The following is a 57,499-nucleotide window of genomic DNA, read 5'->3' on the forward strand; positions in this document are numbered from 1 at the left end:
CCCGCAAGGCCCAGGCATTATTCGCTGACGCGCCCCAGCCACCCCTGGGAATGGCGGCGATCTGCCAGGAACCGGAGGGCAGATGTACCTCTGCGGCGACCGGGTCGGCACGCGTGACCCGCTCGCTACCGAAGAAGCGACCACCAGTCCCACCCAGGCCGTCTTTACCGGTCAGGGCGATCTCGATGTCGAGATCGGCGTCAAAAACGCCGCTTGCCTTGTAGAGGCGCTCAACGTCAACGACGACCGAGACGATGCCCCAGAAGCGCTCACCACCCCCCGCAGTTTTCACGAAGACCGGAAAGCGGCCGATGAAGCCTTGGCCGCCCTGCGCCAGGTCGACTGGACCAGCCAGGACCGGCACCCGCAGGTCGCGCGCCCTGAGCGCGGCGGTGCGTTGGGCATCGTTCTTGCGGTAATCGAGGCCGATGGCCTTCTCGTTGCCAGGCATTGGATACATCAGCGAGATAACGAGGTCCGGCGCGCCGGCGATGTTGCGCAACTGAGATTCCTGCTCGAACAGGTTGCTGGCCAGGGCCGCAAACCTCTGTTGCCCCATATCGGGCTCGGTCACGATGGCCGACACCAGGCCGCGCGTAAGCTGGAGATTGCCGTTGATGTTGCCTTCCAGCTTGGCCCTTATGATGTTTACCTTGGCCAAGACGTCGGCGCGCGCCAATTGGTCTGAAACGATCCTGTTTTCCCGGTCCGCCAAGACGGCGCAGATCACAAGCACCACAGAGGCGATTGCCGCCGGCAGGTTCGCTGAAGACAAAACGGACTGTCTCAACCGGCTGAGACTGGGTGCGGTGTTGGCCAATTGACCCAATACCTTTCTCGGGCAATACCCCTCGGCCGAGCCTAGTCGAAAGTACTTAAATTTGGTTTTCCGTCACGCCCGGTAATTTCAGCATCAGGCGGCGCGCTCAAGAGGGCGCGAAGCATTAGCGTCGTCGACATCGGCACTCTTGGAGCTGCGCTCCGCGACGAGCACTAACCGCCCGAACAAGCCAGACGAGACGCTTCCTGGGGTGCATTGATGGCTGGCAATCTTCTGGGGCGGCCGGCAGCTTGGGAGAGGGTCGTCGGCGCCCGACGCTCTCACTTTCGGTATCGCGCCATGATTGCGCTCAGCCAGCTGAACAGGCTGATTTCTTGCGGTTGCCGATCTACTTCCTGAATGGCCGTGCGCAGCGTGAGCTCCACCAGATCATCTGCAGCCTCGACGGATTGCGCTCGATAGGAGCGAGCGATAAATCTGAGTGCTGCTATCAGGCGTGGATCCGTTACGTCGCAACATTCATCTGCCGCAGTATGGGCAATTTGTCGGATACTGATTTGCTCTCTAAGCATAACTTCCATCCCCGTTCTGGACGAAAGCACCTGAGTCGACTTCCACATCCACGCCGGATTGATCGAACGAGGTATACGAAACTATGCCGGGCATCTGACCGCGCAAGATCAAATGATACGTGAAAGAGAGTTGGTATCAATCCGACAATCGAAATGGCCTCAGCCATTCACCCGCTGGCTCGTTCTCTGGTGTCGCAATATGCGACCGATCCGCAAATTCTGCCGGCCTGATTGAATGGTAATCACTTGGATTTGCTGGCTGCTTTTGCGTTTTGTCCGCTTGGAGCGGATGTCTTGGCATCTTTTGAATGCGCCGCCACTGCCGGACCAGCGCCGGTCGCCTTCCGCATGTCGCCGCTCGTTTTGGTTGAAGATGACTTGCTGCCAAACAGCCCTGCGAAGAACTTGCCAAGGGAACCCATGCCGCATCCTCCCACTACCCGGGACAACCCCAGAGGGATCTGAACTCCGATTACGGCTGAGGGTTCCATCGGTGGGTTAGCCAGATGTGGCCTGGGGAAGCCGGCTGGACACCGGGGTCGCTTTCCTCGACTCCTATGCGTTGATTGAACCTTCATCAGCGGTTTGCTGGGCTCTACCGCGAGCTAGTGCGTCGGTCCGTTTACGGCAGCCGAGCCATGGTGGGCTGAGTATGAATCAGCGCGTTGGCGACCGATCGTCCGTAGCTGCGTTGCCCGACCAAACACCGCGCGAGCCAGTGTGGAGGCATGGCGCAGACGAGATCGTCATCTTCGACGTCATCAGACGTCAGGTAGGCTGAGGTCTACAACCTGTCGCTTCTAACGTCGGTCCTGGTCTCCTGCGCCGTGGAAAAAGGATTGGAGTTCCTGCATGTCGACGCTTTCGTCGCCATCAGCGTCGACAGCGTTGAAGATTCGCCCGATGAAATCCTGAACCTCTGTCCGCGACAGCGTGCCATCACCGTCGGTGTCCATGATGGCGAACATGATTCTCATTTTGGCACCCTGCATCATGTCGGCGCCCGCCCTGCGGCCATGCCTCATAGGTGCCACATAACGATCGCCCGTTTCGTCGTCCTGAAGCCTCGGGCCGCTATGTCGCCAATCCCCGTCGCGGTCTCGATCCTTTGCTGTTCTCTCCTGCAGCATCTCATCCATCATCTCGCGCATCATTTGACGCATGGCTTGCTGGTTCTCTCCAGCTTCGCCCGCGGTCCGATCCTGGGCTGGTGGCGGAGGTTTGGGAGCATCCCCCGATTGAGCAAAGACCGACGAGGCGAGCATGGTGAACGCGGCGGCAAAAACCGCAGTTCTGACAAGTCGTGTCATTGGGTTCTCCTTTGTGATGCCACGCCGAGCAGCCCGGCGTACCGACCCAACCAGCAGCTCGGTTCATGGTTCCTGGGCGTGGACGCAAAAGCGGGCAACCTACGAGCGTGCGAGAAAAGTCCTGGCTGTCTTTGTCGCTTGGCCGCTGCGCAAATCTGGCGGGAAGTGACAAGATCGGCCTGCGTTCCCTTTGCCGAACGGCTCGAACATCGAAAGATGCGAAGATCCCGATCCCACGCCTGAATCCGGCTGGATGGATCCAACCAAGTCGGCGGTAACGGCATCGTCTCTGGCCGCGATCGCTCCCTCGGTGCCAGCCAAGCGTAACGTGCGGAGCGGGCAAGAAAGATGAAGCTACGGTCCAGCAGCCTGACGGCTGAGATGGGCGTGAAGCAGTCGGATGTTGCGATTGTTAGCCTTGTAGTACACGTCAAAGATGGATCCGAGGATGGGCACACTTCCCAACACGGTATCAAACAGCACGTTGGCCAGCATCCGAGCAACCAACAGCTTTCCAGCGCCGCACTTGCGGGCTCGCAGGACAATATAGGCCGAGACCAGGCCGGTTGCTGTATCGCCCAGCACGGGCACCAGGCCCACCAGCGCATCCAGTCCGAACCGAATGGCTGTTCCCGGGATGCGCCAGCGCGAATCAAGCAGCACTGACAAGAATTCCAGGTCGGCAATTTCCTTCGCGGTCTGGCGATCCACAACAGGCTTTTGGCTTGTCCCTACCTTTCCAGCTGGCCTTGCTTGCTCCAACCGACCTACTCGGCCTCGCACTGACCCTTTCCAGTCCTCGTCCATCATCGGGATTAGCTTCGTTGCGGCCCGGAGGGCACGTCGTCGAGCAGGTTGGGCTGGTCTGAGGAATTTGTTTGCTGGTCTGCCGGAAGGGTGCCGTCTGGGGTCATCTGGTTAACTGCATCGGGCAGATCCCTGGTTATCCTTGCAACCAGCTCCTCGCGCGAGAGGCCGGTCTGGCGGGAAAGAGCCTCCAACGTCTGCGCGTCAATGGCTGTTTCCACCTCGTGCGGCTCGATTGGCTGGTTCGGCCCGGTGCCAACCCAGGAGTCGACCTTCGAGCCGGCGCCCGCATTTCTGAAGCGGTCGAGAATATCGCCCAGCGCGGTGCCGGATACGCCCTTCGACACCTGATCCAGTATCCCACCTTGGGGATTGTTGGGATCGCTCTGTGCCGCTCCGCGGATCACCTCTGCGATCTTGTCGCGGTTTCGATATGCCAGGACGCCCAGCATAGCGATCGCAAGTCTTCCTAGATTGGCCACTCATTCCTCCTATGGCTGCGAATAGGGAGAAGGTCTCGGCCTGGCAAAAGTTCCGCGATTGGCCGCCAATACCAAGGAGCACTTTGGCAACCGCAGGCATTTCTATCGCGCCGCGCGTGAGACGGAGGGTTCGGGGCGGTGGAAGATAGACCTGGGCCTGGTGCTCAAAGTCTCAGCTTTGCCCTCAGTGCATCTATGCGCTTGGAGGCCTCCGCCTTGCTCAGGTTGTCCGCAAAGCTTTCGTCATCCTGTGCCTGCTCACACAGGGTTTTGAGATAAGACGCTTGGGACGGGGTCATTGGGTCGTCGCCACTCACCCATTCGTCGGGATCTTTCTCGACGTTTGCATCGGTTTTTGCGCGCGAGTCTTCCATTGCAATCTCCTGCCGTAGCAGTGAAGAATGCGCTTGATCTCCTTTTGTTCCCCTTGCCCTTTGACGCGTCCGGGTACTGCGGTCGCCTGGTGTATGCCACTTTGCGAATATCATTGATCGTGGTTGCGCTCGCCCAATAGAGATCCGGCTGATCCCGCTACGCGCCAAGACGCCTGAAATTGGACTGTTTCGTACATCCATCTCGCAGGAACGCAGCACCATCCCGGTCGATTTTGGCACCCACCCTTGCTTGAACGGCTCGGGTGTGGTCCAGGCTTCGAACAAGACGCGCGGCGGTCCGTCGAAGGTTCGTGTGACAACCAGCTCACGCTCGGACATCCGTTCAACCGTCGTACGGTTCCTCCAAGCGCCTGGTCCGCATCGCGTGACAATGGGGCCAATCAGACCTTGAATCAGGAGCGCCGGAGAAGCAGGCGCAGCGGCGTCCGTGCTTGCGATTTCCGGCGGTCTCCTATTTCACAGCCGAGCTTTATCCACGCCGCACAAGGCCAAATCGAGGTTGGCGTCCACGCACTGCGAGGCCACTAATCTGATGTGCAGGGTGAAAAGATCAGCAATCCGTTTCGCCAAGGCCGATGAACGACAGCCTGGCCTGAGCGCACGGGCTCGACTATCAAAACACTTTGCGTTTCCCACGCTGGCCAAGACAAGGTCGGTAGACCGGGATGGCACCAACGATTGCCTTTGATTTTGCAACCACAGGAGCAGCAAACGACATGAAAGAACAGGGAGCGATCATCAGTGCCTTGGGCGTCGCTGCAAGTTTCGATGCCGCGGAGGAGGCGCGCCGCCGCATCGAATTTTTAAGCGGCTACCTGCGTGCAGCCGGCCTCGGCACGTATGTGCTGGGCATCAGCGGCGGGGTGGATTCGCTCGCGGCGGCACTGCTGGCCCAACGAGCCGTAAGCGAACTGCGGAGCGCAGGATACGATGCCAAATTCCTTGCTGTCCGGCTGCCGTATGGCACACAGGCCGACGAGAAGGATGCTCAGCTGGCACTCGACACCGTTGGCGCGGACGAAGTCCACAGGCTCGACATCAAACCGGCGGCCGACGCAATGCTGGATTCGATCAGGTCAGCTGGCGTGCAACTCGGCGATGCTCATCGGGAGGATTTCTTATTGGGCAACATAAAGGCCCGTCAGCGCATGATCGCCCAATTCGCGCTCGCCGCTGCCCGCCGAGGACTGGTCATTGGTACGGATCATGCGGCTGAGGCAATGATGGGCTTCTTCACCAAATTCGGCGACGGCGCCGCTGACCTGCTTCCTCTTTCCGGGTTAAACAAACGCCGGGTGCGCGCGCTGGCGTCGCATCTGGGTGCTCCATCTGATCTGATCAACAAAGTGCCCACCGCAGATTTGGAGAACCTCGTCCCGCTTCGTCCTGATGAAGATGCATACGGAGTGACATATGATCAGATCGACGATTTCCTCGAAGGTAAGAAAATCGACGAAGTGGCGAGAAAGCGTATCCTTGATACCTATCTCAGCACCGCTCACAAGCGCTCGCTTCCGGCGACACCCAATCTCGCGCCAGAATAACGGTGTTTGGCCGTTGCCTGCTGTTGTCGCACCGGCACGATGCCGCTGGCCGGCGTTCGGTTGCCGGTCGTCTGACATCAATGGATTTGCAGCCGGAGGTGCCTAGACGTAAGCACGGCGTCCGTTCTCGTTCACAATTTTTCGTAAACAGCCTCGACAGCAATCGGGAAATTGACGGACCGCGCGATGTAGCAAACCTCATGAATTCCATTATGGAGAGCTTCCGCCTTGTCGAGATCAACCCCGGTTTCGACACCAATCCTGGGCCGCAATGTCACGCCCAGAAAACGCCCGGCTCCGTTTGGCTCGCTCTCGCCATGGCCGACGGGTTCATCAGTATAAGAATGGACGACGATGCCCGCGTCACTCGCCAGATGCAGGTACCAAAGCATGTGGCAGGCCGAAACTGATGCGAGGAGGAGATCTTCGGGATTGGGTAGCGCCGGATTGCCCCCAAGTAGCGGGTCGTTGGAGCATTGTATCACAGGCTTTCCGGCGGTGATTATATCCCATGTCCGGTCGTAGCCCCGATACGTCCTGGTGCCGTCGCCGCGATTGCCCGTCCATCCAATGCGACAGGTGTAGTCGTGGAATTTAGCCATGCTGTATCTCTCCTGTGCTTGGATTCCCCTATCGGCCCTCCGGCCTGACGTCGCGCAGGCGCCTGGTGAGATCTGCGACCTGGCCTACCGTCCATTTCGAGTGTGTTCGCCGGTTGCTCCCTGGATCGTGCTCAAGCCCGAGACAGGAGCCCCCACGCCACTCACGACTTGGCCGGATCGGCCTTGCTGAAAAATTTCCACCGCATGTTGGGCAAACGTCATGCAGAACGGTCGCGACGCACTCTGCACAATAGGTGCACTCATAGCTGCAAATCCGGGCCTGCGAACTCCCGGGGGCAGATCGCGGTCGCACCATTCGCAATTGGGCCTGAGTTCGAGCATGGACGATCCTCCTTTCCACCCCGTCTGGATCGCATAACGGTCTTATGGCATAAATGCCATCGTGCCCTCGGATTCTGCCAAACTGCACCGCGAGCGACTGGTCGCCTTTTTGGTATTCGAGCGCACCAAGCTTCTCGATGTCACCGGCCCGCTGCAAGTCTTCAATGACGCCAAGCGAGAAAGCGGAGAACCCGCATTTCGTACTATCCTTGTTTCGCAAGAGGGCGGGCCCATCGAGACGGATGCGGGCGTTGTTCTCCAAACCGTAAGTTTCGATCACTGCCGTGAGCTCTCGATCGACACTCTCCTGGTTTCAGGTGGAACAACGGCATTAGAGGCCGCAAAATCCAGTTCCCTTCGGGGTTGGTTGATCAGACAGGCAAAGGACGTGCGTCGGCTTGGCTCGATTTGCCTGGGAGCGTTCATTCTGGCCGAGTGCGGTCTGTTGGATGGCAAACGTGCGACGACGCACTGGGAACGTTGCGCCGAACTTGCAGATCGTTTTCCGGCGATCGACGTCAGGCCCGATCCAATTTTCGTACTATGCGGGGACGTATGGACATCGGCAGGGGTGAGCGCCGGCATCGACATGGCGCTTGCGATGGTTGAGGAAGATCTCGGGCACACGACAGCCTTGGCGATCGCACGGGAGTTGGTCCTGTACCTGAAACGACCGGGCGGACAGTCACAATTCAGCACCGCGCTTCGTCAACAAACCAGAGACCGCGTCGGCCGCTTCGAGCGTCTGCATGCTTGGATTAGGGAAAATCCTGGCGCCGATCTGTCCATCCCCGCACTGTCATCCTTCATGGCCATGAGCCCGCGGAACTTTGCCCGAGTCTACTCAAGGGAAAATGGACAGACTCCAGGACGAGCCGTAGAGGCACTGCGGGTTGAGGCGGCACGAGACCTTCTGGAAACCAGCCGCGAGTCTGTCCAGCAGATCGCACACGCGGTTGGGTTCGGCGACCCTGAGACATTCCGGCGGCTTTTGCAAAATGGCTCGGGGTTGCTCCAAGCGACTACAGGAGCCGCTTTGGGCTTCATTGAGCGTGAAAACCTCCATGTGGTTGGCAACTCCGATCGAGTCTCCCACAATGTCATGGCACCCTGTGCTATTTAGTCGGTCGCAAGCGTTTGGCGGCACCTCCGATTGCGCTGCGAAAGGCAGCATCGAAATTTACGCCGGCAACCTCCCACTTTCGACCATCTGGACCAAGTGGCAGGCGCCACACCGCATGCCAGCCCGGCTCGTTGGTTTCCCAATCGAGGTGCCCGACCAAGATCGCGTCTGCGCCCAATCTGGATTGCAGCCTGGCCAGGCTCTCATGCGACATGGCATCAACTTTGTCCTGCGCGATCGCCGACAGATCGGCCTCTTTCGCGAATATGATCGGTATCGCAAAGCGCGTCGAAGCATCTTCAAAGCTTGAGCGCAGGTCCGATCCGTGGACGCCATCGGCGGCCAGCATATAGCTGCGCGCCATATCAGTCACTTCGACGAGGAGCGCCAGCTTTGGGCGCGCCCCCAGCCACGGCATCTCACCCAGCAGCGCCATCGCGTGATCCATGCGTTTCCGGTCGAACTGGAACGTGAGATCGAACGGGCGATCGCGTGTGCCCTGCTCATCGTGAATTGGAGTGCCGAACATGCGGTCATGGTAGGTGTACGACCAAACCATGACAGGGGCTCCGGTCGCCAGTGAAGCGAACGCCGGGTTATGCGCGATGTCGGGATTTCCGGTCAGCTTTTGCGCTGCCAGTTCGAAACCCTGCGGGATGGCGGGGACGCGCGTTTCCTCTCGATCTCCGGTGACGATCACGCTTGAGCGATAAAGGAGATCGTCATTTGCGTGGGCCGTGCCCCCAAACGCAAACCAGGACAGGAGCATCAACAGAGGCTTCTTCATTGATCCTCCCAGCCGTCTTGAGTAACCGTTTATGAGGTTACATATTGGCGACGATGGAATCAACGGAATTTGCCCGGACCTACCTCTCGCCGCACGGACCCATGCGCATGCTGGGTGGTGCGCCCGCCCTTGATCTTGCCAACACATTGCACTGGCGCGACGGGGCCGAGATCGACTGCATACCGAGCTATCAGGATCTGCTGATCTTTTGCATTCCGGCCCTTTTGTTGTCGGAAAATGAAGAGCGAGCCCTCGAGCGTCATGCCGCAAATCAGCCACGCGTCGCCCGCGATGTGCATCTCGAGGTCCTGAAACTGCGCGCCGCCCTCAAATCATGGCTCAACGTCTGGGCGAAAAACCTCGCCCGTGGCGTCACCCCCAAACCGGTTGCATTGCGCAGCTTTCATGAAGCGATAGGTCAGGCGGGCGGCTCGGCTGGCCTTGGCGACATCTTGAACCTCCAATCCGCGTCGGCAAACGAGAGGCTATACCTGCCGCTGCGCCGTTCGGCAGCGGCCGCTGCCATGCTGGTGCTGTTCCCATCAGGAAACGACATCAGGCAATGCGAGGCTGACCATTGCGGCGGCTTTTTCATCAACGATAGCCGCTCCAAACCGAGGCGCTGGTGCTCGATGGATGGTTGCGGCAACCGCGCCAAGGCGGCCCGCTACCGTCTGGCACATCAGAAGTAGTGCGGACGACGCTCAGACCGGAAGGGCCTGCCGCAGCCAGTCCGTGCAACCCTGCCGCATCGGACATCCAGGGGTGGACTGTGTCGGTCGTCGCGATGGTACAGATCGTTGGAGATGCGTTCGTCTGTCTCTGTCGGTCGAGGCATCGCCGCGTTAACGGTACACCGGCAAGCAGGGCGAAACCGGAGGTGTTGGGAACATGGGAGCGACTGGATCGGGCTCAGAAGAAGCGACCAGAATCGGGGCACTCGTCCCTTTGACTCGCCCGGGCTGGGTTGAGGCAGGCAGACATTTGCTCGCGGGCCTTCAGCTTGCTGTCAGCGAAATCAACGGCGCTGGCGGCATCGGCGGCAAAGCGCTTGAGCTGCTTGTCCGAGACACTGCAGCTGATCCACAGAAGGCCCTCGCGGCGGTGGATGAACTGGCTCGCTTGGGCGTGGCGGCGATTGCGGGAGAGTATCACAGTGTGGTTGCTCGCGCGGCGGCTATCAGGGCCGACGAGGTCGGCCTACCCTTTCTGTGCTCGTCGGCGGTCATCGACAGGCTCTCGGAACGGCCAACCAAATGGGTCGCACGTCTTGCTCCGCCGCAGTCTCGGGGCTGGAAAATATATGCAGACTTTCTCTCCCGCGCTGGCCACCATCGGATCGCAGTTGCATCGCAGGAGAGTGTCTACTGGGCCTCTGGCGTTCACATTCTGCGGAATCACCTTCATGCGATCGGCGGCACATTATCGGAAATCAGCATGAGTGCGCTGCCCCCGTCATCGTTGTGCGACCAACTCAGCGACCACCGGGCAACAGTCCTTCTTCTTCTGGTGGGCCAGCCAGAGCCGGCAATCTCAATCGTCAAGTCAGTTCGCAATGACAGCCGACTGTCCACGCTCAAGATCGGCGCTCCGGCCGGGCAACCGGAATTCGCTGAATGGGCCACATTGCTAGGTGAAAATGGCGCTGCGATCCCCTTCCTGAGCTACCGACCCGGGCAGCTCAATCCACTAGGCTCACGCGTCGAAAGAGCGCTGCGGGAGAAATTGGACGAGCCGCCCTCCTTCGTTGCCCTGGAAGGCTACGACACGATCGCCGTCCTTGCCGATGCGATGCGGTCCCATGGAATTGACCGGAACAGCATCGCGGCGTCATGGCCGCACATGGAGGTTGCCGGCACCCGCGGGCAAATCCAGTTCTCTCGCGCACCAGCCACGACCGTTTGGCAGTGGACTGGTGCGCCGATCCAAATCGTCGAAAGAACCCCCGGAGACCCGGCGCAATTCAGGCTTGTTCACGATCCAAGGTGACGAACGCGGGCACGACCTTGGTGGCCTGGTATAGACTGGGTCGCGCCATGCTGCGCCCGCGTGTGGACGTGGACCCAAGTTCCGCCCCGCTTCAGTTCTGTTGCTCGAGCTGTTGGAAGACCAGTCTGATGGCGTCGTTCAGGGTGGTCATGGAGTAGGGCTTTTGCACCCAGCCGAGTGGTCTTGCTGCTTCGGCGCGAAGCATCACCTGGTCATCCCCAGGCGCCGTTGTAGCCCTGCGATGCGACCTAAGATCAGCGGTTCCCGTCCAATCGCTCGTCCGGAATGACAATGGTGATGGGCTTGCCGACCACTTCCGGCGGAACAGGCGTTCGGCTCCCGGTCCCCGGGGCGAGATAATGCCGTTGAGGTTCCTTGCTGACGATGGAACCATGGGACGACTAAAATGCCGCCCAGCGTTTGGCGGCGATCGTGGAGAGGAGAAGGGGCCGGCGCAGTGCCTGAGGCTAAGGCGCCGGCCCAGGCGACCGGCAGGTTCGCCGCGCGGACAGGACGACGGCGACACGCTCAAGTGCCGGCTCATCGTATATTTGGATGTCGGGGAGAGTTGCAAGGCAGGTGAGATCCGCTCTCCCTGCTAATCCCCTGAATGGAACCGTTTCGTGTCGACGCGCATTGATGGTCTAGTCAACGGAGGGTAGCGCAGTGTCCATCATAGACAGCATCACCGGCATTTTCTCCTCCAACGAGGAGGCACCGAAGAAGGCGCCTGCTAAGAAGACCGCCCCTAAGAAGGCAGCTACGAAGAAGGCATCGACTGCGAAGGCGAGCGCGACCAAGAAGACCGGAGCTGCACCTGCTATGGCAGCGCACTCCAAGAGCTCCGCGTCCAAGGGCGAATCCGGTCAGCCCAAACCGGCGTCTAAGAAAAAAGCGGCTGCCCAATGAACAAAAGAACCCCGCTTCGGCGGGGTTCCTTCTGATTCGGCCGGGACGGTGAATGGAAAAGACATTTGGACATATTGCCAACGCCGTTGCTCGCGGAGCGGGTCGGCCGACCACATTTATTCTTTGCATCGCGCTGATCGCGGTGTGGGGTTTTTCGGGACCTGTCCTTGGCTTTTCAGAAACCTGGCAGCTCATCATCAACACCTCGACGACGATCATCACCTTCTTGATGGTTTTCCTGATCCAGAATACGCAGAACCGAGATGGAGCAGCCGTACAGGCAAAGCTTGACGAGTTGGTGCGCGTGAGTAGCGGCAAGAACAGCTTTATCGGGATAGATCACTTAACGGCGGCCGAGGTCGAAGAGATCCGGTCGACCTGTGAGGCCGCAGTTGCCCGCGCCCACTCAACCGAGCCGGCACGCAGGGCAAGCGAAGGCGCAAGGAAAAAGAACGCCACCAACGGCAAGCAAAGCTTCTCATCGTACATGAGAAAAGGCGTCTAAGCCGCTCTTCGCAAATCGCAATATGCTTTCTGCGGGCTGCCGTACCTCCGGATACGCTACTAGCCCCCATGTCCAAGACGGACCAATGGTCTGGCTGGCTCTACCTCCTCTTCCAAAAATTCTCCATGGAGAGATAGGTGAACGAGGCGGTCCAACTCAAAAGCACCAGGCCGGTGAGCGCCTCAGACGAGGCAATCAGTCGGATCGCACCCTCGGCCCTTATGTCGCCCACTCCCAGCGTCGTGTAATTGGTGACGGAGAAATACAGGAAGTCGATCCAGCCATCGGAGATTTCTCCGACGATTTGTCCGAACAGCCCGTAGCTATGGAGTCCCCAGAAGACGGAACCGTAGAATGTAATCTCGACTGTGTGGGCGGCAAGCGCTCCGAAGATCACGATCAGCAGGCGTCCTCGGCTCGGGAACCCACCGACCTCGGCTGAACGGGCAGAGCTTGCAACCATTTTGAACGCCTCATAGTGGACGAGAACACAGGCGATCGCCAAAATGAGCGAAACAAGACTGACTGCGATGACGTTCATGACGATGCACCGGTTAGGAAGGCTTGGTGTTGATCGCAAGATTCAGTGCCTCTGTGAAGGTCTGGTTTGCTGCGATACAGTCTTATCGCCTATGGCTCGCTCAAGCCGCAGAGACCAATCGATCGCCCGGTCGCGGCTTGACAGCTTCGTGGTAAATTCGAAGGACGGTCGCGGGCTTTGGCTCGCAGGATGCCTGGCATCTCATGCCATAACGCAGATCCCGCTGATCTACCTGCAACCGCATGCTGAACCAATTTAGGAATGTTCCTCCTTCTCCAGTAGGTCAGGTCAGTGCACCTTGCCGGAGGTCGGCCGACCAGGTCAGGTCAGTGGGGTCCTTTCCTTCTGGCTTACAACAGCCGCCACCGCCGCGCCGCCTCCTAGCGCAAGCGATCGGCGTCGACGTCTGCTGTTTGACGTTTTAGAAGATGACGCCGCGTAGGCGCTGCGGTTACGCCGCCCGTCTTCTGCGAAACGGTCGCTATTTGGAGATGCTTTCTTTGGCTTGGTTCTCGGTCGAAGCATTCTCATGACCAAACCATAATTCAGTCGAGGCACGTGTTCCAGTCGCTTTAGCGTTCACTAATGCTGCCTGATCTGTTCCCCGCAGTCGAGCGTTCTGTGCGATCGTTGGCAAAGTCCAAGCGCAACTGCTCACCAAGCCGAGGCACCTAGGCCGTCGATCACGGCCATGAATTTACAAAAGCGCCGAGCAGTCGATCTCATCGCCCAAGGAGGCTTCATCGTCGCTAACGAGCCATTGCGAATGTGCCCTCAGTCGCCTGAGGCCAGCAGTCTTCGCGTGGCGTTCGGTTCGCTCGACCTCCAGCGTTGCTGACCCTGAGCAGCATGCTGCCCGGCGGAGTTCCGTGACCAGCCCTTTGCATTCGGAAATGGCAGGGACCCAAACGGAGTGATCGTGATCCACTTGATCCCTTCCCTTCCCTCCCCGATTAGTGTGTCAACAATGTCGGATGTGAAGAGGTAAGTCGTCCCTCATTAGACTGATGCGACACCGCCAAAATGGGGTATCTCGCCTGTTCTCCGCCTGGTTCCGATGCCACTGAACCCACCTGCAGACGGCTAAAAGTCCCGACATGAGCCCACGGCAGATCGGGTGAGGACACCGGGGCTGGCGATGAGTCACCTGCTGACGATTCCTTGCGGGTATTTTATGCTGCACCGCAGCAACCAACCTGGAAAGGCGGCGTTGGGCTGGATTGGATCTGCTTTCGGCCGACGCAAAAGGATGCCGACATGGGAAGTCTCGCTGATGCCGTTGCACGTGTTGCTGCTCGACGCAAACAGATCGACGGCGTCTTGGGTGGTCGCCAACAAAACCAGCGCTTATCCGAGCTTCAGGCATTCGGGTCAAACCCCGGGAATTTGCGAGGCTGGACATACCGCCCCAAGAACGTTGCAGCGCATGCCCCTCTGGTCGTTGTTCTGCATGGCTGTACGCAATCGGCTGCGTCCTATGATCGCGGCGCCGGCTGGTCGAGGATGGCAGATCGCAATGGCTTTGCCGTGCTCTTTCCAGAACAGCAGCGCAGCAACAATGCCAATCTTTGTTTCAACTGGTTTGTCCCAGACGACACCCGACGGGACTCGGGTGAGGCGCTTTCGATCCGCCAAATGATAGAGGCAGAGGTCACCGCCCAGGATATGGACCGAACCAGAATCTTTATTACCGGTCTTTCTGCTGGCGGCGCGATGGCGGCCGCCATGCTGGCGACTTACCCGGAAGTCTTTGCGGCCGGGGCGATCATAGCTGGCCTACCCTATGGCAGCGCCAAAAGCCTGCCGCAGGCTTTCGACCGGATGCGAGGTCACGGCGGACCCACCGCGAAGCTATTGGCGACCACCGTCCAGCAAGCTTCCGGTCACTCCGGACCTTGGCCGAAACTCTCCGTCTGGCATGGAAGCGCCGACCAAACTGTCAGTCCGGTCAACTCCGATCAGCTCGTCGGGCAGTGGCTTACACTGCTGGGGCAGAGTAGATCCCAACCCCAGAGGGAGCAGCATCAGGGCTATCGCCGGGACGTCTGGAAGAATGCCGCGAATGAGGAAGTCATCGAGTCGTACCTAATTCAGGGCATGGCGCACGGGACACCTGTGGATTCTGGAGACGGATTGAGTCACGCCGGACCCTTCATGATCGACACCGGAATTTCGTCCACCTCGCTCATTTCCCGCTTCTGGGGACTGGAAGATGCGGGCTCTGACAGGCAGTCGCAACATACGCGTTTATCGGCAACATCGGCTGGACAATCCCCTTTGGCGGTCGCGCAACCGCAGTTCGAACCGCGCGATCCGGCGGCAGGGCCTGGTCGATTTATCGAAAACGCTCTTCGCGCTGCGGGCTTGATGAAGTAGGTCACCGCAAGGCTTAGTCTCGGATCGTCGGCGAGCGGGCGGGCCTGTATGCCAAAACTGTTAGATTAACCCGAGGCGTAGGCAGGCTGGGCCGTCGAAAGGGCAGGAGTGCCCGGGATGCTTATGTTGATTTTCAAACCGTCCAATGTCCACTCCCGCAGGATCTGACCCTGAAGCTGCTTCTGGACTATTGCATCGATCATGGTCGTGCCGAAGCCGGGCTCCCCTGGCGAGGATCCAGCTTTACGTCTCCCGCTTTCTTCCCACCGCAGGTTAAAGCCGCCATGATCGCCCGTCGCCTGCCAGCTGACCTGCAACCGCCCAGTATCCTTGGCGAGGGCCCCATGGGTGGCGGCGTTGACGATCAGTTCATGGGCGACGAGAGCCAGTGGTTGAACGACCACCGCAGCGATCAGCACTTCAGGTCCGGTCAATACTGTCCTGTCTGAAGCGAAATGGGCGACCTGCCTGGAGACGATTTCGTCCAACGGCACATCGCGCCAGCCGCACTCGGCCAACAGGGCGTGTGCGATTGCCAAAGCCTGGACACGGCGTTGAACGGCCGCGGCATAGAGCGATGCATTGTCCGCCTTGCTCAGCCGAACGATGCCATCGACAACCGCTAGGACATTCTTTGCCCGATGATCGACTTCCATGAGGAGGCGGTGCTCCGCCGCTTCGAGGCTCTGAATTTTGCGATGTTTGGTTACATCGATTTGCGACGCGAAGTAGTACAGGAGCTCCCCTTCATCGTCGTGGATGGGGCTTAGATGGAGCTGGTTCCAGAACGGCGATCCGTCCTTGCGGAAATTCAGGATCTCCACATTCGTCTCGCGTTCACGCTCTATCGCCGCTCGGACCTCCGCAACGGCCGCCGGCGATGTGCCCTCCCCCTGTAGGAAGCGGCAATTTCTGCCCAGGATTTCATCGGATGTATAGCCGGTGAGATCCAAAAAGGCCCTGTTGGCCAGCACGATGGGATTGTCAGGCTGCCTAGCATCGGTGATGACGATGGGCATGCGCGTGCGCTCGAACGCAGCCGACGCCAATTCCTTGCGATCCGCCCATGCGGTGGAGGCTGCTGCCGCCGGCGCGTCGCCATGCAGGGCTGACGAAGGTTTGGCTTTATCAGGCACTCTTTGCTCACTTGGTAGATATCAGGGACAACGCCCGATTTCCTACAAGGTTTCCGACGTGAAGCTTTTCGACCAGGACCGCTTGCCCGAGTAAAGCCGCCAATCGGTTCTTCGGGATGTTCACTTCAAGCGAGGCACACGGGGCCTGTGCCCCAGCTCCAACGTGCAATCTCCGCGCATCAAGCGTCGCGGCATGTATCATGGAGCATTACGCATGTTTATGGTCTACAGCTTGACCGATGGGTTCCAGGCGAAGTTGAGCCGGTTGAATGGTCCCGCACCGGCGCGGCTGCCAACGCAACGCGCGGTGCAGCCGTCACGACAGGGATGCTCATCAGGAGGTGACGGCTCAATCAACGGGCCATTCCGTCCGCCACTTCCCATCGACGCCTCGAACCAATACCTCGGCATCGTAGCCCGTGGCCGAAGCACTCCTCGCCGTCTCGACAGCCGCACGAACGGCATCGGACAAGCATCGCAAGGTGACGGGCATGTTTGGCGGCCAGCCGAATGGACACGGCCTGCCCTGCTGAACCGGCCGGGCTACCACCGTTCCAACCAGGCGAATTTCCTTGCCGAGCCGCGAAAGCGATCGGACGCTCGAGCAGATTGCGAGTCGGTGCCGATTTGTGCCCGCACTTTCGCGGGCTTCGTCCGGTATAAAGGAATGCCGCCAGGAACTTACCGAAACGGTTTAAAACGGCTTTCCTTGTCGTGACGGATGCTGCCGCAACCTCGAGAGGTATCGGCTTTTCTATCACGGTGGTCCCGCAGCTCGCTCGCAGCAGTCCAAGGGAACCCGATCGATCGTTTATCCTACACCGAGGAGCTCTGCTCAGGCGAACTCAAAGCGAAGAAGCGATCGGTGACCCGGACGACATATGCCGCAAGATTTGAGTGACTTTCGATCCGCCGGCGAAGGTCGGTTTCGAAAACCGGCACCAGCAGACTTCGCAAGACCCCGTAAATGAACCCGTCGACAGCGGTCGCTTTATCGCCCATTACATATGAGCTTGCTGTGAGCTGGGTGGCGATTGCATCAATGTCGCGTCCCGCGTTTTCCTCGACGGCGGCAGGCGAAAGCCGGCCAGTCCCCTGGAGATAAAGTGTCTTCATCATGCGGCTCCGGCCTATGCGTCGAACAAGCGGGCGCACGGGGCCGGGCAACCGGTCAAAAAAATGGGCGGGTCCCGCTGCAAAATTACGATCACCCCGCCAGCGGAGATCGATCAACGCGAAATAGAGATGCTCTTCCGCCATTTTCTCGATCGCCCAGGCGATAGCGCGTTGCCTGGGGGTGAGACCGGCGTCCAAATCGACATTGTATTTGCGCTCGACATGGCGGCGGATGAGCGCGGAGTCGGCGATTATTTCACCATCGTCCTCAATGAAGGGAACCTTGCCGTTTGGCGCCTTGGCAGTGCCGTCGCCGCAATGTTCATACTCAAGCCCGGCGAGCTTGAGCTGCATCATCGTTTTGATGACGAAAGGGCTGCCGTCCGGCATCCCGAAATGAGGGCCGAAACCGTGAACAATAATCAAGCTTGCCTCCTTCGTGCTAGCTCACCGAGGCATAGGCGCTTCGTGCCGAGACCGCCGTCCGGTTCGGTTGCGAAGCGTTATCCGCCAAAAAACGCCGGCGCGATCGTGAGCCGAGATTGCTATAGTCTTTCGAGCCGCCGCATGGCATCCATCCGTTCAGCAATTTCCATATACATAGTGTAAATCGAAATAGCCACAGGAGATTGGGACCGGCGCATGACGAAGAGACAATATGTGAGCGAGGTGCGCACCGCCGCGGTGACGCAGAAGCGCGAGCGTGTGATCGAGGCGGCTCAGCGCTTGCTGCGGGAGGACGGCATTGGCGGCTTCTCGCTGGATTCGGTTGCGAAAGCAGCCGGGATCACGCGTCTCACAGTCTACAATCAGTTCGGTTCGCGCCGAGGTCTCCTCGAAGCTGCTTTTGACGAGATCGCGCAGCGCGGCGGCCTTGCTCGCCTGAGCGTCGCCATTGCCAACCCCAACGCGCGCAAGGGCATTGAACAACTGGTCGACATCTTCTGCAGGTTCTGGGACAGCGACCCGGCCCTCGCGTCCCTGCACGACGCCGTGGGAATAGACGATGAATTCGCGCAGGCGTTGGTCGAGCGCAACGAGCGCCGTCGGACGAATCTCACCACGCTGCTGGACCGGGTTTTGGAGGGCCACCACGGCAACAAGGCGCACAGGGAGGCGATCGATCTCATGTTCGGCCTGACGAGTTGCGCGATGTACCAGCACCTCAGGAGGGGCCGCACGAGCAGAGCTGTGGCGGATATCATCAAGAGCGCTTGCAACGATGCGATCGATCGGCTCCTCCGATCGAGCTAACTCGTCTCCATGGGCCTTTGCTTTCTCGCCTTCGCCTGACGGGCCAACCCCCTAGACGAGCAGCGGTGATGATCAGTCCAACGACTGCACAGATCATCACCGCGACACGAATGATCATGAAACCCATATCGCGCTGACCCCGCCCAGGGGAGAGATCCAGGGCCAGGGCCTGTCCAAACTCATTCCCATCGCTCCACGCTCTCCACCGATTGCCAGCACGTTAATTTTACAGTATGTATACCGAATACCAGTTACGGAATGTGCGGCTGCACTATCCGTTGGCAAGCGAGGCGAGTTTGCAGGCAGCGCTCCTTGAAACGACCGGGGTTGTGGCAAGTCGATTTTTCCGACGCCCGTTCGCGGGCCGCCTCCACGTCATTGCCGTCTTTCAAACCGAAGCCAATTGGTTTACCCGGGTCGCCGGCGCGCACAGTGCCTGCGCGGCACGCTCGGGCGTTGCCAATGCTCGGGGCTTTCGCAACCTGTCAGGAGCGACCCGGTGAGGTCATCAGCCCGCTCCGCATCTCAGCCGCAGGCTGTCCTCATCGTAGGAGCCGGTCCTACCGGCTTGGCATTGGCGCTCAGCCTGGCAAAGGCGGGAGTTGCGCTTCGCGTGGTGGACAGCAGGCGTGTGCCTGCGACGACATCGCGCGCCATCGGCATTCAGGCTCGCACACTCGAACTTCTTGATCTCTTCGGCTTGGCCAATGCGTTCGTCTCACGGGGTCTCCAAGCACGTGCAGGCAACATATATGCTGGACGGCGGCAGCTCGTTCACCTCGACCTGTCACCCTTGTCGAGCCGTTTTCCTTTCATTCTCCTTCTGGAGCAGACCGAAACGGAGCGGCTGATGACCGAAGCCCTCGCCGGGCTGGGTGTGCACGTCGAACGAGGCGTTGAACTGATGTCCTTCGACCAAGACGCCGAGGGCGTAACGGCGTATCTTTGCGAGCCATCCGGAACTCCGCAGGCTGCCCGCTTTGCTTATATGATTGGATGCGACGGCGCCCACAGCATCACGCGCCATGGTCTCGGCCTAGGCTTCACCGGCAGGACCTTGCAGCAAAACTTCGTGCTCGCCGATCTGGACGTAGACTGGGCGCTCAGTGACGACGAGTTCCACATTTTCACGTCCCCCGAGGGCCTAATGGCAATTTTCCCGATGCGCCATGGCCACCGACTGATCGCGGAAGTTCCTGCCCCGTCGCGGGACTCGGCGAGCGACCCAACCCTTGCCCAGCTTCGCGAGCTCGCAGGGCAACGCGTGGCAACCGCGATAAGCGTGGCGAACGTTCGATGGTCGTCCTTTTTCCGGTTGAACAGTCGGCTGGCGACCAGACTTCAGACCGGGCGTATTTTTCTGGCTGGGGATTCCGCCCACATTCACAGCCCAGCGGGCGCTCAGGGCATGAACACCGGAATTCAAGACGCGCTCAATCTGGGCTGGAAACTTGCGCTCGTTCTCGCCGGCCAAGCGCCGACCGATCTTCTCAAGACCTATGAGAGCGAACGCTATGCCGTTGAACGAGCGGTGCTGCGCAACACTGAAGTGCTCACCAGGATTGTATCGCTTCGAGCACCAATTCTGAGGTTTGCGCGCGACCTTGTCGCACCTCGGATTGCTCGCATGGACTTCGTGCAGACGGCCGCGCGCGAGACGATCAGCGAAATCGCCGTAAGTTATCGCCGAAGGGGGCTCCATGCCAAAATCAGGGACGCCAACGGGCTTGTTGCTGGAGACCGGCTACCCGATCTCGCGATCGAAGTCGACGGCAATGGTCCGGCACGACGCCTCTACTCGGAGTTGGACCCGACCCGGTTCACCTTGCTAGTGCTCACTTCAGAAGACGCAAGCAGCATCGATGCAGAAATCACGCCAATGCTTTCGCGCCAAATAGCAAAGCTCGTCGTTGCCCAGCTCCCAGATAGCGGTCCGCACAGAAGCCATGATGAATGGTTTTACCTGGTCAGACCGGATGCCTATCTGGCGGTTCACGGCCCGCGCTCGCGCATCGCACAGGCCGCCACCTGGATCGAGCTCGGATTCAGCGGGTGACCCCGCTCGTCCGCTTACCCGACGAACCTGCTGCGCCTCGTCCAGCGCTTCAGTCCAGACAAACACGCGAGAACAGCAAGCGTCCAACGCCTGAATGGAGCCGGATGCAGATCTCCGGCGCCTGTGTGCGCGACTGCAATCGATGCGCTTGCTTTTGAAAGCTGCCGACGGGGCGAACGAATTCGGCTAGACCATGCGTCTGGTTGTCGTGCACCGCAAAGCGCCGCGATGACCTGCCGCCTGACTGGAACTGCGTTGCAAGCTGGACGTTAGAAATTGCTGCAGCATGGTTCGCTCAGGAACCTCTGATGTTCAATTTCCTCTTTGCCACAGGCATTGAAAACAGCGCTCCCACGATCAGTGGAGGTCGGGAGCGGGTCGACGAAATGGAGAAATGTCGCTTCTACGAGCAATGGCGCACCGACTTCGAACTGCTCCAGGATCTGGGTCTTCGCTTCCTCCGCTATGGGCCCCCAATTCACAAGACTTGGCTGGGCGACGGACACTACGACTGGACCTTCGCCGATGAGACGTTCTCTGACCTGAAGGCCAAGGATATTCTTCCCATCGTCGACCTTTGCCATTTCGGCGTCCCAGACTGGGTGGGCAATTTCCAGAACCCGGATTTCCCGCGGCTGTTTGAACGTTACGCGCACGACTTCGCAATCCGCTTTCCTTGGATCCAGCTCTACACGCCGGTCAATGAAATGTTCATCTGCGCCACCTTTTCCGCGCGCTGGGGCTGGTGGAACGAGCAACTGAGCAGCGATACCGCCTTCGTCACGGCTCTCAAGCATATCGTGAAGGGCAACGTCGTGGCGATGCGGGCAATCCTGCATGTGAGGCCGGACGCTATCTTCATTCAAAGCGAGTCCTCGGAATACTTCCACGCCGACTCCCCCGAGGCCATCGGCAAGGCGGAGCGTTTCAATAGCCAGCGTTTCCTATCGCTCGACCTCAACTACGGCCATGACGTCGACGCGCGCACTTATCGCTATCTGCTCGAAAACGGCATGACCGCGCAGGAGTACAGTTTCTTCCTGGAGAACCATTTGCGCAGGCATTGCGTGATGGGCACCGACTATTACCAGACCAACGAACACCGGGTTTGGGCGGACGGCACCACGTCGGCGTCCGGCGAGGTGTTTGGGTATGACGAGATTACGCGCCAGTATTTTAGCCGTTACCGCCTGCCTGTAATGCATACAGAGACAAACATCAGCGAGGGGCCGAACGGGGACGAAGCCGTTTACTGGTTGTGGAAGGAGTGGGCTAATGTGCTTAGGATCCGCAACGACGGCATACCTATCGTCGGCTTCACTTGGTATTCTCTGACGGATCAGGTGGACTGGGATAGCGCTCTGCGCGAGAACAACGGAAGGGTCAACGCGGTTGGCCTCTATGACCTGGACCGCAACCCTCGGGCGGTAGGAAACGCCTATAAGGCGCTGATCGCCAACTGGAACAAGGTGCTCGCCACCCAAAGTGTCTGCCTCGCTTTGCCCGTCTTTTTGCCGTCCGAGCAGGACGACCCAAGTGTTCGCGCGCAGCAGGACTACGCACGGGACCTTTTGCATGTTGACCGGATGGCCGAAGCTGGGGCCGAGCCGCTTGAACCCTCCAAGGACAAGGTGAATCCCGATGCGCCTGGCTGACAAGAGCGCGATTGTAACTGGCGCCGCAAGCGGCATTGGGCTGGCCATCGCTGTGCGCTTAGGCGCTGAGGGCGCACGGGTTGTCATTGTGGACGTGGACTTAGCCAGGGCAGAGGCGGCCGCGCAGGCAGTCCGAAAAGGCGGCGCGCCGGATACCGCCGTCTCGGTTTGCGACGTTGCCGACGAGATTGCCGTCTCACAGTGCTGCCAGCTGGCGCTGACGCGATTTGGCAGAATGGACATTATCGTCAACAACGCCGGCTTGATAATGTTCAAGCCCCTCAACGCATTCACCAGCGCTGATTGGCTGAAGGTGCTGAGCGTCGACTTGCTGGGGGCGGTTCATTTCACGCGTGAGGCATTCGCGCACATGACCCATGGGGGATCGATCGTGAACATCTCGAGCGTGCACGCGGTTGAAACAACCCCGCATGTCGCCCCTTACGCAGCGGCGAAAGCCGCGCTGCTGTCTCTCACCCGGTCCACCGCGATCGAAGGCCGGGCGCAAGGCATACGTGCCAATGCCATCCTGCCAGGAGCCATCGATACACCCATGCTTTGGGAGAACCCGAATATCAAGTCCGGGGCCGAGACCATCACGCCGCAAGATGTCGGAAAGCCGGAGCAGATTGCCGCGGCCGCCGCCTTTCTGGCTTCACACGACGCCGCCTTCGTCAACGGCGCGGCGCTCAACGTGGATGGCGGCCGGTTGGCGCGGCTCTAGACTACTTCGAAGGGGAGGATGGACGCCCGCACCGGCAGCGAAGGCGCGCACCACGAATAATCCTGCAATCTTCTTGTTGCCGTGGCGGGGCGTTCTGCGGTTGGTGATTGCGCAACGACCGGCCAGCGAGCGGAGCTCGGAGACAGCCACATCGTCACTGGTTGGCTGGCTCCGCTGCCAGTTACTCCACCGCGCGGACGATCTGGCAGGCAGCCCAGCGGAATGTAGCCGGCGACGATGGCACGTTATGGCATGCGCACCGCGTACCGAGTTTTACGCCAACCGGGCGCGAACGCAGCCACATTGCGCGGCGGGCGGGCCGACCTGAGCTTGCTGTTCCTGGCCCGCTGATTATGCTTGAGCGCTCCTGAGGCGGCACCGGATATGGACTTGCCGGGGAATTTGCCGCCATTGAGCGCTACTGCGAACCTGGCATTTTGGCATATCCATTGGGATCTTTGTGGACGCCCGGCGACTGTGAGGTTTCCGCTGGCGCATTCCCACCCTGGTTTTGCTCAGGAGCGCGCTTGAACGGCGCTGTCCGCCATGAGCCCCCTGACAGGGGTGTAAGCACAAAAATTGCCAGCAGGCATAGTAAAATAGCCCCGGCCAAGACCACTCCCCATTTGAGGACCCGGCCTGTGCCCTTCTGTTCCTCTCGGCGCGATAGATTCTCTGTCATCGGGTTCGCTTTCTGAATCGAGGCAATTCAGACCCAAACTTGATGGCGGCAACGATGTTCCCATCTGAGCCCCCCACAAGGAGACTTCTATGTCAACTTGCTTGGCTGATCGACAACCACACTCTGATTGCACGCGCGCGCCAAGCGCTCGCCTAACTGAGATCCTGGCGCAACTTGCGCGCCGGGACCCGCCAATCAGGCGGGTTCTTTGTTGACCAGCGTCTCAAGCAAGGATGCCAACGACTGGATGCGCTCCTCCTGGCGCTTGACCACTTCAAGAGTAATATCGCGCCACTCTGGATGCTCGATGGTTCGCTCTCGGATACCTTCGCCCCCTAAGCTGTTGAGATAGTCGAGTTGCTCTTGTTCTTTGACCACGAATTGCGCCGGAAGCAAGTGCCGCCCGTCCCTTGAGCGACCACCAAATTCTAATCGACCGGCTTAGTGGACGCTGCATTGTGTATCGCGCCGATGACGGTGCTGGTCATAGTGCTGGTGCTCGGCGGAGAGAATGGCGCGTGAGGAGACCATTTATTCGTATCCAGCAAACGCCTCACATTGGCAATGTCGACTTTTGAGCCGCCAGGCATGGCAGCAATGTAAGCAGCGACTGCGCTAATCTTCGCGTCCAGTCCTTGGAGGAATTTCGCTATCGTCTCTAATCGCTTTTCTTGCGGCGTCATCAACATCTCCTGTTTTGGCAACATGTCGCGTGGGGCAAGGTTTCCTGCAATCCCGCAACCAACCGGGGGGCCATCCGTTGACCTACGCTGGTTGATCCCAGCATTCCTGTCTTACCGCCGCTCTCCCCAAAGAGTGGCGGGCTTTTTTGCTCTCGGCGGGAACCGATTATATCGCCACAAGTTCATTACCAGCGCCCTTGATGCCCTTCCCCCGGTAAAGAGGCGCCGGAAAGTTGCACGAACAGCTTTCAAACAAAGCCCGCCACCGTTCCCTCAGTGGCGGGCTTTTTCGGTTTGCGGTGGGAACAGCCGGCACAAATAGAAGTTCGGGCGAACGCAGCGCCCTCCCGATGTCCCTTCGCGCTGCTGGCCACGCGGGCAGCTTGGCCGGCCCGCGCCTTCTCTCTCCCAGGGGTGCGGGCCTCTGCTGTCGACGAGACTATCCGCGGCAGGTATGATACATGGTCGGCAGACGGGGGCACAAGTTGCCGATCTTGGGCCGCTGCGTGTACGTTTCACGCAGCTAAAGTCACGAGCTTTCGGAGCGAACGGTCTCCACTGAGAGCGACCCGGCCGGAAGCGGCCGCAAAAGTTCGGCCTCCGGCTTCGACAGATTGATCCAGGCAGACCAATTCTCAGGCTGAAGGACTACGACCTGTCGATTGTGATATGGCGCGACATCCGGCCCGGGATCGGTCGTGAGCATGGTGAAAGTCGGCGGCTTGTTGCCGACAGCTTCACGCCAAAGCCCCGCGATCGCCAAGAACGGAGAGCCGTTGAGCGTGAAGCGATGTTTCGCCTTCGGATATTTCGTACCTGTGAATTCGAAGAAAGCGGATGCAGGTACAAGACAGCGCTTGCTGTTGCCGAACTGCCGGCCTTCGGAACGGAAATTGAACACAGGCCCTCCCTTTGGTCCGGTGGGCGGAAATCCGAACGTCATCGAAGCAAGCTCGATGGCGTCCCCGGCGCTGCGCATTATGGGCGCCGGATCATTGATACGAACGTCGTCTGCCTGAGGCAGATCAAGTTCGGTCTGGTGGCTTGGAATGTCGAGCGCGAGCGAGGCCATCATCCGGCAATATTCAGCCCACGCGATATGCTGTTCGTAGTCGTTGCACATGGACTGCTCCGGACTTGGCCGATCTCTTCACGCTAGAGCATGCACGGCGGGATGGAAAGCGGGCCGCACACACCCCTGCCCGTCCGGTTGAGCCAGAAATAGCTTTCTTGCACGCAGACCGGGATCGCAGTGAGCCGTCGGGCGTTGAGAGTCGCTGCCTAGCCTACGGAAAGTTCAATGACTCGCATCGCAACCTTCAACGTTAACGGCGTCAACGGCCGCCTGCCCGTGCTGCTCAAATGGCTGGGTGAAACCCAGTACGACATCGTCTGCCTTCAAGAGCTCAAGACGTCTGACGAGAAGTTCCCCGCCGACGCGATCAGGGGCGCCGGTTACGGCGCAATCTGGCACGGCCAGAAATCGTACAACGGGGTCGCTATCCTCGCTCGGGGGGCAGAACCAATAGAACGTCGGCGCGGGCTTCCCGGCGATCCAGACGACACGCACAGCCGCTACATCGAGGCCGAGGTGAATGGGCTCGTTGTGGGTTGCCTCTATCTTCCTAACGGCAACCCGGCGCCAGGTCCGAAATTCGACTACAAGCTCCGGTGGTTCGATCGCCTCGTAAGCTATGGCAATTTGTTGCTTGGAGACGGCGCCATGAGCATCCTCTGCGGCGACTATAACGTCGTTCCGACCGAAATCGACGCCGTCGCGCCCGAACGATGGCTGGGGGACGCGGTGTACTTTCCGGAGAGCCGGCAAGCCTACGCCGAAATGCTCGCGAATGGTTGGGTCGATGCAGTTCGCCGCGTACACGCCGAGAAGGGCATTTACACCTACTGGAACTTCTCATACCGGGGCGGCTACGATCGAAGCTCCGGCCTCCGAATGGACCATCTGCTTGTGAGCCCTTCCCTTTCGGACAAACTCCGCAATGCGGGCGTGGACGTCGAATTGCGCGGGTGGGAGAAGCCAAGCGACCATGCGCCAGCTTGGATTGAACTCGATTGACCGCCATTAAGGAACCCCGCAGCGGCAGCGACGGTATCGCGAAAAGCCGCTTCCTCATTGGCCCCCAAGTTGTATCCGTGGTTAGCGAGATCCCACTCGAAAAATCCTCCGCACCTAGCCGTCGACAAGCAACCATTGCATTCCATCCGACATGTACCCCTCGACGCTGTGAACGCAGGTCTGAGAGCCGGCCTCCTGCCCCCCCGGCAAGAAATGCCTGTTGGGCGTCACAGCCGTGATCGCGACTGTGCCTTGAACCCATGCATCTGGATGCGCTTTTGACGCACCATTCCTGCTGTGGCGCGCCGGCCCTCCAGCCAAGAGATCACTTCAGCTCTGACGACCAAGGAAAATTCACATACTCGTCGCGGCTGTCATAACAGATATTTCCGTACATCTTCAGGTAGTCACTACGGCGTTCTGGATCGGCGTAAACCGAAGCAGGATCCAGCAAATCGGCATCGTACTGATCGAGGTTGGCGCTTGTCAGTGCAATAGGCAGTATATCCATTGCCTGGGGGATGCTTTTGCCGTCGAGCCAATCGGCCGCAAACTGTCCCATGGCATACCCGAAGACCGGTGATGATAAGGCGATGCTCGCCTTGTAGGGGCTATCGGCTTTTCTGATTTCCGAAACAGCCTCTGGCTCACCATCAATTCCGCCGAGAAATTGATCGGGCCTGTCTTTGCCGACGGCGCGCAATGCTTCTAGCGCTCCCAGCACGACGGCATCGCCGCCCAGCACCACGTCGACATCGGGATTCGCAACGAGGATCGTTTGCATCGTCGCAAACCCTCCTTCCTTATTGACCGGCTTTGGTGCGATGTCGGCCACGATCGTAACGCCAGGAAGTGCATTCAGGCCATCGCGCATCGCTGTGAAGCGTGGGGCCAGGAACTCCATAGTGTCCTGGGTCAGCAGAACCACCTTGGCCTTCCCGCCGAGTTTGGTCTTGATATGCTCGATCGCCGCGTCCGCTAGCACCTTGCCTGTGCGATATTGCGGAGCATTGAGCAGCAACGTCGCGGGTGGAGGCACGATCGTACCGACAAACGCTCCCGACCAGATCGCCTGCTGAAGCGAGGGGCCGAAAGCCACCGGATCCGAAGACGTGCCCACGATGGCGCCAACCTTCGCCGCGACGAGTGACTGGACTTGGGCTATGGCCTTGCCGACGTCATTTTCAGCCAGAACTCGTCGATACTGCAAGCCGCGATTTACCGCCGCCAAGGACAAGCCGTGATCGACCCCCTGCAAAAAGTCTCGGTCGTTTTCCTGTACATACGCCAAAGCCTTCTTCAGGCCGACCGGGGCACTGCATGAAGGTGCATTCGGATCAAAGACCGGAAATACCACCGGCCTGGTGATGCCGAGGGCACCTTCCTGGGCCCGCGCGCAAGCAAGCCCGGCCACAAGGGAGATGAGCAGCTGAGCTATCGCTTGACCGAGCGGGCGGGCAGTCTTCCTCGTCAGACCAAACACCGTTTCTCCTCTCGTCAGCGCGCATCCGCTTGACGCTAACTACCGTGTCGCCAAGCTGTCTACAAAACCGCGGTAGCACGCCGTGGTTTTGTCGAAAACACCAAATGAGCCGCCGTCCCCGGCTGGAGATTGCGATACTCGATCTTGCCGCCAAGGCTGACGCTCATGGCATTGATGATCCTGCTGCCTACCCCTGTTCCTCTGGCGGGCACGCCCTCGGCCTTCCCGATACCGGCGTCCTCGACCACCAGCTCCGCTTGCTCGCCCGGCAATTGGGTGAGGCGTACGCGAATGTCTCCCGCTCCATCGGGGTAGGCGTACTTGAATGCGTTTGTAACGAGTTCAGTGACCACCACCCCAAGGTTGATGCAGGCGTCTGTCTCGAGCTTGATCGGATCTACCTCATAGGAGAGCCTTACACCATGTACCTGGCTTCGAAGCGATGTTCGCAGGTGGTCGAGCAGCCCAGCCGCGTATTCGTCAAGGGCAACGGAGCGAACATCGGAAGAACTGTAGAGCCTCCTGTGCACCAGCGAGATCGCGAAGATGCGGTCCTGAGTTTCGGCCAGTGCATCTTTCGACGCATTGTCCCCGACCGCTTTTGACTGAAGGTTCACAAGCGATGAGACCAGTGCCAGACTGTTGGCAACCCTGTGGTTGACTTCCGACAACAGCACCTCCGCCCGGTCGCGCGCCTTTGCGAGGTCTTCAGTTCGGATCGTGACACGTTGTTCCAGGTCGCTGTTGAGAGCATTGACCTCGTCGCGTGTCTTGCGAAGTTCTCTGGTGTAGCGAGCGGCTCCATAAGCTGCCCCGGCAACGACGGCGACGATGACAAGCCCCCCGATTGCAGAAACAAGCCGCAGCCATCCGGTGTTGGCACGCTGCTCGGCGACACCGGAGGTCAGTCGGTCATCCGCTCGCCCGATAATCCCCGAGAAGAACACATTGGCTTCGTCCGTCAGCGCCTTGCCTCGGTTCGTTCGAAACGATGCCTCGATCTCTGCATCGCGCTGGTCGCGCTTGAGTGCTATCGTCTGATCGAATTCCCCGAACTTCGCCGCAACGATCGCCGTGAGCCGTTGCAGTGTCGATTGGGAATCGGGATAGGAAGTCAGCAAGCTCTGCAGCGCAAGCAGGTGGCGCTGCGCTTGGGCTTTGGCGGTCTGATACGGCCCCAAATAGATCTCATTGCCGGTGATCACGAAGCCGCGTTCGGACGCCTCCGCCGTCTGCAACGCATTTCTCAATTCGACCGCCGCGACCCGGGTGTCACGTGCCGCGATTGCGTTGTCGAAGTAGGATTGCGCTCTCTGGCCAAGCCAGAAGTTTGTGGCCACGATAGCCATAAGCGCAATGAACCCTATCAGCAGGGATGCGGAAGTGAATCGCACAACGTTACGGCGGGGAATTGACATCAGCACATTCCTGCCCGATTTCGCCTCTGTGCGCTATCGTGTAGTGACGGCTGAGGCGCTCGGAAAGCGATACCCTCCCGGGCGACCTGTTTTCATCGACCGGAAAGCTGCGGTCACAGGACGTCAGGTCGGGCCAGGGGCGCAAACCAAGTTGCTGAGATTTGAAGCGATTTGCGCCATCTGGTCACAGCGGAGCAAGGATCTCGCCGCCAGTAAGGGTTGGCGCGTCCGCACCGCGTGTTCATATCCATTGCTGCAAAGCCAAGTTCGAGTCTCCCCTTAGGCGGCTTATAACCAGTCCTGGCGACTGCAAAAACGTGTCTTTGTGGGACCGCACCCGGATCGGCATTGAGTGGACCCCCTTGGCAACATCCTAGGATTTGGAGCACACTGGATCGGGCAAGACGCCCAATGGGAGCGAAGCACATGCCTAAAGTTTCGGAGCTTTTCTTCAAAACAGCGATAGTGTTTCTTATTCTGGGCATCCTGGCGGGCCTGCAGATGGCGATCTCGGGCGATCATGGTGCGTTCCCCGCACACGCACACATCAATCTGCTGGGGTGGGTCACAAGCGCAATCTTCGGCGGGTACTACGCCCTCAACCCCGTCAAGGCGGCGCGCCGGATCGCCATGATCCATTACGGCCTGTACACGCTGGGGATCGTCATTATGCTGCCGGCCTTGTACCTGATGTTGCAGGGCGGGAGGACAGAATTCGAACCAATCGTCGCCGGCGGCTCCCTTATCGTCGCTGCCGCTGTCCTGGTTTTTGCTGTCGTGGTGTTCTCGGCACAGACGGTACGCTCGGCCTCTGGGCTGTCGCCGGCCCCGCGGTGAACGGGCAAGGTGGAGCTTCCGCCCGACTTTAGCAGGCCGGACGCAAGTGGCCGATCGGGGACTATCAGAGGTGGGAATTGCAGATGCCATCAAGGAACTGGGCCGTGAACTCATGCCGAGCCGCGGCCCACCTTCCCAGGGGACTATCCATAAGGATTAATTGTGTCGTTGCCGGTAGCCGGCGAAGGTAAGCATGCCAGTGATGGTCCCCGGCCCGACTGCCAAATAAGCCCCAAATGATCTCCGGCAGTCGGGCCACAGCCCATCCCAACGGAGCTCATACAATGTCGCTACATCGCTTCAGTCATCCAGTTCACGTGTTCGTGGGGCTGGGCTTTCCCCATCCGGTGACCTCCGTTCAAGAAGCCGTTGAGGTCCTCGATGAGTGGGCCGGCATACGCAGCCCCATCTATGAGGCGGCAGCCGCCCTTTGCCGGTCCGCGCTTGCCGACAAACGAGACATCGAGGCGGCGTGCGCTACCTTTGAGGCGTACGCTCGAGCCCACGGAATTCAAGCACCGGATCCAATTGAAGTTGCGGTCGCAGGCGCGGCGGATGCTTGGATGACAGCTTACGACGGGCGTTCTGAATCTTTCGCTGACGATGATCGGATCGAGGCGAAGGGCAATCCCGGCAAGCCTGAGTTTTAGCTGAAAACGACGCATTTTCGCTCCGCTTGATCGGTCGCTGATCTGGAACTGAATGAAGGCGAAATATCCGCTCTCCCCGCGGGTGGACGAATTTGTGTCCGCTCCCTGCCCTTGCGGAGGTTTGACGATCACGATCTTGCACCACACCTGGTGCTGGCGCCGGGACCCAGGCAGAGCTGATCGCGCGGCCTGACAAGCGGCGGTCGGCCTGCGCCTACGCCGTCGGCAGGCATTGCGAAAGCGTAAGAAAGCGCGAATTTCAGGCAGTTGCTCCATCTCCGGTGACGCACCATCAGCCAATAAGGTTAGGGCCAGACTTCCTCTTTTAGAGGAGCGCTTACCCCAGTGGTTTCGTTGACAATAGGCTGCCACCCGATACGCTTTTGACAATCAACTGAAACTTGCGACGGTTTTTTGCCAATACTGTGCATTGGATGAAAGCCGCCGAGGGTTCGACTTCAGGTGAACGGTTGTTGGATATCGAGAAACAGCAAGCTCCAAGGTGGGCGGCGGAAAGATTTGCATCGGGTCGTGCAGAGCCGCCCGTGGCTGCAGCCGTTGGCCGTCCAGTTCTTGAAAACTCGCTATCGATATTGAACCGGACTGGCGCTTGGCACATCGCCAAGGATCTTTGCCGAGAATTCGTTCCCGAACACGCGCGGGTTCGCTATTGGCGGCTCGGTGCGATCGCTCCCGAAGGCTTGGCCCGCAAGATCGCGGCGCGGCTGATGATGCTGGAAATCAACTGGCTCAAGGACAGCCGATGCTGCTTGATCGGCAGCAAGGCCGCTGACCCCAACACGCGTGTCTTTCTCGATCCGCTCTTTGTGCTGAGATCGGAGTTGGCTGAAAAAGATATCGTGCTCTGCCATGACGTCGGCCCTTTGAGCCATAGTTTTCTCTACGACGCTGTAACCGTCGAGAATTACCGTGTCGCCTATGAAAAAATTCGCAGGTGCAGACCCGGGATCGTTTTCGTCAGCGATTGGTCGAAGGATAATTTCGTGTCGATCTTCGGGCTGCAGTTCCGCTTCCTGACAACAATTCCGCTATACGTGCGAACGGGTCTATTTACTGGACCCCTGGAAGCCCTTCCTGGGATCGACAGCCCCTTCTTCCTGACGGTCGGCGCCTTTGAAACACGCAAAAACCAGAACGCCGCGCTTGAGGCATATCGGGATGGCGGGTTTTATGAGCAAGGTATCAAATACGTGCTTTGCGGTCCGCGAGGCGACGGTCGCGACAAGATCATTGCTCTTGCGAACTCCATCCCCGGGGTTGTGATGCCGGGGTATGTGCCCGACAGCCAGTTGCGCTGGCTATACGCACACGCTGAAGCATTCGTCCTGCCGAGCCTTTTGGAAGGCTTCGGCATGCCGGCCTTGGAAGCCGCCCATATGGGCCTGCTGCCCATCGTCTCCGAAGACAGCGCCTTGGTGGAAGCCGTGGAGGGCGTGTGCGCACAAGTGGCGCCGAAAGACACAGTCGCGATCAGACAGGCGATGCGATGCGCGTTTTTACGGAGTCCTGCCGAAAAAGCGCAAGCCAGCCGGGAGCTGCGCGACGTTGCTGGCCGCGCGTCTAAACAACGCTTCCTGCAGGGCTGGAGAAGCCTTCTGCTGGGATGACAAAGCGTACCCGGGGACATCGCGCGCGTGGGCTATCTTGCCTATTGGGGGGCCAAAAACAGTGGGCGGCGCGAGATCAAAGAATGGCAAATTGCCCGCCGCCGCGACACGCCCCGCTTTCAGCCCGTCTCCGCGCCAAAAGGCCGATCAGCATCGATAGCGGGCATGGGCTGTGCCGCCGGATAGCTGTTGCGACTTTCAAAATCCGCCGCCGCGCGTAAGGCGCTGACCCTGGTGGCGCAGACGACGGCGATAGCAATGAAGAACACCGCGCCGGGGTCGGCGCTGCTACCAGACACGGAGTTAGCGATTATGCCCGCGAAAGCGGCGTTCCTGATGCTCATTACAACTGCAGCCGTTTCAGGCGCCACCCATTGCTGGACCCCGCCCAATCCCCTGGTCAGCACCCCCAGCAGCATTGCCAGCATCAGAGAGCCAAACAAGCCAAGCTGGGACAGCACCGCGATTGGCCAGCTCGATGCCCTGGAGCTGCCGAAGCCGACGCCAAGGCCACTGGTGTCGACGAAGGACTGGAGGCTTTTGAGGTTCCAATAAGCGCGCTCATGACCCGAAGCGGAATCGGCTTTGTTGATGATGGTGCTGTTGATGAGCCTGACGAAGGGATCCAGCGCTTCGGCCCGGTAGAGGCTGACGCCCATAACAACGGCCACGCCCAGCACCATCAGCACCGTGATCAATATCTCCTCCCGTTCGACTCTTCCCCGCAGAACTGATGCCAGCATTGAGAGGGCGACCGGAATACACAGCAAACTTAGCCCAACATAGGCGGTCGAGGACGTCGAAAGGATCGTCAGAAAAATCAGGATTGCCGAGAGCCATTGGGCGAGGCGCGACCCGGTCATTCTCCAATATGTATAGGAAAAAGCCAGGCAGGCCAGTGAGGCGCCGGCGAACGAAGAAGCCTCCGAAAAAGGTCCCGTGATGCGTGCGAAACCGGCCTCGTACGCGTCGCTGATGATCGCGTAGTTGGCGGTTCTGAGCGGGGCGAGTACGTCGCCCACGCCGGCATTCTTGCTGACGAAATCAATCAGCCCCATACCGGCGTGCAGGGCGCACCACAAGAAGAAGCCACGGCGTAGCTGGCCTATCCTGTCGGCGTGCAGCAACAGGGTGCAAAGCGCAATGGTCGTGAGTCCACCAAGAATGAAATAGCCCGTCTGAGAGATGTTGCCTGAAACCGGAGCCAGCGACGCTTCCACGACGGTGCCGCGGATTTTCGACTGGACGAAAACCGCCGTTTGGCCGGCAAAGAACCTTGGAAACAGCCACGCTCCAATGATTGCGTATACCATGAGGCTCGCAAGGATCCAGACCGGGCGGATGCTCCCAAACACGCTTCCCAAGTCAAGCCATATACGCCGTCTGGCAGCGACGGCAGCGACGAGCAAAGCCTCGAACACGGTGAAAATGAGCGGAGATGACCCTCCCAAAGCAGTCAGGGTCATGACCGCCGTAGCGCCGAATGCCAGGGAAGCGATCAATCCGACGATCAGCACTCCCCGGGAATAGTATGCAATGATCAGAATAGCCGCGCACACCAGCAGACCCGGTAAAGAAACCTGCATTGCTGATCGAGCCTCACTCTCGGTTGGGCATGCTGACGCTGACGAATAACGCTATGTCATGAGGCATCTTTCGACAGGCACATGGTTTGGGCAAGAGAGCCAAACGACGTAGTCCCGTGTCAAATGTCCTGGCGCCGAGCCAGCGGCAGATCCCGCGCGCCGTTATAGTGCCAGCAAGCCTGGAAAAGGGGTTGGTGGCAAAACGCCGGGCACGAGTTATTTTTGCTTGCGCAAAAGACGCTAGCGCCGCGTGGGCCAACAGCTCCGGCAAATTTCGAGACGCCGCCGGTGCGGATTGCGGCCTACTCCTTCCTGCAAACGGCTAATTGGCAACCGCACACTAAAGAACGCCTCGACGGCGGCGAATGTCACACTTATACACAGGTCTGCGAGCACGGTTCTGCTTACAATCGACATAGGTCGTGTTAATTGGAGACTATCGGGAGCTCTTGGCAACGGGGTGGGTTCTCTAGAGGTCCATGTTTAGGAGGATAAGCGGTATGACCGCCCAGGTTATTGTCCATGGCGCATTTGGCCCCAAGCAGATGATGCAATTGAGAGAAATTTACGAACGAGCGCGCGCTGTGAGCGCCCACTATCCTGAATCCCACCTTGCCAACAAGGCCGCCAAGAAGTTGATCGATGCCTTCGAAACCGTGACCGGCGGCGATGAAAAGGGTGGGCCGTGGCTGAGTGACACGGATCCCCAGGGAAACGCCTGAGGTCCACGCGTCAATCCCCGCCCATTACCGGCATGTCTGCTGGCAGCATTTCTATCAAGCTGTCCTGGCGCGCTGCTCCCACGGAGCGATAGAGAAGCACCGGGGCGGGCGAACGGCTCCTATCCTGTCTCGCTCCATCCGCGGTCACAACGCGTAGCCCGGGCAGACGCTGGCAGTCGTCCGGGGCAATGCATTTCGAAGCCTTTTGAAGTAAGACGCCACAGTGCACCTGTCTGCCCAGCTTCCACCCATCGGACGAGCATTACGGCTCAGCCAATCTCGAACTGCTTGCAGGCAGCGTTTCAAGAACTGTTGCCCGCGCAACCGGCGACATTCGCTCGGCGTGATAAAAAATTATCCAAAAATTAACTCAGATTAGCACCTACTTGTAAAGCATAAACTATCCAATGCTAGGTGGCGTTTGGGAGACGAGGAGCGCTGTAAGCTGGAGAAGTCCAGCTAGGCCTCGCGGGATGGGTAGAAAACTTCAAGAAAATCCGGGAATTCGAGGGGGTTTTGTCGGCCGCCAGAAGGTCGTCGTGTCAGTCAAGGGTTGGGGTACTAGCATGATTTCTGTAAACGGACAGCATAAACTCGGCTCGGCAAGTCAACCAGAGGCTCCGTCGAGCAGTATTGTAAGGGGAGGTGAACAAGCACATGGGGAATGCCTCCTTATTCTGGACGGAAGGGCCTTGGACCGCGAATGTCTTGCATCGGCCCTTGAGGATCACGACCTAGGAATGGCCGTTGCCGCCATGGGCGTGATCGAAGAATGGCGCATAAGGAAGGGCGCTTATCCTCCTCTGGGTGCCATCCTATTCAATCTTGGCGGACGTAAGTTTACCGACCGTGGAATTGCAGATGAGATCAGATCCATCTCTTCTGAGTTCAGCTCCGTCCCAGTAATAATTTTATCTGATACGGAAGATCTCGGACAAATACTATCGGCGCTTGAATGCGGGGCACGTGGATATATCCCGACTTCCGTCGGTATTGATGTCTGTGTCGAAGCCGTCAACCTTGCGGCGGCGGGTGGCATCTTTGTGCCGGCCAGCAGCGTGCTTTCCATGCGGCATCTGATCGATTCAGGCAGCCGCGACACGCGTCCGTTGACGGCTATGTTCACGCACCGGCAAGCTGAAGTGGCTCAGGCGCTTCGGCGAGGTAAGGCGAACAAGATCATAGCCTACGAACTGAACCTGCGCGAAAGCACCGTGAAGGTGCACATCCGAAACATCATGAAAAAACTGAAGGCAACCAACAGGACAGAGGTCGCCTATAAAGTGAACGATCTTTTCGGCGAAGGCGCTCTCGCGCAAGAATGAAGGCGGTTTCAGGCGGCCCGTCGTGGACTAGCCCCGGCGGGCCGTATTTTTGTTGAGCTTGCTGCGCCATTGTCATTCGCAGCCGCTGCCTATGGCGTCCCGTTCGCGCCCAAGCGCGATAGCGGTCTCCCTTCATCTCAACAGTGTGAAGCGCCAAACTTCGGTGATCGTAAAACTTTGGGGCGGACACGCCGGCTTTGCGTGCAAATCGCGTGATCTCTCCAATCCCTTCAGGAGCGCTGCGCAGTCCTTCCAACAGTCGCGAAGCGCGTGCCGTGGCCGTCGCAGCAAGAACGGCCTTCATCTCGGCAACTCCGACGTGGGCGCGGTCCCTGTCACGACAAGGGACTGGCAAATCCGCGCCCGGCCAGCTGGTGATGCCTCTGCCTGATGATCTCGTTCTTCAGGGTCCCTGGCAGGAGCAGGTCGGTGCGGCTTGGCATGGTCGATCGCGTCGATCGGCTGGTCGCATATGCTCGACGCGAAACAGCCATGCTTGTGCGGATCCGGCAACCGTGAAATGCGATGGACCTGCCGGCGGGGGCCTCACCTCTTTGGCGAGAGGCGGATCAAGGACTTGCCCTGCCACCTTCATAACCGGCGTCTTTGCCCTGCTTAGTCGGGCGCGGGTACATCCGAGGCTTCGCGCATGGCAGCATGTCGGGATTTGAATTCGCTCGAGCTGACGATGCCAAAGGCAATGGCATCGCGTGTCATTGATCCTCCGCGCAACTGGCGGGTATAGGTCTCCATCCCGTAGTTGTCCGCGGGGCGTTCCAACAACAGCAGGTAAAGAAAGGCGACATAGGCGCGGTCGGTAAGTCCGATCGTGGCGTACCTAGCCTCGAATTCTTCGGAGCGGATCATTTCCATGATCACGGTGGTGAGCTTGGCGTCACCGCTCTCAAGCCTCGCCGACCAGCGATCCAACCCCGCAGCGTCGCCGTTATGGCCGAGGACGAGGCAATAAGCAAAATTTACCTGACGCATATAGGTGAACCCGTCGGCAAACTTGGCGCCCGCATCGCACCCCCGGCGTGGTTTGGGCAGGGGCTGCGGGCCACGGGTGATGTCGCGAACAGCCATGTACGCAGGTTTGGGTTCACCTGCTATCCATTTGCCGTTGTTTGCGGCAAGTCTGACCAGTCCCATATTGGCTTCGAAGCTCGGAGCCCAGTAGGTCTCATCCAGCAGCTCGTAGATATGCGCTGCTTCGACTTTGTACTTGTCTTGGAGTTCCCGAAGCCGTGTCATTGTCTGCTTGACGCCGTCAGCCTGCTGGCGCTCGCTGCGTTGACTTCCGTAGGGGTTGTTGAATTCGGTGACCCAGATTGGTTTTCCGTAGGAGGAAATCTCGCGGAAAGCCCATTCAGGATCTTCCCCGTACATGTGCCAGACGGAGAGGTCCCAGGCGATCCCGTCCTGCTTCATCCGCGCAAAGGCACCAGTATGGCCCCACCCAGCCGTTCCCATCGCCTTTTTTATGCTCGGGTCGACTGCCGTCATGCCGTCGGACAGACCTTTCAGGACAGCACTCACCTTAACCCAGCGCGGACCATAGTAGTCGAGGACTCCCGTTCCGCCCGCAGGACCCCACCCGCATGGATATTGCGATCCGTCGTCGCGTTTCTCGCAGGGCTTTATGATGGCATATATCTCCATCTCGTTGCCGAGTTCCCAAACGCGGATATCGTTCTTGAACCTGGCGCCCAGGGTGGACGCCAATTCGCGGGCCTGGCTATAAAGCTCTTCCGGCTTGTTCTGATCCAGGTCTAGTCCCGGGGTGATCACGGGCAGTATTTCGATCCCCCTTTCTTTACCGGCCTTTACCACCCGAGCAAGAGTATCTCCTTCCGCTGCCGCTGTGATATTGACCCGATATGATTTGACTCCGAGGTCCCTGACGAAATCGAGTTGCCTTTCGATTGGAACATCCGGGTAGGAAACCACCGGATGGCCGTTCACGCCCCAGATCATATCGGCGCATGCGGGCGCGGAGCCTGTCAGCAACAAAGCAGCCGCGGCTGCGAAACGAAACGACATGGCCATCATGCCCTCCTGTATGACAGTTGTTATCGCGATTGTCGGAACTGCGGGCTGCTGAAGCAATTTGCCTATACGGGGATGGGAAGCTTCGCACTACCTCCTTTGGAGGCCATGACCTAGCCATCAGGGGGCATGACTGTTTGACTGCCGCCATTCCGATAGAGCACCCGAATGAGCGTTGGTGGGTGCTGGGGATCGATCGAAATTGTTATGAGCTCGCGCGGCAACCTTGGAGGAGCTGCACTTGAGGTAGGTTAGCCCTAGACTTCCCCGAAATCCGCGTCGACCTGGATCATAAGTTCGAGATACTTCCATGCGATCCAACGCCAGGAGTAGCTGCTCGCCCTGGTGTGGCCCTTGCCAACCATTCGCTTGCGCAAATCCGGGTCGACCGCTAGCTGGCGAACCTTATCGGCCCATGACTGAACGTCGTCCGGGTCCGCATAGAGCGCGGAATCTCCACAGATTTCAGGCAGACAGGGCGAAGTCGAGGCTATAACCGGGCAACCCGACGCCATTGCCTCGATAGCGGGCAGCCCAAAGCCTTCTATCCTTGATGGAAACAGGAAGCAGAGCGCGCCTTCGAGCGCCTTTTTGAAGTCGTGATCGCTTACGCGCCCAAGAAGGACGATGTTCGATGGCATTTCGGGGACGTGACGCAACACCGTGGTCTCGTCGACGTCACCAGGCATCCAGAGGTCGAGACCCATCCCATCTAGAACCGATGCGAGCTTAGCGAGAAGCCCCATATTCTTGTATTCCTGATCCCCCCGGCCCAGGCAAACGACATATGGCCTGCCGCGATTGACGGTCAGGGAGGATCTTGCTGCATCCCATTTCGTGGCATGATCGCTGCCGTTGTAGGTGACGACGATGTTTTCCTCGCGTGCGATCCCGAACCCGACCAAATGGCCGCGGGAGAGCTTCGAAACGGTCGTGATCCTTGCAGCCCGCCTGCCTAGCATTGGAAGGATCAGGCGGTGTGCCCAACGGAACCCTCTCGGGTAGCTCGACGGCATCAATCTCGTGTGCATGTCGTGGATGCATGCGATCTGGCGCCTCAGCACGACGGGTGCGAGGTTGCAAAAGCTGAGCAGGCCTCCCGGCACATGCCAGGGCAGCTGCGCCTGCACCCAGAACTGGGGAAGTCGGGGCCTGTTGAACTCAGGGACGACCCGCATCGAGATGGCTTTGAGGCGAAGAGGTTCGGCAGGCGGGCGCGGCACCACCAGATCGATCTCAAGGTCGCGACCCAACGGATGCCCTTCGGAAATAAGGGCATCGAGAGCCAATGTCACCTCGTGGGCGTAACGCGCTATTCCATTGCGTCGAAGCGTCGTGAAATCGCCGTTTATCGTCCACCGCCGCTTGGGGGGGGCGAAGTCCGCCGCTATCCGGCCGGGATGGCCAATGAGGTATTGCGAGCCGTCGGGAAGCGACCCTGCCACGGCCGCGGCGGGGCTGTGCCGACGCGAATTCCCGGACTGCACCGCCGGCGCCGCATTGAACTCAGATTTGCCCATGGCCTCCCCCACATTGCCGGATCAATAGCCAGACTAACACTCTCGCAACTACAGCGGCCCTCAAACGTTTGAGGTAGATTCAACGCTCGCCCTCGCCTGGCTGGATGACCCTCAGCGCGTCCGGATGACCCAACGGCCGTAGTGACCGCACGCGCTGGCGGTTTAAAACTAGGGATAGCGAGAGGGTGGCATGGCACGGCACTGGACAATCAACGGACGTTTCCTTTCCCAACCGACAACGGGCGTCCAGCGTTATGCGGGAGAGATAGTCCGTTCGCTGGACGCGCTGATCACCGAGCAGGCGCCGCTCACCCGTGGGCTTGAGCTCAGGCTTCACTGCCCACCGGGCAGCTCGGACATCCCGCTCAATTCTATCGAGCGTTGCGAGATCGGCAGTAGGGGTGGGCATCTCTGGGAGCAGACCCGGTTAGCCGCCTCTCTTCACGGCGGCGGGCTACTCAGCCTGTGCAATACCGGGCCGGTTCTGTCGCGCAAGCATATCGTGTGCATCCACGACGCAAATGTCTGGAATGCCCCACAGAGCTATTCACTTGGCTTCAGGACCGCCTATAAAGCCCTGCTGCCATGCCTCGGCAAGATGGCGAGCAGCATTTCGACGGTTTCCAATTTTTCACGGGGCGAACTGGTTCGACGGGGCATCGTCGCACAGCGCAGGGTCTTCGTCGCGCCTAACGGCCATGAACATGCCTTGCTCTGGAAGCCTGAACACTCGGCAGCGACACGATTGGCAGCCTCGCGCGAAACCATCGTCATGATCGGCAGCGCCGCACCCCACAAGAATGTGAATCTCATCCTCGATATGGCAGACCGCCTCGGCAATGTTGGACTGAAGATCGCGGTTGTCGGTATGTCGGATGCGCCCATTTTCAAAACAGGAGGGGTCAGAGCTGATGCCCGAAACGTCCATTGGCTCGGACGCATTTGCGACAACGAGTTGGCTGCGCTGTTGACGGACTCGCTTTGCCTGGCCTTTCCTTCCCTGACAGAAGGCTTTGGTCTTCCGGTTGTCGAAGCGATGACGCTCGGCTGTCCAGTTGTCGTGTCCGAACGCGCCAGCCTGCCAGAGGTCTGCGGGAACGCAGCCCTTTATGCTGCTGCCGACAACCCGCAGGCATGGTTCGATCGTTTCATGGAACTCCACAATTCCGGGACCCTACGCACGCAGTTGATAAGAAAGGGACAAGCCAGAGCCTCGGCATATAGCTGGAGAGCAAGCGCCATGCGCTACCTGCAGGCAATGGCTCTTGCTGACGGTATCGATACACAAGCCAATATCGTCAGGCTGCGTGAACTCACATGATCCCGTGAAGTGCCTGGACCGCTCCCATGGACGCGATCATGGCCCGGTCGAAAGTCTCTTCCGAGAAGCGCTGCGCGTTCTTGGCGCAGGCCTGGGGCGTGATCAAGTGGCTGTGTTCCTCAAAGCGTTTGACCGCGTCCTTGAGGTGCTCAATGGTCTGAGCCTTGAACAGCACCCCCGTCGGCTCGGGATTTGCCCCCAGGCCCCGCGCGATATCGACCGCGCCGCCTCTGCCGAAAGCAATCAGCGGCGTCCCGCACGCCTGCGCTTCTGCGAGCGCGATGCCGAAGTCCTCGCAGCCCGCAAAGACCATCGCCTTCGCCCGGGCAAGCGTATCGATGTATTCCTTGCGAGGAAGGAACCCCGAGAATGTGACGTTCGGACCTGCCAGCGATCGTAAGCTGGCTGACTGCTGTCCTTCGCCGACTATGACCAGGCGTCGCGACGGCATCTCGTTGAAAGCCCGGATCACGAGGTCGGTGCGCTTGTAGGGAGCGAGGAAGGACGCAGAGACGTAGTAGTCGTCCTTAGCCTCGACGCAGGGCAGTTCCTGCAGCGAAACGGGCGGGAAAACAACCCGCGCGTCCCGCCCATAAATGTGCTGTATTCGGGAACGGACATAGTTTGAATTCGCCAGCATTAGGTCCGGACCGTGCGCGGTTCTGGTATCCCACGTCCTCAGACGGTGCAGCATATAGCGGTAGAGTAGTCCCTTCGGACCGAAGCCGAGCTTGCCCTGTTGAAGATAGGAGAATTGCTCGTCCCAGGCATAGCGGACGGGGCTGTGCACATAGCACAGATGCGGCTGATCAGGTCTGGTGATCACGCCCCGGGAGAATGCGGCCGAAGACGAGATCACAGCATCATAGCCGGTCACGTCGAACTGCTCGATCAAAAAAGGGCAAAAGAAGAAGAGCGACCGGTAAAATTTCCGTACCATTGGTATCCGATTGGCCGCAGAGGCGTGAAATTCCACGTCGCGAAAGTATTGCTCTTTTACCTCAGCCGGAAGAAAATCGAACAGTGTGAACACCTCTGCATTGGGAAATTGCTTGCAGATCTGCGCTAGAACTCGTTCGCCGCCTCGGAAATTCGGGCACCAGTCGTGAACGACCGCTATCCTGGTATATCTGTCGAAGCCCGACACCGCAGCAGCCGGGAACTCCTCGATCGGCATTTCGACCTTGGCCGCGATGGCCAGGTCGGAAGAACGTTCATGGAGCATGGCTGTCCCCTCCCCTTTGAGGGCCTTAGTTTCTGTTTTGTCGTAGGACGATCGCAAGTTGTCCGAACGGTCGCGCGCTGCTGCCAGCTAGTATTCCGCCCTACCGCTTATGGTTGTGAGCCGCTTGGAGGAAATACGTCAAAAGCCGGTAGCCGGGGGTAGGCCGCGTTGGTCGAGCCCACTTTTATGCAGGCTGCTTGAGCCCTCGCGTCATCATAGGGTCAGGGAAGCAATGCCTGGAAGAAACATGAAACTCGCGGTAATTATCCCGACCCTGGGCCGCAGCGAGCAAGTTGCTCGCCTGCTAGGATATTTGGGCGCGCAGACAAGACCACCCGACGAGGTCATCTTGTCGGCACCCGACGCCACACACATCCAAGTGCCGGACGGCTGTCCCTTCCCGGTATCGAGCGTTTTCGGTCCGAAAGGATTGGCTGCCCAACGCAACACCGCTCTTGTGCCCTCGTTGGGGCGCTTCGACATCATTACATTCTTCGACGACGATTTCGTCCCGTCCACCCGATACCTGGGGCAGGTCGAGCAGGCTTTTGCTGGAAACGAAGGATGGGCGGTTGTGATGGGCAGGGTGGTCAAGGACGGCGCCAGCAATGCCGGTCTTACCTGGGAGGATGCAGAAGCTGCACTCAAGGAATCGGAAGACCGAACACTGAATGGACCGTGCGTGATCGACCATGTCGGCGCCTACGGATGCAACATGTCGTTCCGTTCCTCGCTGGTTGCCGATCTGCGCTTCGACGAGCGCCTCGTCCTTTATGGCTGGCAGGAGGACATCGACTTCACAAGTCAGATGAGATCCAGAGGTCGGGTTGTGTGCGTGACGTCGATCACGGGCGTTCATCTCGGAATAAAAACGGGACGCGTCAGCGGGAAGCGTTTCGGCTACTCCCAGGTCGCCAACGCGGTCTACTTGGTAAGGAAAGGGACAGTTCCGGCCTCTTTCGCGCTTCCCCTTATGTTCAGGAATATTGCAGCCAACCTCGCAAAGAGCCTTTGGCCCGAGCCATATGTCGACCGAAGGGGCCGTCTGAGCGGTAACGCGCTCGCAATCTTGCACATCGCCATGGGGCGGATTGAACCCGAATACATCCTGAAGATCTGACGACAGGGGACGACAATGCGGAAATGGCTTTCAACAGTGGCAGGTATCTCATGGGCGGCAGCCGCTGCCTGGCCGCTGCCGGCATCAGCCGCGGAGTACGTGCTTGGGCCGCAGGACAAGATCAGGCTCAAGGTCTACGAATGGCGCGCATCGCGTGATGTGATCTTCGAGTGGACGGCTCTCAACGACAGTTTCACTGTCGGTGCCGATGGAACGCTCTTCCTGCCATTTGTTGGGCAGATGCGTGCCGAGGGCTCCGCGCCCGGGGATCTCGCTCACGCCATAGGCGATCGGCTGATGCAGCACATGGGTCTCGGCCGACCCCCGGACGTGGCCGTGGAGATTGCCCAGTACAGGCCGTTCTATATCGTCGGCAACGTCAAGCAATCGGGCGAATTTCCCTACAGGCCCGGACTGACGGTGCTGCAGGCGCTTGGGGTCGCCGGCGGCTTGCCTATGCGCGAGGACGATGTCTCGCGGCTTGGACGGGAGTTCATCACGGGCCAAGGCGATGTCGGGCTGCTGGCTTTAAACAATGTCAGCCTGCTTGCGCGCAAAGCGCGGTTCCAGTCAGAGCTGGCCGGCAGTGACGACATCGCTTTCCCCAGCGAATTGAGGGACAGGGCTTCGAACGCAACCGTGGCGCTGGCAATGGACCAGGAACACAAGATTTTCATTATCCGCAAGGATGCACTCGCGACCCAACTGCGGTCACTCAGAGAACTCAAGGACTTCCTGCAACAGGAGTTGGCCTCGCTCGAGCAACAGCTGACTTTCCATGATAAACAGATCGAACTCATCCAAAAGGAGCTCGCGGGTGTATCGAATCTCGTGCAGAAGGGCCTTGCGGTTGCACCGCGGGAACTTTCTCTGGAGGGGACCGTCGCCCAGATGCAGAGCGACAGGTTGGCGGCCGAGACCTCGATGCTGCGTGTCAGGCAGGAGATGAGCAAGACAGACATAGAAATCCTCAACCTCAACAATCAGCATTCCAGCGAGGTCGCCGAGGGCTTGCGCGAAACACAACAGCAGCTCAACGAGGTCACCAGCAAGTCAGACACCGCAGTGCAGTTGCTGCGCGAGAGCCAAGTTGCGGTGCCCGCTCTGCTGGCCCTAAGGCAAAGTGCCGCGAGGGCTAAGCCGATCTTCACGATTGTGAGGCCGAAAGACAGCGGCACCGAAGAATTTGCTGCCCAGGAGACAACCCTCGTCGAGCCTGGTGACACCGTAAAGGTCGAAATCCCGCTGCCGCAGTCGGGCCTGGACAGCTTACCCGCAGCGGATACAAGCATCCAGGCGGAAACAACTGCTGTTGGAAGCACGAACTGACCAGATCGCGGTGGGGCCGACCACGGCCGTATCCGGCGTCGGTCTGCGATCAACTGGGCTGCCCTCCTGCTGCAGCTCGACGTTGGACGCGCACAGCGGGTCGCGCATGGTCATGGCAGTGGCCATGACCCGAAAAATATGTTGCTCCACAAATACCCCTCCGCGATATCTCAATCAGCATTCCGACGCACCGTCTCCGGCACTTGCCTTGCACTGCGAGGCCGCATATCAGTTTGCGCACGCTGGGCTCATGGCCCCTGACGGAACTCCCTGCCGCGGCACGCCAACTGTTTCTGCTGGTGCCACTGGAGATATCGGTGCTCACAAGTATACTGGCCGTATCGGTGGCAGGGATACTACTGGGGTTACGGTTCAAGGCTGCGGCGCTGCTGGCGGCGACCGCACTGCTGGTGATCGGGACGGTTACCTGGAATGGCCTGGGGCTGCCTGGCTACGTGACCGTTGGCAAATCCCTAATGCTGGTATTTGTCTTGGCGTGCGCCTACCTTGCAGGCTTGTCTCTGGCGCACCGCTGGGATCGAACCGAAAAGTGATCGTTACACCGCGCTCAGGAGGCCCGGTCGACCCGCATGACCGCGACGATGGTCCTGAGCAGGATCACGACGTCGAGCCAGACCGACCAGTTCCGCACATAGTGGCTGTCCAGCGCAACGCGGTTATCATAGTCCATGCTGCTTCTTCCACTCACCTGCCAAAGACCGGTGAGTCCCGGCCTGGCTCCGAGGTACTCCGCCTGATGCTCGCCATAACGCCTCAGTTCGTCGGTGACGATAGGTCTTGGGCCCACGCAACTCATGTCGCCGCGCAGGATGTTGATGAGTTGGGGAAGCTCATCGAGGCTGGACTTGCGAAGCAGTCGCCCCAAGAGCGTAACGCGCGGATCGTTCCTGATCTTATGGGTCTCTTCCCACTCCTTGCGTGCAACGGGGTTGGCATCGAGATACGCGTTCAGAACTTCGTTTGAATTGCGCACCATCGAGCGAAACTTATAGCAATTGAACGACCTTCCGCCGAAGCCGATGCGGCTGTGCGAAAATATTGCCGGACCACCGGTCGTAATCTTGATCAACAGCACTACGAGGATCATGACGGGCGCCGCAAAAACGAGCGTTGCGCCGGCAATGACCAGATCCATGATCCTTTTGAGGAGGCCTCCAGTGGGAGGGTTCGTCGCTCCAGTGATGACCCCCGACAGGTCATTCAACACCGTCCCGGCGCTGACGTAGTCACGCGCGGAAACAACATGCAGGACCGTCCTGCTCTCGACCGCCGCCGGCACACCGGGCTGGCCCCAAAGCGTCCCCCCCTCGTGCGACTGCTTTTCGAAGGCGTTTGTCATGTGACGATCGCTGTTTCTCGTTGTTCCACTTCGACACTCTTCCAAGGACGGAACTTGCCGGCAAGAAATGCAAAGGAGGTAGCGCGATACTCCAACGCCTACCTCCTAATCCTCACGTATGATTGCCCTACGCGCTTTGCCGAGTTCCGAAAGCGCTGCGCTTGGTGGCAACCGGACGGTGCTTGGACGTCATTGCCCGCGCTTTCGTGAGAAGCACGCCAAGTATCGGCGTGTTGGAGGCCTGCAGCGTCCTCACAAGCTCCCGCAGCGTATCGACGTGCGTCTTTCCCCACTCCGCAACGACCACGACGCCATCGAGCACGGATCCAACGATCAGGTCGTCCGCCCCGGATTCGAGCGTTGGCAGGTCAACGATGACTATATCATAAGCGGGCAGCTCGTCGGCTGTCGGATCCTCAGCACCGAGTTGAGAGAGGAAAGCCTGCATGTTTCTGGGCACGAGCAGGCCTTTGGCATCCACCACGGAACTTGAAAGAACGTCGAACCGGCGCCCCAGGGCGCGACTGACGTTGTGTTGAAAAGCATCCTGGCACTCTTTGCCTTCGGCGTGCGAGCGCCCAAGCAGTTGTGTGGTGACGGTCGATCTTCGAACATCGGCGTCGATCACCAATGTCTTTAGACCGGACATGGAATACAGAGTGGCGAGATTGCTGACGACCGAACTCTTCTGACGGTTATTCGACACAGCAGTCAGGCCAAGGAATCTCACCGGATGATTCGTCTGCGCCAAGCTGATTTCGGTTCGCACTTTCCTCAGACCCTGGCTGTATCGCGACCACGGATGCCTGGTCACCTCGTCCACGTTTCCGAATTCCCTGCGCTTGCTCGTGGGCGCCAATTCTCCTACGCACTCTAGTCCCAGATTGTCGCGGATTTGACGGGGCGACCTTATGGTCCAGTCGAATGAATGGCGCGCGAAGGAAAGGCCAATCCCGAGAATGAGCCCTGCGACCCCAGCGAAGGCCAATACCAGCGTCGGTTTTGGAGCGCTTGGAAAAAGCGGTGGTGTCGCGGCCGTGATTACTCTTGCGTCGGCAACTGGGTAGGATTGCTGGCTAACCGAATTGGTGTAAGCCTGCAGAAAGCTCTCATACATTTTTCGGTAGGTGTCGGCGGTCACCTCGAGTTCTTCGAGAGTAGGTTCAGAATTGACGCCGCCACCGGCACTTGAATCACCGCCTACGCTATAGTCGTGTCGAGAGCGGAAGGCCTGTGCCCTAGCCATCGCCTCGTTCATCTGCGCGCGCAGTTGCTGAAGGCGTTTTTCCAACCATGCTCCACCTTCTTTTGCCGACTCGGCCTTGGTGTCGATCTGTTCATGCACGAAGGCGTCGGCCGTTGCATTCGCAATCTTGGCGGCGCCCTCGGGATCGGCGGAGGTGAAGGATATGTCTATCGCGTAGGAGACACCCACCCTTCGAACATCGAGGCCATTGAGGAAAATCAACATGCTAAGGCGTGACTTCTGGTAGTCAGTCAGCTTGGCGATCGACTCCGGAGCGCCTAAACCGATATGCCCCCACAGCGCGTTCAGCCAGTTGCTTTTCTGAAGCCCCACAGCCTGGACAAATATATCTTTGATTTTCCTGAATCTCTCCTGCAAAATTGGGGTCTCGGGGCGATTGAAAGTTGCATCCTCAATCAATTTCAAGCGGCCAATGACCATAGAAGCAATCTTTTCGGATTGCAGCACCGCGATTTGACTTTCTATTTGTGCGGTGTCCAGCGAGAGATTTATTTCGCCGCCCTCCTGAAGGTGCTGGGGCAGCTTCGGTTCGATCAATATCTTGGCGCTAGCCGTGAAAACCGGATCGGTTGTCGAATTGTAGAACCATGCGATCAGGAGTGCCGCCGCAAGGCAGGCCGACAATGTTCCAATGTAATATCTCAAAAACCCGGCTATGTCCGAGAGACCTATGAATTCCTGTCCGGCATTGGCCTGTTGATTGGTTGCCAAGGGCCATTGGCTGGCGAACAAACGGTTCATTCAACGTCTCCGGCGGGCATGAAGGAGAATCCTTCGTGCACGCCGCCCGACACAAGAGCTTCATGGCGTCCGCCCGATGTTCTCATAAGAGCCGAGGCCCCCGCGATCCCAAGCTTTCGAAGAAAGACTACGCCGACGCGGCTGAAGGTAAACGCCACCAATTGGCGTAGACTACGCCCTGGAGGAGTGAAGAATGCGCGGCAGACCAGCCCTTATCTTGGCCAGAAATGACTTCTGCCGTTCCAGCAGCAACTGTCGTGCTCGGTTGGCTGCAAGATCCCGGGCCAGAATATCCAGCTTGGCTGAAAGGCGTTCGCTCTTGTCCCCGTTTTCCGTCGCCTCCAGGCAAAACGCGGCACAATCTGTCATTTGGTTCGAGGCGCCGCGAAGTCGCTCGGATTCCCTTTCGACCTCTGGCTCAATGCCGTCGAGCGCACGTGCCAAGGCTCGGAAGCGCCTATGATCGGCGTTTCTGCGACAAGAGAATCTGAATGGTGTCAGCGGCACTACACAGCCACAATTGAGATTAGCGCTCGATGCGGACCTACTTCCCACGATACTCAACCAGGTTGCCCAGACGAGACATCCTTTCGATCATCGATCCCCACCACCTATTGGATGAGGCCGGACGAACCGGGGGGTAGCGCTACCCGAATTCATGAAGGGGCCATGGCTCGCCAAGATGGTAGGGATGTCGGCGCAATTCGGAGCGATAGCCGTGACCCTGAACATAGTCGGCCATGCCAAGCCGAACACATTCGCGTTCGAGAACAATGCTCTCATCAAAGCCACTGGCTTTCGGGAGTATGATGCTCGGTGGTGGTTTGGCCATCCCGGCTCCGAGAAGGAGCCCGAGCTCAATTTGATGGGCGCCCAAGCGCTGGGCATGGGTCTGGGTACCCTGATCCGGCGAATGGGCGTGGGCCCTGAGATCATCACCGGTCACGATTTCCGCAGCTATTCGATGTCCATAAAGATGGCGTTGGTGTCAGGGCTGATGGCGGCTGGCACACGTGTCAAGGACATCGGCCTGGCGCTTTCGCCGACCGCCTATTTTGCCCAGTTCGCACTCAATGCACCGTCCGTCGCCATGGTAACGGCGTCCCACAATGAGAACGGATGGACCGGAGTGAAGATGGGCGCGCAGAGACCGCTTACATTCGGGCCTGATCAGATGACAGCCCTCAAGGCGCTGGTGCTGAACGGCGACTTCGATCTTGTGGGTGGCGGCGGCTATGAATTCGTTCCCGATTTTCGCGAGAGATACATAGAGGACTTGACTGCCGGAAGGAATGTTCGGCGCAGGCCGCGTGTCGTCGTTGCCTGCGGGAATGGGACTGCGGGCGCATTTGCGCCGCAGGTGCTGGAGACCATCGGCTGTGAGGTGATCCCCCTTGACGTGGAGCTTGATCACACCTTTCCGCGCTACAATCCTAACCCCGAAGACATGCAGATGCTGCATGCGATCCGGGACAAGGTTTTGGAGACCGGGGCCGATTTAGGTGTTGGCTTCGACGGCGACGGCGATCGCTGCGGCGTGGTGGACAATGAAGGATCGGAGATCTTCGCCGACAAGGTCGGCGTCATGCTGGCGCGGGATATTTCCAGCCTGTATCCGCAATGCACCTTTGTCGTGGACGTCAAATCGACTGGGCTTTTCATGACCGATCCCGTTCTTGCGCAAAACGGCGCGCGGACGGATTATTGGAAGACCGGCCATTCCTACATCAAGCGACGGGTTGCCGAGCTTAACGCAATCGCCGGCTTCGAGAAGTCGGGGCACTTCTTCTTCAACCCGCCGATCGGGCGTGGCTATGACGACGGCCTCATCACGGCGATCGCCGTGTGCGAGATGCTCGACCGCAATCCGGGCAGCACGCTGGCCGACCTCTATCGCGCCCTGCCAGTAACCTTCGGCACTCCAACAATGTCGCCTCACTGTCCCGACGAAGTCAAATACGGCGTTGTCAACAAGGTCGTCGGCGACTTCATGCAAATGAAAGGCGACGGGATGGAATTCGCGGGCCAGCCGCTGGCTGATCTGGTTACCGTCAATGGGGTGCGGGTCGTGGCTCAAGACGGCACCTGGGGTCTGGTCAGAGCTTCGTCGAACAAGCCTGAGATTGTTGTCGTCGTCGAAAGCCCCGTGTCGTCGGAGCGTCGTCGCCAGATGTTCGAGGCCATCGACGCCGTCCTGCGCCGCAATCCAGAGGTCGGAGCCTACAACCAGACATTCTGAGAGGAGCTGAACCATGGCACACCACATCGTAAGTTTTGTGATGAGCGGCGGGGTCGGGTCGCGGCTATGGCCGCTTTCGCGCGAAGACAATCCCAAGCAATTCCACGACCTCTCGGGGGACGGTTCCATGCTGGCGAAGACGGTCCGGCGCCTGAAGGCGTGGCCGCACAGCGAAACGCCGATCTATCTGATAGCATCCGAGCGTCATGCTGAACGCGTCATTTCCGACATAACTCCGCTCGGGCTGAACGGCGGAAAACCTATTTTCGAACCGCTGGGCCGCAATACCGCAGCAGCTGTCGCTATCGCGACACTGCAGACGATTGCGGAGCACGGCAAGGACGCGCTTGTGCTCGTGGTCCCCTCGGACCACCAAATATCGACCGAGACGCAGTTCTGGGAGACCGTTGAAGCCGGCATGCCTGCCGCCGACTCAGGAAGCATCGTGGTGTTCGGCATCAAGCCCACTCACCCAGAGACGGGATATGGATACATTGAGGTGGCGGCCAATGGTGACGGCGCGGCCGCGGTTTCACGTTTTGTCGAAAAGCCGAACATCGAGACGGCGCAGAAATATCTATCGTCGGGGAGGTTCTACTGGAATGCGGGTATCTTCCTGTTTCGTGCCGACACAATGCAGAGAGCTCTGATCGAGTTTCAGCCGCAGATATGGGAGGCCGCAGAACGCGCCTTCAAGAACGCCAAGGTGGATGTCTCGGGTCTTTACCTGCCACACGGCTTCTACTCGGCCGTCCCCTCCACATCCATCGACTATGCGGTCATGGAACATGCGCAGGGCATCGCGATGGTGACGGCATCCTTCCGCTGGAACGACCTCGGATCGTGGCAATCGTTGCTGGAGGCCAGCCCCGTTGACGGCAAGGGCAACGTGGTAATGGGCGATGTTGTCGCCATGGACTGCGATAGCTCCTATCTCAGAAGCCAAGGTCGGCTGCTCACAGTCATCGGGATGAAGGATGTGGCGGTGGTAGCAACGCCCGACGCAATATTCGTCGCCCCGGTCGGCCATAGCCAGAATGTGAAGAAGGTCGTCGAGCAACTCGAGAAGAGCGGGCGTCTCGAGACGAAATTCACAGCGTCGGAAGACCGCGTGATTGTCAGCGGGTCATGGCGAAAGCGCGTCGAGCACTGGCTCTTCAACGAGACCCTTCCGCTTTGGTCAAGCGCAGGGGTCGACCATGTGCATGGCGGCTTCCACGAAGCGCTTCGCTTCGATGGGACGCCATTGGGCAAACCCAAGCGGATGCGGACGATGGCCCGCCAGATCTACGCTTTTGCGGTAGCTAAGGAACGTGGCTGGAGCGGGGACGCCGACAAGCTGATTGACCACGGGGTCGACTTTATCTCAAAATACGGCCGCACCGATCGCGGCGGCTGGGTACGCGCCCTCAATCCGAATGGAAGCGTGGCCGACCCCGTGGAGGATTCCTACGACCATTCCTGCGTGCTGCTCGCACTTGCCCATGCCTATCGATGCGGCCACAAGGCTGGCCTTCAGCTTGCACAGGAGACATTTCATTTCATCGACGCTCACCTCGAGGACGGCAGCCTGAATGGCTTCCTTGAGACACCTGGCTGGAATGGAATTCGGTCCTCAAACCCACACATGCACATGCTTGAAGCTTTCCTTGCTTGGTATGCCGCAACCGGCGATCGCGTATATCTGCGCCGAGCGGCTCGCGTCATCGATCTCTTCCGCAGCCATTTCTTCGATCAGGAAAGTTGGACGCTCGGCGAGTATTTTGATGCGGACTGGCTGCCGTTGCCCGGAGACAAGGGGCAGTGGACCGAACCGGGGCACCATTTCGAATGGGCCTCCCTGCTCGTCGACTTCGCACGGGCAAGCGGGCAGAAAGATCTGGCTGCTTATGCGAGAAAACTCTATTCATCGGCGGTCGCCAGCGGATTGAATCGAGCCACAGGGCTGGCGTATGCAGCCGTTTCGCGACAAGGAATGCCTCTCGACAGGCTCTCGCGCAGCTGGCCTCAATGCGAAGCGATCAAGGCGGCGATCGCGTTGGATGATATTGGCGGACCCGATCTGAAACCAGAGATCGAAGCTCGTGTCGCGCGCCTTTTCAGGTGGCATATCGATCCCGCACCGCTTGGCCTGTGGATGGACAGGATCGACGAGCGCGGCAGGTCGCTGGCAACGGAGGTTCCTGCCAGCATCTTCTACCATTTGGTGACAGCGTTAATGCAATATCTCGACAAGACCGAGGGGCAGGTGGAGGCGTTCCCTGTGCCGTCTCTCAAAGACGACAGCGCTGTCGCGAAGCAGAGTTATGGCTAGATAACATCCCGTATCGCGCGACAACGCGGCGGATCTTCTCGAATGTTTTCTCGCCATTTGCCCTGCGGGGTCTTGGACGCCACTGCTACCCCTAATTCGGTATCTTCTTGTATCTGTGTCACCACAGCAAACTGCGATACCGTAGAAGTGCCAAACGAGATGTTCGACCTGCCTCTCGGTCCGTGGCTGTGTAAATGCGTCAAGACGTGGAAATTAGAAACTTTTTGTCCGGGCAGCTGAAGGCGACGATGGCAAAAAAGAAATCGCGGGACCGGCGCAGTGGCGATCTCCTGAAGCTGCTCGCAACAAGGCCTCGGGCCGTTGCGCTTGCGGCGCTGCATGTGAGTGAATCGGTCCTTCTGCAACTGGAAGCATCGGAGTTGTTGTCTCCGTCGGAGATCAGGGGCCTGCTGAGGGACGCGTCGCTGACATTGCGCAACGCCGCCGACCAGGCGGATAATCGGAGTTGTCTCGTTGCCAGTGAGATGGTTGAGTCAATGAGGGAAAATTTTAACAGAAGTAAGTCATAGAATGAAACCAACTCTAACCGGCGTCAATCGAACCCCTAGTCTGATCCGCACCAGATTTCGATTCCACATTGACGTCCGACCGTTCTTTGCCGGGCCTCCAAGCGGCGCCGATCACATGAACTTTTATAGACATGATCCGTTTCATCAAGGTACGTGAGAAATTGGGCTAAGGTGTAGGGATGGCGTCTGCTTCACGTTCTTTTTCGAGAGGAGATGAGCACCGTTCGTCATACGTTGGACTTAACGATGACGACGCCGCTTTGATTAAGACTCTCGGGTTCGCGGCAAAGCGATATCCGGCCGACGCGGTGATCTTCAGCCAAAGTGACAACAAGGATCGAATTTACGTCGTCGAGGCGGGCTGGGGGTGCATATTCCATGAGCTTCCGGACGGTCAACGACAGATACTCGATTTTGCCCTGACCGGCGATGTCGTTCTGCCTCAGTCACACGGAAGCGGCTCTATTGAGACGTTCGTCGCTCAGACTGAACTCTCGTTGCTTGTGGCACCCACCAAGGCCTTGACGCTTGCTGCTATGAAATCGCCTCATCTGTTCTCGTTCATCGTCGGGGCTCTCGTACGAAACGGCGCGGTCATGGCCCAGCACCTCGCCAATGTAGGACGACGCAACGCGTTGGAGCGGACAGCACATTTGCTGCTCGAACTGACAGCGCGTCTGCAACGAGTGGGCGCAGTTGACCGCGACGGTTTCTACTGCCCGCTCACCCAATACGATCTCGCGGACGCTCTTGGCCTTACCCCGATTCATGTCAATCGAATGCTGCGGGAACTTCGCGAGCGGAAGCTCCTCGAATTCCGCCAGGGCCATGTCCGGGTGCTCGATTCTGCGGGCCTGATGAAATTCGCTGGATTCGACGGCGAATACATCAAGAGTTGAACACGAGCGCGTCAGCCCCTCGAAGCCCCGGCATTCAAGTGCCCTTAAGCTTCGTGTCTGTCTCGAAGAACAGCAAGCTCATCTGCCGCTTCATCAATACCCTGAGAGGCGGATCGCTCGAGCCAGATCCGGCCGGCAGCTGGCTCGTACTCACCGGCAACACCTTGGGAAAGGTAGCGGCCCAGCATGAGCTGGGCGTGTCCATGACCTCGCTCAGCGGCGGCGGCGAACCATTTCTGCGCCGCCTTCCGATCCCAAGTAAGCCCCTGCCCGCTCTCGTATAAAGCACCGATGGCAAACATCGCTCCAACATGACCGGTGGCGGCAGCCTGCTTGAAAAGGTGCGCCGCGGCGACCGCCGAGCGCTCTCCTCCACGCCCATTGTAGAGCATTTCGGCCAGAGCCACCTGCGCGTCCACCATGCCAGCATTGGCCGCCCGTTCAAACCAAAGCCTAGCCTGCTTCTGGTCAGGGGGGACACCGCGTCCGGTCTGAAGCATGCGTGCATACATATACTGCGCCTGCGCCATGCTTTCGGCTGCGCGCCTCATCCACTTCGCCGCAAGTTCCTGGTCCTCGTTTACGCCGACCCCCTCGGCAAAACAAAGCCCCAGATTGAAGGCCGCGACCGCGTCTCCTGACGACGCAGGCGCTTCGAACCACTCCGCGACATCGACACCATCAGGAAGGTCGCCGGCGCCTTCCAGGACAAGGTTCGCAAGGTCAACCTGGGATTCGCGATTGCCACCGTTGGCGGCGCCGCGCAGCCAGCGCATTCCTTCTTCGGTGTCCTGAGCCACACCGTTCCCGGAAAGATAAAGCGATGCCAAGGCACGAGCGGCTTCTTGGTGACCAGCTTGAGCGGCGCGCCGATACCACGTCGAGGCTTCCGCATAATCCGGCTGAGGACGCTTCACATACTGTTCGCCGATACGGTAGGCGGCGTCGAGATTTCCGGCCACCGCGGCGCGACGCATCCACGCCTCGCCTGCTGCGGGGTCCTGACCTGACAAGCTGCCTTCGACGAGGGAAAGCCCAAGCCTGAATTGGGCCGAAGCGAGGCCCTTTTCCGCAGCGAGTTGATAAAGCTCAGCAGCCGCCTCGTGATCGACAGGCACTCCCACTCCGTGCTCGGTGAGGGCCGCAAGAAGGTAGATGGCCGTCGGCAGACCTGCATCGGCCGCGCGCCGCAGCGCCTCGGCAATTCTAGTTCTGTGCTCCGGTTGCTTGCGACGGGCAAGGGACAGAGCGAGGCCAAGGCACCCTTCTGGACAACCGGCCGCCGCGGACTTCTCGTACCAGCCATGGGCGGCATCGAGGTCGCGCATGGACATTGGGCCTTTGCTCAGAATATAGCCAAGTATGGCCTGCCCTGTTGCGGAGCCGGCGTCGGCAGCTTTTTGAGCGAACGGAAGCGCTGTCTCGAAATCCGGCTTTCGTGAAGACTGCGACTTGAACAGGCTTTCTGAACTGCTGGTTCCTGTGTTTTCCTCGTGTTCGGCCAGCCCGGTGCTGTAAAGCGCGGCAAGGAGCGCCTGCGCATCGACGTTCCCATGGTCAGCAGCCCGCCGCAGCCAGCGCGTCCCTTCCAATCGGCTTGGCGGCACCCCAGAGCCCTCAAGATAGCAGCGCGCAACGCGGCATTCCGCTTCCGGAACTCCGGCACGAGCAGCGGTTGCCATCAGAGGAAACGCCTCGGCGGCTCTGCCCTGTTCAGCAAGTCGGGTTGCCCTGCGCAGCGCCAGCGCCGGGTGGATGCGTCCGGCCAACCGGTCCATCAATGCCATTTATGGCTCCCGCATCGCTTCCTGACCGATCGGCAGCATCGTGCCGAGGATGTATTTGAGCACCGTGCGGCGGCCCACCTTCACATCAGCTGTAACCGGCATGCCGGGGCTGATCGCGAAGCCGGCGGGCACGCCATGAAGGGCGACGTCGTCGATTGAAATGCGCGTGCGGTAGAACTGGTCGGCATCCGAGGGCAGCATGGCCAAGGAGCTGTTCGGGTCGCGCACCTGATCCCTGGCGGAAAAGGAGTCCGGGCTGACCGAGCGTACGGTGCCGTGAGCCAGGCCGTATTGCGAATAGGGGAAGGTATCGAATTTGATTGCTACGGGATCACCGACGTGAACGAAGCCGCTGCTGCGGCCGATAATATTCGTCTCCACCTCGAGTACTGCGTCAGCTGGGACCAGGGTGATCAACCGCTCTCCAGATTGGAGAACCGAACCCACGGAAACTTTGGCCACAGATTGAACAGTAGCGTCGGCCTCGCTCCTGAGCTCGACCAACTGTTTGCGCAGCTGGGCCTTGTTGAGGAGCTCGCGGGCGTCGGATATGCGCGAATTGGCTTCCGACAGGCTCTGCGAAACGTCTGCGCGCCAACTCTGGATGAAGCCGTCACGCTCGGCCGCAACCCCCGCCTGCTGGCGCTTAGCAGCCTCGGATGTCTGTTCGGCGTTGGTAAGAGCTCGCGACATTTCAGCTGTGTTGTCCTCGGCAAGGAGCGTATTGAGACGGCTTCCGACCTGTCTCACTTCGAGTTTTTTGCGCATTTGCTCAATCGACCCCGCGACGGCCAATCGCTGCCGATAGCCATCGGCATCGGACTGGGAGCGAGAGATGACCGAACTGAGTTGGTCACCCTGTTGATCGAAGCTCTCCAGCTTGGCGTCATAGACCGCTTTGCGACGATCGAAGATCGAGGCCTGCAGTGTCCAACTCGGATCCAGGCCGTCATAGGTGAATGACTTTCCGTCGGCCTCGGCCTTCAGGCGAGCCACCTCGGCATCGAGGGTCGTGACTTGGGCGGCCAATGCGGTGAGATCGGCAGAGGCAAAAGTAGCGTCGAGGCGAGCAAGCACCTGGCCGGCCTTCACCTGCTGTCCTTCGCGTACCTCGATAGAGCGGACGATGGCCGTCTCGAGCGGCTGGACGACGATGTTTGGCGACTGTGCCATCACCAGGCCCCTCGTCGTGACCACCTGGTCAACCGGTATCAGAGCTGCGAGCATTATCAGCGCGACGACCAGGCTAAATACGACCCAGACGATGCTACGAGCCACTCGCGGAACCGGCGCATTGGCGACGGCTGTCGATGGCCATTGGAATTCGAGAATGGCCGCCGCCGTCGGATCGCTGGCCTTTGCCCGATGGCGGCGAGCAGCAATTGGCGCATAGGTAGCGGCGCTCATGGCCGGCTCACATCAGCGGATGGCACCGCCGCCAATCGGCCACGCCGGTCTTCCAGGTGCCGATTCTGCTGAAGCCAAAGCTGGCGGTAAACGCCACACCGCTCCAGTAGGACGGAATGCGGCGCGACATCGAGAACCTTGCCCTGATCGACGACGAGGATCTGGTCGCACTCCGTCAGCGATGCCAGCCGGTGGGAGACGATGATCATCGTTCGCCCGCTGGCGATACGCATGAGGTTGTCGCTGACCACCGCTTCACTCTCGGGATCGAGCGCGCTTGTCGCTTCGTCCAGT

At 59.3% G+C, this 57,499-nt stretch carries 51 protein-coding genes and 2 pseudogenes (2 of these 53 only partly in view); 24 read left to right on the forward strand and 29 right to left on the reverse strand.

Translation table 11 applies throughout. The annotated features are described in order from the left end of the window. The 8 genes and pseudogenes from FJ948_RS26340 to FJ948_RS30805 form a co-directional block, all read right to left on the reverse strand. Positions 1-790: the start of an EAL domain-containing protein gene (locus FJ948_RS26340; RefSeq protein ID WP_181173849.1), read on the reverse strand. 1,820 nt of this gene lie to the left of the window's left edge; the window shows 790 of its 2,610 coding nt (coding positions 1-790); its start codon is at positions 788-790; its stop codon lies beyond the left edge, outside the window. Between the two features lie 311 nt (positions 791-1,101). Beyond that, positions 1,102-1,362 carry a hypothetical protein gene (locus FJ948_RS26345; protein WP_140709634.1) on the reverse strand — a complete coding sequence of 87 codons (261 nt, stop codon included), beginning with the start codon at positions 1,360-1,362 and terminating at the stop codon, positions 1,102-1,104. 233 nt (positions 1,363-1,595) lie between these two features. Then, a complete protein-coding gene (locus FJ948_RS26350) occupies positions 1,596-1,775 on the reverse strand; it encodes a hypothetical protein (protein ID WP_140709636.1) in 180 nt (59 codons plus the stop codon). 378 nt (positions 1,776-2,153) lie between these two features. After that, positions 2,154-2,663, reverse strand: coding sequence for an EF-hand domain-containing protein (locus tag FJ948_RS26355; RefSeq protein WP_140709719.1), 510 nt, complete (start codon positions 2,661-2,663; stop codon positions 2,154-2,156). 354 nt (positions 2,664-3,017) lie between these two features. Further along, entirely contained in the window at positions 3,018-3,374 is a 357-nt protein-coding gene (locus FJ948_RS26360) for a DUF4112 domain-containing protein (RefSeq protein WP_224541797.1), read from the reverse strand. A gap of 104 nt (positions 3,375-3,478) precedes the next feature. Further along, complete coding sequence (locus tag FJ948_RS26365) at positions 3,479-3,952, reverse strand: YidB family protein (RefSeq protein ID WP_140709640.1); 474 nt, start codon at positions 3,950-3,952, stop codon at positions 3,479-3,481. A 164-nt stretch (positions 3,953-4,116) separates the two neighbouring features. Further along, complete coding sequence (locus tag FJ948_RS26370; RefSeq protein WP_140709721.1) at positions 4,117-4,326, reverse strand: DUF3072 domain-containing protein; 210 nt, start codon at positions 4,324-4,326, stop codon at positions 4,117-4,119. 189 nt (positions 4,327-4,515) lie between these two features. Then, a pseudogene (locus FJ948_RS30805) lies at positions 4,516-4,665 on the reverse strand (ATPase); the annotation flags it as partial. A gap of 347 nt (positions 4,666-5,012) precedes the next feature. Between FJ948_RS30805 and nadE the strand changes: the two are divergent. After that, entirely contained in the window at positions 5,013-5,891 is an 879-nt protein-coding gene (gene nadE / locus FJ948_RS26380; protein WP_246677629.1) for an ammonia-dependent NAD(+) synthetase, read from the forward strand. Positions 5,892-6,022: 131 nt separating this feature from the next. On the opposite strand, the gene FJ948_RS26385 is transcribed toward nadE, so the two are convergent. Together FJ948_RS26385 and FJ948_RS26390 are read right to left on the reverse strand one after the other, a co-directional pair. After that, positions 6,023-6,493, reverse strand: a complete 471-nt coding sequence (locus tag FJ948_RS26385) for an OsmC family protein (protein ID WP_140709642.1) — start codon at positions 6,491-6,493, stop codon at positions 6,023-6,025. A gap of 28 nt (positions 6,494-6,521) precedes the next feature. Beyond that, positions 6,522-6,835 (reverse strand): annotated as a pseudogene (locus FJ948_RS26390) (DUF1272 domain-containing protein). 61 nt (positions 6,836-6,896) lie between these two features. On the opposite strand from FJ948_RS26390, the gene FJ948_RS26395 reads away from it, so the two are divergent. Further along, the gene (locus FJ948_RS26395; protein ID WP_246677630.1) at positions 6,897-7,958 is read left to right on the forward strand and encodes a GlxA family transcriptional regulator; all 1,062 of its coding nucleotides are present in this window, start codon (positions 6,897-6,899) and stop codon (positions 7,956-7,958) included. On the opposite strand, the gene FJ948_RS26400 is transcribed toward FJ948_RS26395, so the two are convergent. Next, positions 7,951-8,745, reverse strand: coding sequence for a DUF2066 domain-containing protein (locus FJ948_RS26400; RefSeq protein WP_181173840.1), 795 nt, complete (start codon positions 8,743-8,745; stop codon positions 7,951-7,953). The two genes, FJ948_RS26395 and FJ948_RS26400, sit on opposite strands and share 8 nt — an antisense overlap. Positions 8,746-8,798: 53 nt before the next feature. On the opposite strand from FJ948_RS26400, the gene FJ948_RS26405 reads away from it, so the two are divergent. The 4 genes from FJ948_RS26405 to FJ948_RS26420 all read left to right on the forward strand — a co-directional run bounded on the left by FJ948_RS26405 (position 8,799) and on the right by FJ948_RS26420 (position 12,148). Then, positions 8,799-9,437, forward strand: coding sequence for a CGNR zinc finger domain-containing protein (locus tag FJ948_RS26405; protein ID WP_224541845.1), 639 nt, complete (start codon positions 8,799-8,801; stop codon positions 9,435-9,437). A gap of 199 nt (positions 9,438-9,636) precedes the next feature. Next, a complete protein-coding gene (locus FJ948_RS26410) occupies positions 9,637-10,734 on the forward strand; it encodes an ABC transporter substrate-binding protein (RefSeq protein ID WP_140709648.1) in 1,098 nt (365 codons plus the stop codon). Between the two features lie 666 nt (positions 10,735-11,400). Then, a complete protein-coding gene (locus FJ948_RS26415) occupies positions 11,401-11,643 on the forward strand; it encodes a hypothetical protein (protein ID WP_181173841.1) in 243 nt (80 codons plus the stop codon). A gap of 52 nt (positions 11,644-11,695) precedes the next feature. Then, a complete protein-coding gene (locus FJ948_RS26420; RefSeq protein ID WP_140709650.1) occupies positions 11,696-12,148 on the forward strand; it encodes a low affinity iron permease family protein in 453 nt (150 codons plus the stop codon). Between the two features lie 100 nt (positions 12,149-12,248). Here FJ948_RS26420 and FJ948_RS26425 read toward each other — a convergent pair whose 3' ends face one another. Continuing rightward, complete coding sequence (locus FJ948_RS26425; RefSeq protein ID WP_140709652.1) at positions 12,249-12,689, reverse strand: ion channel; 441 nt, start codon at positions 12,687-12,689, stop codon at positions 12,249-12,251. A gap of 1,257 nt (positions 12,690-13,946) precedes the next feature. Here FJ948_RS26425 and FJ948_RS26430 point away from each other — a divergent pair. Further along, positions 13,947-15,065 (forward strand): PHB depolymerase family esterase, encoded by a 1,119-nt coding sequence (locus FJ948_RS26430; RefSeq protein WP_140709654.1) that lies wholly within the window; start codon positions 13,947-13,949, stop codon positions 15,063-15,065. A 65-nt stretch (positions 15,066-15,130) separates the two neighbouring features. Here the strand turns inward: FJ948_RS26430 and FJ948_RS26435 are convergent, their stop codons facing one another. Then, entirely contained in the window at positions 15,131-16,201 is a 1,071-nt protein-coding gene (locus FJ948_RS26435) for a PAS domain-containing protein (RefSeq protein ID WP_140709656.1), read from the reverse strand. Positions 16,202-17,017: 816 nt separating this feature from the next. Further along, positions 17,018-17,743 carry a glutathione S-transferase family protein gene (locus FJ948_RS26440; RefSeq protein ID WP_210242290.1) on the reverse strand — a complete coding sequence of 242 codons (726 nt, stop codon included), beginning with the start codon at positions 17,741-17,743 and terminating at the stop codon, positions 17,018-17,020. 216 nt (positions 17,744-17,959) lie between these two features. Between FJ948_RS26440 and FJ948_RS26445 the strand changes: the two genes are divergently transcribed. From FJ948_RS26445 to FJ948_RS26460, 4 genes are all read left to right on the forward strand, one after another. Further along, positions 17,960-18,571, forward strand: a complete 612-nt coding sequence (locus tag FJ948_RS26445) for a TetR/AcrR family transcriptional regulator (RefSeq protein ID WP_140709658.1) — start codon at positions 17,960-17,962, stop codon at positions 18,569-18,571. A gap of 499 nt (positions 18,572-19,070) precedes the next feature. Continuing rightward, positions 19,071-20,627, forward strand: a complete 1,557-nt coding sequence (locus FJ948_RS26450; RefSeq protein WP_224541816.1) for an FAD-dependent monooxygenase — start codon at positions 19,071-19,073, stop codon at positions 20,625-20,627. 308 nt (positions 20,628-20,935) lie between these two features. Then, entirely contained in the window at positions 20,936-22,282 is a 1,347-nt protein-coding gene (locus FJ948_RS26455; protein WP_140709661.1) for a family 1 glycosylhydrolase, read from the forward strand. Further along, positions 22,269-23,006: an SDR family oxidoreductase gene (locus FJ948_RS26460; RefSeq protein WP_140709663.1), complete on the forward strand. Its 738-nt coding sequence runs from the start codon at positions 22,269-22,271 to the stop codon at positions 23,004-23,006. The genes FJ948_RS26455 and FJ948_RS26460 overlap by 14 nt, the downstream gene beginning before the upstream one ends. 877 nt (positions 23,007-23,883) lie before the next feature. Here FJ948_RS26460 and FJ948_RS26470 read toward each other — a convergent pair. From FJ948_RS26470 to FJ948_RS26480, 3 genes are all read right to left on the reverse strand, one after another. Beyond that, positions 23,884-24,066, reverse strand: a complete 183-nt coding sequence (locus tag FJ948_RS26470; RefSeq protein WP_140709667.1) for a hypothetical protein — start codon at positions 24,064-24,066, stop codon at positions 23,884-23,886. Between the two features lie 50 nt (positions 24,067-24,116). Further along, positions 24,117-24,371 carry a hypothetical protein gene (locus FJ948_RS26475; protein ID WP_140709668.1) on the reverse strand — a complete coding sequence of 85 codons (255 nt, stop codon included), beginning with the start codon at positions 24,369-24,371 and terminating at the stop codon, positions 24,117-24,119. A gap of 529 nt (positions 24,372-24,900) precedes the next feature. Continuing rightward, on the reverse strand, positions 24,901-25,494 hold the full coding sequence (locus tag FJ948_RS26480; protein WP_140709670.1) for an SOS response-associated peptidase: 594 nt from the start codon (positions 25,492-25,494) through the stop codon (positions 24,901-24,903). 177 nt (positions 25,495-25,671) lie between these two features. On the opposite strand from FJ948_RS26480, the gene xth reads away from it, so the two are divergent. Further along, positions 25,672-26,448: an exodeoxyribonuclease III gene (gene xth / locus FJ948_RS26485; RefSeq protein ID WP_140709672.1), complete on the forward strand. Its 777-nt coding sequence runs from the start codon at positions 25,672-25,674 to the stop codon at positions 26,446-26,448. A 325-nt stretch (positions 26,449-26,773) separates the two neighbouring features. Here xth and FJ948_RS26490 read toward each other — a convergent pair whose 3' ends face one another. Both FJ948_RS26490 and FJ948_RS26495 read right to left on the reverse strand, forming a co-directional pair. Then, on the reverse strand, positions 26,774-27,931 hold the full coding sequence (locus FJ948_RS26490; RefSeq protein WP_246677632.1) for a sugar ABC transporter substrate-binding protein: 1,158 nt from the start codon (positions 27,929-27,931) through the stop codon (positions 26,774-26,776). A 59-nt stretch (positions 27,932-27,990) separates the two neighbouring features. Further along, positions 27,991-29,349 (reverse strand): CHASE3 domain-containing protein, encoded by a 1,359-nt coding sequence (locus FJ948_RS26495; protein WP_246677633.1) that lies wholly within the window; start codon positions 29,347-29,349, stop codon positions 27,991-27,993. 426 nt (positions 29,350-29,775) lie between these two features. On the opposite strand from FJ948_RS26495, the gene FJ948_RS26500 reads away from it, so the two are divergent. The 3 genes from FJ948_RS26500 to FJ948_RS26510 all read left to right on the forward strand — a co-directional run bounded on the left by FJ948_RS26500 (position 29,776) and on the right by FJ948_RS26510 (position 32,464). Continuing rightward, positions 29,776-30,186 carry a cbb3-type cytochrome c oxidase subunit I gene (locus FJ948_RS26500; RefSeq protein WP_140709674.1) on the forward strand — a complete coding sequence of 137 codons (411 nt, stop codon included), beginning with the start codon at positions 29,776-29,778 and terminating at the stop codon, positions 30,184-30,186. Between the two features lie 284 nt (positions 30,187-30,470). Continuing rightward, positions 30,471-30,836 carry a DUF982 domain-containing protein gene (locus FJ948_RS26505; protein ID WP_181173843.1) on the forward strand — a complete coding sequence of 122 codons (366 nt, stop codon included), beginning with the start codon at positions 30,471-30,473 and terminating at the stop codon, positions 30,834-30,836. A 473-nt stretch (positions 30,837-31,309) separates the two neighbouring features. After that, positions 31,310-32,464: a glycosyltransferase gene (locus FJ948_RS26510; protein ID WP_246677634.1), complete on the forward strand. Its 1,155-nt coding sequence runs from the start codon at positions 31,310-31,312 to the stop codon at positions 32,462-32,464. A 119-nt stretch (positions 32,465-32,583) separates the two neighbouring features. Here FJ948_RS26510 and FJ948_RS26515 read toward each other — a convergent pair whose 3' ends face one another. Further along, positions 32,584-34,050 carry a hypothetical protein gene (locus tag FJ948_RS26515; protein ID WP_140709680.1) on the reverse strand — a complete coding sequence of 489 codons (1,467 nt, stop codon included), beginning with the start codon at positions 34,048-34,050 and terminating at the stop codon, positions 32,584-32,586. 500 nt (positions 34,051-34,550) lie between these two features. Between FJ948_RS26515 and FJ948_RS26520 the strand changes: the two genes are divergently transcribed. Next, positions 34,551-34,772 carry a hypothetical protein gene (locus FJ948_RS26520; protein ID WP_140709682.1) on the forward strand — a complete coding sequence of 74 codons (222 nt, stop codon included), beginning with the start codon at positions 34,551-34,553 and terminating at the stop codon, positions 34,770-34,772. A 566-nt stretch (positions 34,773-35,338) separates the two neighbouring features. Then, complete coding sequence (locus FJ948_RS26525) at positions 35,339-36,097, forward strand: response regulator transcription factor (protein WP_181173844.1); 759 nt, start codon at positions 35,339-35,341, stop codon at positions 36,095-36,097. Between the two features lie 615 nt (positions 36,098-36,712). Here FJ948_RS26525 and FJ948_RS26530 read toward each other — a convergent pair. Both FJ948_RS26530 and FJ948_RS26535 read right to left on the reverse strand, forming a co-directional pair. After that, positions 36,713-38,149 (reverse strand): DUF4214 domain-containing protein, encoded by a 1,437-nt coding sequence (locus tag FJ948_RS26530; RefSeq protein WP_246677635.1) that lies wholly within the window; start codon positions 38,147-38,149, stop codon positions 36,713-36,715. Between the two features lie 254 nt (positions 38,150-38,403). Continuing rightward, on the reverse strand, positions 38,404-39,666 hold the full coding sequence (locus FJ948_RS26535) for a glycosyltransferase family 1 protein (RefSeq protein WP_140709686.1): 1,263 nt from the start codon (positions 39,664-39,666) through the stop codon (positions 38,404-38,406). Between the two features lie 190 nt (positions 39,667-39,856). Here FJ948_RS26535 and FJ948_RS26540 point away from each other — a divergent pair, with 190 nt between their 5' ends. Then, the gene (locus tag FJ948_RS26540) at positions 39,857-40,987 is read left to right on the forward strand and encodes a glycosyltransferase family 1 protein (RefSeq protein ID WP_140709688.1); all 1,131 of its coding nucleotides are present in this window, start codon (positions 39,857-39,859) and stop codon (positions 40,985-40,987) included. Here the strand turns inward: FJ948_RS26540 and FJ948_RS26545 are convergent. Then, positions 40,980-42,164, reverse strand: a complete 1,185-nt coding sequence (locus tag FJ948_RS26545) for a glycosyltransferase (protein WP_224542861.1) — start codon at positions 42,162-42,164, stop codon at positions 40,980-40,982. The genes FJ948_RS26540 and FJ948_RS26545 overlap by 8 nt on opposite strands. Before the next feature lie 295 nt (positions 42,165-42,459). On the opposite strand from FJ948_RS26545, the gene FJ948_RS26550 reads away from it, so the two are divergent. The 3 genes from FJ948_RS26550 (at position 42,460) to FJ948_RS26560 (ending at position 45,215) form a co-directional block, all read left to right on the forward strand. After that, positions 42,460-43,332 (forward strand): glycosyltransferase, encoded by an 873-nt coding sequence (locus FJ948_RS26550; RefSeq protein ID WP_140709691.1) that lies wholly within the window; start codon positions 42,460-42,462, stop codon positions 43,330-43,332. A 15-nt stretch (positions 43,333-43,347) separates the two neighbouring features. Next, positions 43,348-44,661 (forward strand): polysaccharide biosynthesis/export family protein, encoded by a 1,314-nt coding sequence (locus FJ948_RS26555; protein WP_140709693.1) that lies wholly within the window; start codon positions 43,348-43,350, stop codon positions 44,659-44,661. A 317-nt stretch (positions 44,662-44,978) separates the two neighbouring features. Beyond that, the gene (locus FJ948_RS26560; RefSeq protein ID WP_140709695.1) at positions 44,979-45,215 is read left to right on the forward strand and encodes a hypothetical protein; all 237 of its coding nucleotides are present in this window, start codon (positions 44,979-44,981) and stop codon (positions 45,213-45,215) included. Positions 45,216-45,229: 14 nt separating this feature from the next. Here FJ948_RS26560 and FJ948_RS26565 read toward each other — a convergent pair whose 3' ends face one another. The 3 genes from FJ948_RS26565 to FJ948_RS26575 form a co-directional block, all read right to left on the reverse strand. Then, positions 45,230-46,021, reverse strand: coding sequence for a sugar transferase (locus FJ948_RS26565; protein WP_224542855.1), 792 nt, complete (start codon positions 46,019-46,021; stop codon positions 45,230-45,232). A gap of 127 nt (positions 46,022-46,148) precedes the next feature. After that, positions 46,149-48,029, reverse strand: a complete 1,881-nt coding sequence (locus tag FJ948_RS26570; protein WP_140709696.1) for a GNVR domain-containing protein — start codon at positions 48,027-48,029, stop codon at positions 46,149-46,151. A 171-nt stretch (positions 48,030-48,200) separates the two neighbouring features. Further along, positions 48,201-48,473 (reverse strand): hypothetical protein, encoded by a 273-nt coding sequence (locus FJ948_RS26575; RefSeq protein ID WP_140709698.1) that lies wholly within the window; start codon positions 48,471-48,473, stop codon positions 48,201-48,203. Between the two features lie 247 nt (positions 48,474-48,720). Between FJ948_RS26575 and FJ948_RS26580 the strand changes: the two genes are divergently transcribed. The 3 genes from FJ948_RS26580 (at position 48,721) to FJ948_RS26590 (ending at position 54,011) form a co-directional block, all read left to right on the forward strand. After that, positions 48,721-50,268, forward strand: coding sequence for a phosphomannomutase/phosphoglucomutase (locus FJ948_RS26580; protein ID WP_181173845.1), 1,548 nt, complete (start codon positions 48,721-48,723; stop codon positions 50,266-50,268). 13 nt (positions 50,269-50,281) lie between these two features. Then, positions 50,282-52,582 (forward strand): mannose-1-phosphate guanylyltransferase/mannose-6-phosphate isomerase, encoded by a 2,301-nt coding sequence (locus FJ948_RS26585; protein ID WP_140709702.1) that lies wholly within the window; start codon positions 50,282-50,284, stop codon positions 52,580-52,582. Between the two features lie 790 nt (positions 52,583-53,372). After that, a complete protein-coding gene (locus FJ948_RS26590; protein WP_224542854.1) occupies positions 53,373-54,011 on the forward strand; it encodes a Crp/Fnr family transcriptional regulator in 639 nt (212 codons plus the stop codon). Positions 54,012-54,055: 44 nt separating this feature from the next. Here the strand turns inward: FJ948_RS26590 and FJ948_RS26595 are convergent, their stop codons facing one another. The 3 genes in view from FJ948_RS26595 to FJ948_RS26605 are tightly spaced (each overlapping or abutting the next) and all read right to left on the reverse strand, a layout consistent with a single transcriptional unit that may run on beyond the window. Beyond that, a complete protein-coding gene (locus FJ948_RS26595) occupies positions 54,056-55,798 on the reverse strand; it encodes an SEL1-like repeat protein (RefSeq protein WP_140709706.1) in 1,743 nt (580 codons plus the stop codon). Next, the gene (locus FJ948_RS26600) at positions 55,799-57,205 is read right to left on the reverse strand and encodes an HlyD family type I secretion periplasmic adaptor subunit (protein WP_140709707.1); all 1,407 of its coding nucleotides are present in this window, start codon (positions 57,203-57,205) and stop codon (positions 55,799-55,801) included. Continuing rightward, positions 57,202-57,499, reverse strand: partial view of a peptidase domain-containing ABC transporter gene (locus FJ948_RS26605; RefSeq protein ID WP_224542851.1) — the final stretch only. It continues 2,015 nt past the right edge of the window; 298 of the gene's 2,313 nt are visible here — the last part of the coding sequence; its start codon lies beyond the right edge, outside the window — the gene reads right to left on this strand; it ends in the stop codon at positions 57,202-57,204. Before FJ948_RS26605 ends, FJ948_RS26600 begins: the two co-directional genes overlap by 4 nt.

Source organism: Mesorhizobium sp. B2-3-12, from assembly GCF_006442205.1.
In the GTDB taxonomy this organism is placed as follows: domain Bacteria; phylum Pseudomonadota; class Alphaproteobacteria; order Rhizobiales; family Rhizobiaceae; genus Mesorhizobium.

Excerpts from the sequence above, each read along its gene's own strand:
- FJ948_RS26345 (WP_140709634.1), bottom strand. The coding sequence starts at position 1,362 with ATGGAAGTTATGCTTAGAGAGCAAATCAGTATCCGACAAATTGCCCAT.
- FJ948_RS26350 (WP_140709636.1), bottom strand. The coding sequence starts at position 1,775 with ATGGGTTCCCTTGGCAAGTTCTTCGCAGGGCTGTTTGGCAGCAAGTCA.
- FJ948_RS26355 (WP_140709719.1), bottom strand. The coding sequence starts at position 2,663 with ATGACACGACTTGTCAGAACTGCGGTTTTTGCCGCCGCGTTCACCATG.
- FJ948_RS26370 (WP_140709721.1), bottom strand. The coding sequence starts at position 4,326 with ATGGAAGACTCGCGCGCAAAAACCGATGCAAACGTCGAGAAAGATCCC.
- nadE (WP_246677629.1), top strand. The coding sequence starts at position 5,013 with ATGGCACCAACGATTGCCTTTGATTTTGCAACCACAGGAGCAGCAAAC.
- FJ948_RS26385 (WP_140709642.1), bottom strand. The coding sequence starts at position 6,493 with ATGGCTAAATTCCACGACTACACCTGTCGCATTGGATGGACGGGCAAT.
- FJ948_RS26400 (WP_181173840.1), bottom strand. The coding sequence starts at position 8,745 with ATGAAGAAGCCTCTGTTGATGCTCCTGTCCTGGTTTGCGTTTGGGGGC.
- FJ948_RS26405 (WP_224541845.1), top strand. The coding sequence starts at position 8,799 with ATGGAATCAACGGAATTTGCCCGGACCTACCTCTCGCCGCACGGACCC.
- FJ948_RS26410 (WP_140709648.1), top strand. The coding sequence starts at position 9,637 with ATGGGAGCGACTGGATCGGGCTCAGAAGAAGCGACCAGAATCGGGGCA.
- FJ948_RS26420 (WP_140709650.1), top strand. The coding sequence starts at position 11,696 with ATGGAAAAGACATTTGGACATATTGCCAACGCCGTTGCTCGCGGAGCG.
- FJ948_RS26425 (WP_140709652.1), bottom strand. The coding sequence starts at position 12,689 with ATGAACGTCATCGCAGTCAGTCTTGTTTCGCTCATTTTGGCGATCGCC.
- FJ948_RS26430 (WP_140709654.1), top strand. The coding sequence starts at position 13,947 with ATGGGAAGTCTCGCTGATGCCGTTGCACGTGTTGCTGCTCGACGCAAA.
- FJ948_RS26445 (WP_140709658.1), top strand. The coding sequence starts at position 17,960 with ATGACGAAGAGACAATATGTGAGCGAGGTGCGCACCGCCGCGGTGACG.
- FJ948_RS26455 (WP_140709661.1), top strand. The coding sequence starts at position 20,936 with ATGTTCAATTTCCTCTTTGCCACAGGCATTGAAAACAGCGCTCCCACG.
- FJ948_RS26460 (WP_140709663.1), top strand. The coding sequence starts at position 22,269 with ATGCGCCTGGCTGACAAGAGCGCGATTGTAACTGGCGCCGCAAGCGGC.
- FJ948_RS26475 (WP_140709668.1), bottom strand. The coding sequence starts at position 24,371 with ATGACGCCGCAAGAAAAGCGATTAGAGACGATAGCGAAATTCCTCCAA.
- FJ948_RS26480 (WP_140709670.1), bottom strand. The coding sequence starts at position 25,494 with ATGTGCAACGACTACGAACAGCATATCGCGTGGGCTGAATATTGCCGG.
- xth (WP_140709672.1), top strand. The coding sequence starts at position 25,672 with ATGACTCGCATCGCAACCTTCAACGTTAACGGCGTCAACGGCCGCCTG.
- FJ948_RS26495 (WP_246677633.1), bottom strand. The coding sequence starts at position 29,349 with ATGTCAATTCCCCGCCGTAACGTTGTGCGATTCACTTCCGCATCCCTG.
- FJ948_RS26500 (WP_140709674.1), top strand. The coding sequence starts at position 29,776 with ATGCCTAAAGTTTCGGAGCTTTTCTTCAAAACAGCGATAGTGTTTCTT.
- FJ948_RS26505 (WP_181173843.1), top strand. The coding sequence starts at position 30,471 with ATGTCGCTACATCGCTTCAGTCATCCAGTTCACGTGTTCGTGGGGCTG.
- FJ948_RS26515 (WP_140709680.1), bottom strand. The coding sequence starts at position 34,050 with ATGCAGGTTTCTTTACCGGGTCTGCTGGTGTGCGCGGCTATTCTGATC.
- FJ948_RS26520 (WP_140709682.1), top strand. The coding sequence starts at position 34,551 with ATGACCGCCCAGGTTATTGTCCATGGCGCATTTGGCCCCAAGCAGATG.
- FJ948_RS26525 (WP_181173844.1), top strand. The coding sequence starts at position 35,339 with ATGATTTCTGTAAACGGACAGCATAAACTCGGCTCGGCAAGTCAACCA.
- FJ948_RS26530 (WP_246677635.1), bottom strand. The coding sequence starts at position 38,149 with ATGATGGCCATGTCGTTTCGTTTCGCAGCCGCGGCTGCTTTGTTGCTG.
- FJ948_RS26535 (WP_140709686.1), bottom strand. The coding sequence starts at position 39,666 with ATGGGCAAATCTGAGTTCAATGCGGCGCCGGCGGTGCAGTCCGGGAAT.
- FJ948_RS26540 (WP_140709688.1), top strand. The coding sequence starts at position 39,857 with ATGGCACGGCACTGGACAATCAACGGACGTTTCCTTTCCCAACCGACA.
- FJ948_RS26545 (WP_224542861.1), bottom strand. The coding sequence starts at position 42,164 with ATGCCGATCGAGGAGTTCCCGGCTGCTGCGGTGTCGGGCTTCGACAGA.
- FJ948_RS26550 (WP_140709691.1), top strand. The coding sequence starts at position 42,460 with ATGAAACTCGCGGTAATTATCCCGACCCTGGGCCGCAGCGAGCAAGTT.
- FJ948_RS26555 (WP_140709693.1), top strand. The coding sequence starts at position 43,348 with ATGCGGAAATGGCTTTCAACAGTGGCAGGTATCTCATGGGCGGCAGCC.
- FJ948_RS26565 (WP_224542855.1), bottom strand. The coding sequence starts at position 46,021 with ATGACAAACGCCTTCGAAAAGCAGTCGCACGAGGGGGGGACGCTTTGG.
- FJ948_RS26570 (WP_140709696.1), bottom strand. The coding sequence starts at position 48,029 with ATGAACCGTTTGTTCGCCAGCCAATGGCCCTTGGCAACCAATCAACAG.
- FJ948_RS26580 (WP_181173845.1), top strand. The coding sequence starts at position 48,721 with ATGTCGGCGCAATTCGGAGCGATAGCCGTGACCCTGAACATAGTCGGC.
- FJ948_RS26585 (WP_140709702.1), top strand. The coding sequence starts at position 50,282 with ATGGCACACCACATCGTAAGTTTTGTGATGAGCGGCGGGGTCGGGTCG.
- FJ948_RS26595 (WP_140709706.1), bottom strand. The coding sequence starts at position 55,798 with ATGGCATTGATGGACCGGTTGGCCGGACGCATCCACCCGGCGCTGGCG.
- FJ948_RS26600 (WP_140709707.1), bottom strand. The coding sequence starts at position 57,205 with ATGAGCGCCGCTACCTATGCGCCAATTGCTGCTCGCCGCCATCGGGCA.